Below are 54,389 nucleotides of genomic sequence, written 5' to 3' on the forward strand. Positions count from 1 at the left end.
CCCGGAGGCGCGCCGATCAGCCGCGCAACCGAGTGCTTTTCCATGAACTCGGACATATCGATCCGGACCATGGCGCTGTCATCGTCGAACAGGTACTCGGCGATGGCCTTGGTCAGTTCGGTCTTGCCGACGCCGGTCGGGCCAAGGAACAGGAAGCTGCCCAAGGGTCGTTTCGGGTCGTTGAGTCCCGCCCGCGCACGGCGCACGGCGTTCGAAACCGCCGTTACCGCCTCGGACTGGCCCAGGACGCGATTGCCCAGCACGTCCTCCATCTTCAAAAGCTTCTCGCGCTCGCCCTCCAGCATCTTGCTGGTGGGGATGCCGGTCCAGCGTTCCACAACCTCGGCGATCTGCTCGGGGCGGACGGTTTCCTCGACCAGCAACTCGTCGTTGTTGCCTTCGGCCTCGGTCAGTTGCCGCTCCAGCCCGGGGATGATGCCATAGCTAAGCTCGCCGGCGCGGGCCAGGTTGCCCTCGCGCTTGGCCTGATCCAGTTCGGCACGGGCACGGTCAAGCTGCTCCTTCAGCGTGCGCGAACCTTCCAGCTTGTCGCGTTCGGCCTGCCAGCGGGCGGTAAGCGAGGCTGATTCCTCTTGCAGTTCCGACAATTGCCGTTCCAGCTTTTCCAGCCGGTCGCGCGAGGCCGCGTCGTCCTCTTTCTTCAGCGCCTCGGCCTCGATCTGCATTTGCAGGATCTGGCGATCCAGCTGGTCGAGTTCCTCGGGCTTGCTGTCCACCTCCATGCGCAAGCGGCTTGCCGCCTCGTCCATCAGGTCGATGGCCTTGTCGGGCAGGAAACGGTCGGTGATATAGCGATGCGACAGCGTCGCAGCGGCCACCAGCGCGGCGTCGCTGATACGGACACCGTGGTGCAGTTCGTATTTCTCCTTGATGCCGCGCAGGATGCTGATCGTATCCTCGACCGTGGGTTCTTCGATCATGACCGGCTGGAAGCGCCGCGCCAGAGCCGCGTCCTTTTCGATATACTTGCGGTATTCATCCAGCGTGGTCGCACCGACGCAATGCAACTCACCCCGGGCCAGCGCGGGCTTGATCAGGTTCGCCGCATCCATGGCGCCATCGGTCTTGCCGGCACCGACCAGAACATGCAACTCATCGATGAACAGGACGATCTCGCCCGCCGCGTTCTCGATTTCCTTCAGGACGGATTTCAGCCGCTCTTCGAATTCGCCGCGATATTTCGCACCGGCGATCAGCGCGCCCATGTCCAGCGCCCAAAGCTGCTTGTTACGCAAGGACTCGGGCACGTCGCCGTCGATGATACGCAGCGCCAGCCCCTCGGCGATGGCGGTCTTGCCCACGCCGGGCTCGCCGATCAGCACCGGGTTGTTCTTGGTGCGGCGGCTCAGCACCTGCATGGCACGGCGGATTTCCTCGTCCCGGCCAATGATCGGGTCGATTTTGCCTTCGGCCGCGGCCTCGGTCAGGTTGCGGGCATATTTCGACAGCGCCTCATAGCTGTCCTCGGCGCTGGCCGTATCGGCGGTGCGCCCCTTGCGAATATCGTTGATCGCACCGTTCAGCGCCTGCGCGGTCACCTGCCCGGCGGCCAGCGCATCGCGGGCGTTGGTGTTGACGATGGCCAGCGCGGTCAGCACCCGCTCGGCCGGGACGAAACTGTCGCCCGCCTTCTTGGCCAGCTTCTCGGCCTCGTCCAGCACACGGACCATGCTGGGATCGACATAGACCTGCCCCTGCCCGCCGCTGACCTTGGGCTGCTTGGCCACGGCCTGATCGACGGCCTGCCGCACGGCCTGGGCATCGCCCCCGGCCCGCGTGATCAGATTGCTGGCAAAGCCCTGTTCGTCGTCCATCAGCGCCTTCAGCAGATGCTCGGGCATCACGCGCTGGTTTTCCTCGCGGATAGCGATCGTTTGGGCCGCTTGCAGGAAACCGCGCGACCGTTCCGTGAATTTTTCCATATCCATATGAAAATCCTTTCCTAAGCCCCCGGTTTGAATCGCCCGCTTTGGCACGATCCGGCTCGGGTCCTGTCAGTCACATGGGCAGGAACAAACGGGGTTTCAAGACAATCCGTTCCCGCCTATAAGCAGCCCGTTTGTCGCAGCCCGAGGTGAAATATGGACGACCGTCTGATCGTGGCGCTGGACGTGCCGAACGCGCTGGCCGGGTTGGAACTGGCCGGAAAGATCGGCGATGCCGCCAGCTTTTACAAGATCGGCCTTGGGATGCTGACCGGGGGCGGGCTGGCGCTTGCCAATGAGCTGAAGCAGGAACACGGCAAGCGCATCTTTCTGGACATGAAGTTCTTCGACATCGGCGCCACGGTCGAGGCAGCGGTCCGTGGCATCGCGCAATACGACCTTGATTTCCTGACCGTGCATGGCGACCCGCATGTGGTGCGCGCGGCGAAACAAGGGGCGGCAGGCTCGGGTATGAAAATCCTGGCGGTAACCGTCCTGACCTCGCTGGACCGGGCCGATCTGGATGCCGGGATGATCGTGCCGGGCGATCTGGCCGAAATCGTCGCCACCCGCGCCGCCCGCGCATTCGAGGCCGGCGCCGACGGCGTCATCGCCAGCCCGCGCGAGGCGGGACTGATCAGCGCCCTGCCCGAGGCCGAGGGCCGACTGATCGTGACCCCCGGTGTGCGCCCGGCAGGCAGCGACGCCGGCGACCAGAAACGGATCGAGACCCCGGCCACCGCCATCGCCAATGGCGCCGACCATATCGTTGTCGGCCGGCCGATCTGGAAGGCCGCGGACCCCCGCGCCGCAGCGCAGGCCATCACGGCAGAACTGACCGGCCTGTAATCAGCCGAAATTGCGCTGAAAGACCGGGGCCAGATCCTCTCGTGCCGCCGTGGCCGAGGCGATGGCCCAGACCTTGGGCGTATTCGCTGCGAACCATTCCGGTCCGGGCTTCCAGTTGCTCATGACGGCAACATATATGTCCAGCACCGAGAATCGCTGACCCAGGAACCACGGTGCGCCAGCAGCCCCCTCCAGCGCCAGCCACAGTTCTTGCAGCCGCGCAGTGGTGGCCTCGCCCAGTTCCTTTTGTGCCGCCGGATCGGTCAGGAAGCGCGCCGGATCGTCGCCAAAGGTGAAGCAGGGATAGACCTGCGCCACGAGAAAGATCAGCCAGCGCAGGAAACGCGGCCGCTCCGCTGACCTGACATCGGGCACCAGATCGTCCCGCTCGGTCATATCGGCCAGATACAGCGTGATCGCTGCGCTTTCCGACAGAACCCGGCCGTCGGGCAGGATCAGAACCGGGATCTGGCCTGCCGGACTGATTCGCATCAACTCGCGCCGGGCGGCCGGATCAAGGAACAGGTCCGCGACCTCGATCCTCTCGACCTCAAGCCCGTAATGGGCAAACTGCGCCTCGACGATGGCCGAGCCCCAGCCGTTGCGACGGTAAAGCTGCATCCGGGACATGGTGTCTCCTTCCTGTCGATGGCCGATCATAGACGATTCTCAAATCCCGCGCCCGATTCGCCAAGAACAAGTCGCACGCGATCCCGAAAATGCGGCACGGCGCGCGGATGGCACAGGAATTCCGCAATCGGCATCATGCGCCATTCCTGCCCCTCGTCGCCAAAGCGGATGGCGGCGATCTCGGACGCAGTGATGGTGCCGCGAAACAGCCATGACGGGCACCCCGGCTGAGAGGCGGCGGCAAAAATCCGCCCCTCAAGCCGCCCGGCAGGAAACCGCAGCCCGAATTCCTCGTCCAGTTCGCGCAGGGCGCATTCGACGGGCGTCTCGCCCGGTTCGGCCCCGCCGCCCGGCAAATCCCAATGTGCCGGAAAGGGAATCCAGTCGTAATCGTCGCGCAGGCAGGTCAGCAGGCACGAGCCATGCGTCAGCAGCAGCTTGGCACCGGCAAAGCCTAGTTGTCGTTGATATCGCGGGTCCAGCGGCGCACCTCACCCCGGTTCTTGCCAAAGACGCGACGCAACACCAGCCAGATCACGCCGGTCAGGATCGCGGTGACCACCAGCGCCCAAGGCAGCCCGCCGCCCCACAGGCCCAGCACGAGGGCCAGCCCCATCAGCAGCACGGCACCGGCCAGACCAAGAAAGAACCAGCCCGGCAGCACCAGCTCCAGCGCAGCCAGAATCAGCGCCGCAATGATCCAGATCCAACCGTTCGCCCAGCTCATTTGGTCCCCCGCAGCATGCGGAACGCGTCACCCAGCGCTTCGACCGCCGAGGCAGGGACGATCACGGTCTGCTTGCCCTGCCCCTTGCCGACTTCGGCCAGCACCTCGACCTGGCGCATGGCCACCTGATACTGCGCCGCCTCGATCCCGCCGTCCCGGATCGCGGTGGCGATGGCGGCTGTGGCATAGGCTTCGGCATCGGCCAGCAGACGCTTGGCCTTGGACTGCTGCTCGGCGGCGTAAAGATCGCCGTCGGCGGCCAGTTCCACCGCGCGGCGGCGGCCCTCGGCCTCGGTCACCTGGGCACGGCGGGCACGTTCGGCATTAAGCTGCTGCAACATGGCGGCCCGCGTCGCTTCGTCCAGATTGACGTCCAGAATCTCGGCCCGCGTCACCTCGATGCCCCAGTCATCGACGATATTGGCCAACGAATCGCGAATACGCTCGATCAACTGTGCACGGTTTGACTGCACCTGATCCAGTTCCAGCGTGCCGATTTCCGAACGCACGATCCCCGCCACCGTCGTGGCGATCGCCGCATCCACGTCGCGAATGCGATAGACGGTCTTTTCCGGCTCGATGATGCGATAGAAGACGCTGGTTTCGACCTGCACCAGCACGTTGTCGGCGGTGATCGCATCCTGTCGCGAGGTCGGCAACTGACGTTCCAGCACCGAGATCCGATGCGCGACCCGATCAAGGAAGGGGACGATGAAATTGATCCCCGGCCCCAAAACCGCATGCAGCCGGCCAAAGCGTTCCACGACGTATTTTTCCGATTGCGGGACGATGCGGACGGCGCGGCCCACGGCAAGCAGGATCACGAACGCCAGTACGATCAGGGCGATGTTCTGGCCAATCAGGTCGGCTAATTCGGGCGGCATCGCAATTCCTTTCCTTGGTCACTCGGCGGCGATTGCCGCATCGCTGGCGTCCGGTCGCAGCCGCGCCAGCCGCGTGATGACGCGGGTGAAGCGGGACTGGAACAGGTCGAAATCCGGCCGCGGCTCGATCCGCCGCTCGTCCATGTAAAGCGAGCGGTCCAGTTCAAGTTGCACCACATGGACATTATTGCGCGGCCGGCCATAGGTCTGGGTGATATAGGCCCCCGAAAAAGGGGAATTGCGTCGCAGCCGGAACCCTTCGGCCGTCACCGCCTCGGCCACGCCCGCGCTGATCCGCGGCGCGGCCGAGACGCCGTTGCGATCCCCCAGCACCATGTCGGGGCGCGGGCGCGGCAAATGCGTCAGTGCGTCACGCGGCATGGAATGCATATCGATCAGCAAGGCACCGCCGAACCGGGCCACCGCCGATTCGATCAGGGCTGAAAGCGCACGGTGATAGGGATGCCACAGCCGCGAGATGCGCTGATCCGCCTCTTCCAGCGGGATCGGCCGGTCGTGGATGGCGCGCCCTTGTGAGACGACGCGTGGAATCACCCCCAGCCCCGCCATGATGCGCGGATTGGTCATCGCCGGCATCGCGCCCGAGACCACCAGCGGGTCGATTTCCTCGGGGCCGCGATTAAGGTCCACCACGCAACGCGGCACCCGCGCGGTCAGCACCATGGCACCATGATCCAGCGCCGGAGCGACCAGCCGGTCCACGAAAGCATCCTCGGACGAGCGCAACTGCTGCGCATCCAGCCGCGATTCGGCCAGGAACCATTCGGGATAGGCCCGTCCCGAATGCGGCGAGGCAAAGATCACCCCACCCAGCCATTCTTGGGGCCGTATCAGATCGAAAGTTGGCTCTTCGCTGATCATCCCTTGGCGTTCCCCGACGGCACGACCGCAACCATTTCTGGCCGGTCAGGTCAGAAGGTTTATAAACCATGATCGACCAAGGCCAATAGCCGTCGATTGAGGGCTTGAAACCCTTTGGCGAGATAGCTATAGACACGCCGATCAAGGCGATCTGGCCGCGCAAGCTGACAGAATCACCTGTGGAGGGCGGTTAGCTCAGCGGTAGAGCACTACGTTGACATCGTAGTGGCCACTGGTTCGATCCCAGTACCGCCCACCATTCAATTCGCGCCCCCGGGCTTTCCGGGGGTATTTCGTTTTCAAGGCGCGACCCTAGCGATGCGCCGCGATAGGAGAAGACCGATGAAGGTTCGCAATTCGCTCCGCTCGCTCAAGAGCCGCCACCGTGACTGTCAGGTCGTGCGCCGTAAAGGCCGCATCTACATCATCAACAAGACCAACCCGCGCTTCAAGGCCCGTCAGGGCTGAGAGCTGGCAACTTTGCCGATTTTGAAGAACGCCCGCAGGCCCCGTGCCGCGGGCGTTCTGCTATTCTTTGCCGGGTTCGGTGGGGGCTGACTGCCCCCACACCCCCGTGGGTATTTCCACAACGAAGAAGATCGCGCACATGGCGGGTCGGGATGGCCTTCATTCTGCGCAGCAAAGCAGCGGCACGGCGAAATCTGATGCGCTGTCTGGCAAGGGGGGTAGCGTCTGAAATCTGGGCGCGCGAGGCCCGGCTTAGCGACACTGCGGATGAGCAGGCAGGGCATGATCCCGGGCAGGCGCGGCAAGCAGCACAAATCCCATCGGTAAAGTTTGCTGCGGCTATATTGCCGCGGTTGAAGAGAGCGAGGGGGGCTGCCCGCCCATCTTAGCGCAGGACATCCGTCAGCAGACGCGAAACCGTCTGCTGGGTGACGTAGCCGGTAACCCGCAGGTTGCGCGTCGCCTGATAGCGACGCAGGGCCGCGCGGGTTTCCTCGGTAAATTCGCCGTCGACCGGACCGGGCTGCATGCCCGCGACGCGCAGCCGTTCTTCGATAAGGCGGCGGGTTGAAGGGGTCAGGTCCAGCGAAGCCTCTTCCCGCCGGGCAGCCTCGGTCCCGGCGCGCAGGGTGGTAAGGCGTTCGCGCGCCTCGGCAGCCTGCGCACCTTGTGGGAAACGCTCCAGATAGGTTTCGTAAGCTGCGGCCGAGCCCTGACGACGGGCCCAGCCCCATGTCGCCGCATCGCCGCGCGGGGTATCGGGACCGGCGCCTGCCTCGGTCAGTTGACGGCGTGCCGCATCTGCATGAAGCCCTTGGGGATAGCGGCGCAGATAGGCGCGTAGCCCCTCGGTATCCCCGCTGGCTCCGGTCTCTTGCCACCAAGCGCGATCCTGGGCCGCAGTCTCGGCAGCGCGGCGTTCGGCCTGCGCAGCGATCATCCTCAGTTGAGACGAGGTCAGATAGCCGGTCACCGGCAAGTTGTTGCCACGCTGCCAGCCAGAGAGAGCAAGCCTTGTGCGGGGGCCGAAAACACCGTCAACCGCGCCCGGTTGCTGGCCCAGCAGCGACAGCTTGCGCTGAATGGCGCCGCGCTCGGCCGGTCCAAGGCCAAGGGCCTGTTCGGCCGCCGCCCCCGTTGGGATCTGCGGTGCGATGGGCCGCGTAGGTGGCGCGGGGCGCAGTTCGGCCATCCGCTTGCGGGCAGCACCCACATAGCGTCCGATGGGGAAATCCTTCAGATAGGCCGAATATGCGGGGGCGGTGTCGGCAGCCAAGGCATCCGCCCATGCCGCACGGTCCGCATTCCGCACCCCCGGCGCACGGCCGATCTGTACCAGCCGCAAGCGCGCGGGCACGGCATAAACCCCGGAAGGAAAGCGCGACAGATAGTCCTGATAGGCGCCCGCGCTGTCTGCTACTGCCGCCTCGGCCCAGGCGTCGTGATCTGCATTCAGCGCATCGGAATTCTTGCGAAACGGCGCAAGCGTCAGATCGGCCGCATTCTGGGGCAGCAAGGCAAGCGCGCGATCGGCAGCCGCGGTCTGGGCCGCCGTGTCGCCGCCAAGCAAACGCATCATAGCCCGGGCGCCGGCCTCGGGCGTGCCGGTCATGACCCAGACGGAATCGGGCGGCGCAAGAGTGCCAATGCCATTTTCCAGCCCAAAACGATGGGGCATCTGCTGCCCGTCGGTGCCAAGGATCAGCACCGAGCCCGGATCGCCCCCGGCCAGCAGCCGCATGACCAGCGACAGCGGCACACCCTGCATCGCGACCGTCATGGTGCCGGGTGAATCGACATCGGTGCCCATGAACCATGTTTCGGTCGCATCGTGCAAAAAGCGGCCGTTCAACGCCACGATGCGCGCCCCGGGATCGACATCGGCACGGACCAGCGACTCGATCAGTCGGCGCAGCGGCCCCGCCTCCAGGTCCACGCCTTGCTGCGTGGTAAAGCCCGCCTCGCGCAGGGCGTTTCCCAGCGCACTGGTGTCCGAGCCTGCCAGATCGGGGGCGCTGCGATAATCGGCATTGCCGATGATAAGCGCGCGATTCTCGGCCCAGGCGGGCGCGGACCCGATCAGAGCGGCAAGCAGGACGGCAGCAATACGCATCGGGCGACCTTATTCCGGAGGGCCGGAATCAGTCGTAGTTGCGCCGATCCTCGATCACCTTGCCATCATTCGGCAGCGAGCCCGGCGCAACCAGTTCCACCCGGCCGCGAAGTTTCAGTGTATCCAACACCGTTCCTTCGTATCTTGCCGCATCATCGGTCCCGGTTTCCAGCAGCACCGTCATCACATCCATGTCGCCGGCCCGGTCTGCGACCACACGAGCGCGTGATACCTCGGGGTGGCGGGCGACCAGCGCCGCGACCTGCTCAGGCCGGACGAACATGCCCTTGATCTTGGTGGTCTGGTCGGCACGGCCCATCCAGCCCTTGATCCGCATGTTGGTGCGACCACAGGGGCTGATACCTGGCAGCACCGCCGAAAGGTCGCCCGTGGCAAAACGCAGCAACGGATAATCCGGGTTCAGCGTGGTCACCACGACCTCGCCGACCTCGCCGTCCGGGACCGGATCACCGGTGCCGGGGCGGACGATCTCGACGATCACCCGCTCATCGACGATCATCCCCTCCATCGCCGGGGATTCATAGGCGATCAGGCCCAGATCTGCGGTGGCATAGCATTGCGTGGTGGCGATGCCACGATCCGCATAAGCCTGCCGCAGGCTGGGAAACAGCGCCCCGCCCGAAACGGTGGCGCGGGCAAAGGACAGCCGTTGGCCCGACTCGTCGGCCTTGTCCAGCAGGATCTTCAGGTAATCCGGCGTGCCGGCATAGACCGTGGTGCCGATATCGACGGCGGCGCGGATCTGCAATTCTGTCTGGCCGGTTCCGGCCGGCAAGGTCGCGGCGCCGACAGCACGGGCCGCGCTTTCAAACATCATTCCTGCAGGCGTCAGGTGATAGCCAAAACAATTGTGCACGATGTCGCGCGGACCCACGCCCGCTGCATGCATGAAGCGGCCCAGCCGCCACCAGTCATCGCCGCGTCGGCCGGGTTCATAGATGGGGCCGGGGCTTTGAAAGATGTTTTCGAATTCCTGCGCCGGTCGGGTGGTGAAGCCGCCAAATGGTGGGGATTTCTTTTGCGCCTCGGACAGTTCGGATTTGCGGATCACCGGCAAGCGAGCCAGCGCCTCGCGCGAGGTCACGTCCTGCGAGGCGATATCGCCCAGAATATGCGCCAGTGTGGGCGCCGTTCGGGCGCGCGCGATCGCGGCAGGCAGTTCCGCCGCCAGCCACGATGCCCGCTCGTCGGCGCTGCGGGTTTCAAGCTTGTCATAGAATGTCATGGGGATGCCTTTCCGCCCTCAGGCCAGCCAGCGCTTGCGCCGACGATAGGACCGCACGTCGCGAAAGCTCTTGCGGCCCTGATCGGACATGCCGAGATAGAATTCCTTGACGTCCGGGTTCTCGCGCAGAGCATCGGCGGGACCATCCATCACCACACGGCCGCTTTCCAGAATGTAGCCGTAATGGGCATAGCGCAGCGCGACATTGGTGTTCTGCTCGGCCAGCAGGAAAGTCACGCCCTCGCCTTCGTTCACGGCGCGCACGATCTCGAAGATCTGCTCGACCAGTTGCGGCGCCAGCCCCATCGAGGGCTCATCCAGCAGGATCGTCTCGGGCCGCGACATCAGCGCCCGACCCATGGCGCACATCTGCTGCTCACCCCCCGAGGTATAGCCGGCCTGACTTTTGCGACGTTCCTTGAGGCGGGGAAAATAGGTATAAACCAGTTCCAGATCGCGGGCGATGTCGGCCCTGCTGTCGCTGCGGGTATAGGCGCCGGTCAGCAGGTTCTCCTCGATGGTCAGATGTTCGAAACAATGACGCCCTTCCATCACCTGGATCACGCCCTTTCTGACCAGACTTGCCGGGTCCAGTTCTTGCACGCGTTCGCCGCGATAGCTGATCGTGCCCTTGGTCACCTCGCCGCGTTCCGAGTGGAGCAAGTTCGAGATCGCCTTCAGCGTCGTTGTCTTGCCTGCCCCGTTACCGCCCAAAAGCGCGGTAATGCCGCCCCGGGGCACCGACAGGCTGACGCCCTTCAGCACCAGGATGACGTGATTGTAGATCACCTCGATATTGTTGACCTCAAGCAGGGTCTCGCGGTCGGGCATGGCGTCAAACATGGGTTTTCCCTTCAGGGCGCAGGAAAGACCCCCGGCGGCATGACCGCCGGGGCAAGGAGGTCAGCAGCGCGGCGAGATGCCGGCTTCCTTGGCATAGGCTTCGCTGTCCTCGACGATCAGCGGGTCCAGAACTTCCTGATCGGGCTCGGTGAATTCGGTGATCAGGGTCCATTTGCCAGTCGAGGCATCCCATTGCTGCAACCGCGCCATGCCGCTGCCGCCGTGGTTGTCGCAGGTCATCTTGATCTCGGGACCAAAGTCCGGCAGGCCCAGTTCGGCCAGACGCTCGGGCGTGATGTCCAGCGCCTCGAACCCGTCACGCAACTGCGCCGCGTTGATCTGGGGCGTGCCGGCCAGTTCCTGCGCCTTGCGGATCGCCTCGGCGATCACCACCGCCGCATACATGCCGCGCGAATACAGCACCGAGCCGACGAACTGCCCGCCCTGCGAAGCCTTGCCCGGCTCGATGACGTATTTCGTCATGTCCTCATAGATCGGATAGTCCATGCCGACGCCGTGGAAGGTCAGCGCCTTGTAGCCATTGGCGCCCGCCCCGACCGGTTTCACATCGACCTCGGAACCCGACCAATAGGTGCCGATAAAGTTCTCCATCGGGAAACGGATGTTCGCCGCCTCTTGGATGGCGGTCTGGTTCATCACACCCCAACCCCACATCAGAATGTAGTCAGGCTTTTCCCGGCGGATCTGCAGCCATTGGCTTTTCTGCTCCTGACCGGGGGGATCGACCGGCAGTTCGGTCAGCGAGAAGCCGTGCTTTTTCGACAGCTCCTGCAGGGTGCGGATCGGCTCTTTCCCATAGGCCGAGTTGTGATAGACCAGCGCGATCTTCTTGCCCTCAAGGCTGCCGCCGTTCTGGTCCAGCAGGTATTTCACCGCGACCGAGGCGCCGTCCCAATAGTTTGCCGGCGCGTTGAACACCCATTCGAAAACCTTGCCGTTCTTGGCCGAGGTGCGGCCATAACCCGGGGTATAAAGCGGGATCTTGTCGGCCGAGACCTTGGGGATCAGCTGATAGGTGATGCCAGTGGACAGCGGGTTATAGACCAGCGCGCCAGATCCCTTGGTCGCCTCGTAGCACTCGACGCCCTTTTCGGTGTTATAGGCGGTCTCGCATTCGGGGGTCTGGACCTTCTCGCCGCCGATGCCGCCGTCGCGTTCATTCAGCAGCGTGAAGTAATCGTTGAACCCGTCGGCATATTGCGTGCCGTTCGCCCCATACGGCCCGGTGCGGTAACTTAGATTGGGCACGACCAGATCGGCCATCGCCGGTGCGGCCGCCATCATGGCACCCAGCGCAATAGTTGCGAGTTTCAGTTTCATCTTGGTCTCCTCCCCAAGGGTTTTGCGTCTGCCGGTTGTCCGGTCGTTAATGCGGGAACGGCCAGAGCCGCAGCTTTTCCTTCGTAAGCGCCCAAAGGCGGGCAAGGCCATGCGGCTCGACGATCAGAAAGAACACGATCAGCGCACCGACGATCATAAGTTCGATATGGGCGGCGAGGTCGGTGGGCCAGCCGAACTGCGCAACCAGCACGTTTTTCAGGAAAACCGGCAACAACACCAGGAAAGCCGCGCCGGCAAAACTGCCGAAGATACTGCCAAGCCCGCCGATGATGACCATGAACAGGACAAGGAAGCTCTTGTTGATGCCAAAGGCTTCGCTCGCCTCGGCCGCGCCCAGATAGACCGCGAACAACAGCGCCCCCGCGATACCGACAAAGAAGCTGGAAACGGCAAAGGCCGACAGCTTGGCCCTCAGCGGATTCACCCCGATGATCTCGGCGGCGATGTCCATGTCGCGGATCGCCATCCATTTGCGCCCGACTGACCCACGGGTCAGGTTACGCGCCACCCAGGCCAGCACCACGGCAAAGCTCAGGCACATCAGATATTTCGCCGAAGCCGTGGTAGCAGGTCCAGTGACAGCCCAGCCAAGAATCGTGCGCTCTGGCGCGTTGATCTGCCCCGAGGCGGAGTAGTTGTAAAACCACGGCACCTTGTTGAAAAACCAGATCAGAAAGAACTGCGCGGCCAGCGTCGCCACCGCCAGGTAAAAGCCCTTGATCCGCAGGCTGGGAAGACCAAAAAGCATGCCGACCACAGCCGTGATCGCCCCGGCCAGAACAATATGGACCACGATCGGCACGCCCGGAAAGGCGACCATCAGCTTATAGACAGAATAGGCACCCACAGCCATAAACCCGCCGGTGCCCAGGCTGACCTGGCCGGCATAGCCGGTCAGGATGTTCAACCCGATCGCCGCGATGGCATAGATCAGAAAGGGGACCAGAACCGCGTTGGCCCAGTAACTGTCGATGACGAAGGGCACCACCAGAAAGGCCACCGCCAGAATTGCATAGTAGCCCCAGCGATCCAGCTTGATCGGAAAGGTCTGGCTATCGTCGCGATAGCTTGTCTTGAAATCACCCGCCTCGCGGTAAAACATCCGTCTTTCCTCCCAGCGTCACATCTTGGTCGTGGGGGCTTCGCGCCCCCACACCCCCGCGGGATATTTGTCCACGGAAGAATGCGGGATGCCGCGCTTCTTTCGTGCCCAAATATCCCCGCCGGAGGCATAGAAAGTTTTCATCCTCAGACCCGCTCGATGATCCGCTCGCCGAACAGGCCCTGCGGCCGGAAGACGAGGAAGATCAGCGCCAGCACATAGGCGAACCAGTTTTCGGTCGCGCCGCCCACCAAGGAACCGACGAAATATTCAAAGAGCTTCTCGCCCATGCCGATGATCAACCCGCCGACGATCGCCCCGGGGATCGAGGTGAAGCCCCCCAGCATCAGCACCGGCAGCGCCTTGAGTGCGATCAGGGAAAGCGAGAACTGCACCCCCGATTTCGTACCCCACATGATGCCCGCAACCAGCGCGACGAACCCGGCAATCGACCAGACCATGATCCAGATGAACCGCAGGCTGATACCCACCGACAGTGCCGCTTGGTGATCGTCAGCCACGGCGCGCATGGCCCGGCCTTGCTTGGTATATTGCGCAAAGCCGACCAGTGCCGCGACCAGCGCCGCCGCGATCATGGCGGCCCAGATGTCCAGCCGATCGATGAAGAAGCCGTAGCCAAGCCAGTCGTAGGTCACTCTTTCGACCGTTTCCGAGATGCCTTGCGGCAGGCCGACATCCAGCACCTTCACATCGGCCCCCCACATCACGTCGCCCAGCCCCTCGAGGAACCAGGCAAGGCCGATGGTCGCCATGAACAGGATGATCGGCTCTTGCCCGACCAGATGTTTCAGCACCAGCTTCTCGATAAGGATGGCAAGGCCGATCATGACCAGCGCGGTCAGCAGGATCGCCACCACCGCCGGCACGGTCCAGCCGAAGCTGGATACATGCACGCCGAAAGCCGCATCGATCAGGTGCGCAAAGGGCACCCGACCCTCCATGATGCCCACAAGCGTCATCGCGGCAAACAGCGCCATCACGCCCTGAGCATAGTTGAAGACGCCGGATGCCTTGTAGATCAGGACGAAGCCCAGTGCGACCAGCGAATACATCACACCGGCCATCAGGCCGTTCAGCATAACCTCGATTGCATAGAGGAATTCCATCACCGCCCCCTTACTCGTGCGCCACGCCCAGATAGGCGCTGATGACTTCGGGATTGCTTCTCACCTCGTCAGGGGTGCCGTCGCCGATCTTTCGCCCGTAATCCATCACCACCACCCGATCCGACAGATCCATGACGACTCCCATATCGTGTTCGATAAGCGCGATGGTGGTGCCGAATTCGTCGTTCACATCCAGGATAAAGCGGCACATGTCCTCTTTCTCCTCGACGTTCATGCCGGCCATGGGTTCATCCAGCAGCAGGATGCGCGGCTCGGCGGCCAGCGCACGGGCCAGTTCCACGCGCTTTTTCAGCCCATAGGGCAGCCGGCCGACCGGCGTCTTGCGGATATTCTGGATTTCCAGAAAATCGATGATCTTTTCGACCTGCTCGCGGTTTTCGCTCTCTTCGCGTTCGGCCGGGCCCCACCAGAGCGCCTGGCTCCACAGCGACGCCTTCATCATGTTGAGCCGTCCGGTCATGATATTGTCCAGCACCGACATGCCGTCGAACAGGGCGATGTTCTGGAAGGTGCGGGCAAGGCCCAACCGCGCCACCTCATAGGGTTTCATCGGGCCCCGACGATAGCCCTTGAACCAGATCTCGCCCTCTTGCGGGACGTAGAAGCCGGAAATCACGTTCAGCATCGAGGATTTGCCGGCACCGTTCGGGCCGATGATCGCGCGGATCTCGCCTTCGCGGATATCGAAGCTGATGTCCTTGATCGCCGTCACCCCACCGAAGCGCAGGGTGATGTTGCGAAGATCCATCAGCACGCCGCCGATCTCGCGTCCGTCGGCGGTGGTATAGCCTTCTTGCATGGTCATTCCGCGGCCACCTTGTGCATGGTCTGGGTCGGGAAGGTCCGGGCATCCTCGATCTTCAGCGTCGCGCGGATCTCTCCTTTGCGGCCGTCCTCATAGGTCACCTCGGTGCGGGTGCTGACGGTTTCGCGGCCGTCGTAAAGCGCCTCGATCAGATCGGCATATTTCTCGGCGATGATGTTGCGGCGCACCTTGCGGGTGCGGGTCAATTCGCCGTCGTCGGGGTCCAACTCCTTGTGCAGCACCAGGAAACGGCTGATCTGGCAACCTGACAGCATCGCATCCTGCGCGACGGATTCGTTCACCGCCTCGACATGCTCCTTGATCGTCGCATAGACCTGCGGGTGACCGGCAAGCTCCTGATAGCTTCCATAGGCGATGTTATTGCGCTCGGCCCAGTTGCCGACCGCGGTCAGGTCGATGTTGATGAAGGCCGTGCAGAAGTCGCGACCGGCACCGAAAACCACCGTCTCAAGGATGTTGGGATAGAACTTCAGCTTGTTCTCGACGTATTTGGGCGCGAACATCCGGCCATCGGCCATGCGGCCCACGTCCTTGGCGCGGTCGATGATGCGCAGATGCCCCGAGTCTTCCTCGAAGAAACCGGCATCGCCCGTCGCCACCCAGCCCTCGGCATCCTTGGTCGAGGCGGTGCTGTCGGGGTTGTTGAAATATTCTACGAAGGTGCCGGGCGAGCGATAGAAGACCTCGCCGTTGTCGGCGATACGCACCTCGACCCCCGGAGAAGGAACGCCCACCGTATCCGAGCGGACCTGCCCGTCCGGCTGCTGGGTGATAAAGACCGAGGCTTCTGTCTGGCCATACAGCTGCTTCAGGTTGATGCCGAGACTGCGGTAGAAATCAAAGATCTCGGGACCGATCGCCTCGCCTGCCGTATAGCCCACGCGGATGCGCGAATAGCCCAGCGTATTCTTGAGCGGGCCATAGACCAGAACATTGCCCAGCGCATAGCGCAGCCGGTCCACGGCGCCGACCGGCTTGCCATCCAGAAGCGCGGGACCGATCCGGCGTGCCAGTTCCATGTAATGCGAAAACAACCAGCGTTTGAAACGGCCGGCGTCCTCCATGCGGATCATCACGCTGGTCAGTTGTCCTTCAAAGACGCGGGGCGGGGCAAAGAAATAGGTCGGCCCGATCTCGCGCAGGTCGGTCATCATCGTATGCGCCCCTTCGGGGCAGTTGACGGTGAAGCCAGTCCAATAGGCCTGGCCGATGGAAAAGATGAAATCGCCGACCCACGCCATCGGCAGATAGGCCAGAACCTCTTCCCGCGCATCCAGCCGGTCAAAGGTGGCGGTGTTCTTGCCGGTTTCGATGATATTACGGTTCGACAGCACCACGCCCTTGGGCTTGCCGGTGGTGCCCGAGGTGTACAGCATCACGCAGGTGTCGTCGTAACCGAGCGAGGCGATGCGCTCGTTCAGCTCGGATCCCAGCCGCTGCTCGGCCGCGCGACCCTCGGTCTGGACATGAGCCAGCGCGTTCATGTGGGTATGGTCATATTTCCGCATGCCGCGCTTGTCGGTATAGATGATATGCTCGACCGAGGGGGCGCGCTCGCCCACCTCAAGAACCTTGTCCACCTGTTCCTGATCGCCGCAGACGACGAAACGCGCTCCGCAATTGTTCAGCACATAGGCCATCTCGTCGGCCACGGCATCCTGATACAGCGGTACCGGCACCGCGCCGCACATCTGCGCCGCGACCATGGTCCAATAATGCGCCGGACGATTTCGGCCGATGACGGCGACGTAATCGCCGCGCTTCAGCCCCAGCACCAGAAAGCCCAGCGCCAGGGCGCGGATCTCATCCGCGGTCTCGGTCCAGGTCCAGCTTTGCCAGATCCCGAATTCCTTTTCCCGATAGGCGGGCCGATCACCAAAGCGTTCGGCATTACGCGCCAGCAACGCGGGAATCGACTGCAAACCGGCCTGGGCCGCCTGAGCGTTCTGCATATATCCTCCCCTTGCCGTCGAGGCTCCTCTTCCCCTCTGGCAATCGCAGCTTATCGCGGCAATCCTTGCGTCAGTTTTTCCTGAATCCTACAAATTGTTACAGGTGCTGCGCAATGCCAGGGATGGATATGATTTCCGACGACCGGCACGCCGAGCTGACCCGCTCGGGGCTGAACCTGATCCAGCAGGCGATCTCGATCTTCGACGCGGATTTGCGGCTCGAGGTTTCCAATCGCCCCTATCAGGCGATGTTCGGCCTGCCGGACAATTTGACGCAGGCCGGCGCCACTTTCGAGGATACGATCCGCTATCTGGTCCATCGCGGCGAATACGGCCCCCAGGACGACCCCGAAACCGCGATTCGCGAACGCGTCGATCAGGCGCGCACCTTCCAGCCGCATTACATGGAGCGTAAGCGCGCCGACGGCCGCTGGATCTCGGTCGAGGGGGCGCCGCTGTCGCAGGGCGGCTGGATCGCAGTCTATACCGACATCACCCATATCAAGCGGCAAGAGGCACTGCTGCGCGCCCGCTCGGAAGAGCTGTCCGAACTGGTGCTGGAACATGCCGAGCGACTGTCGGCCGCCAACCGCGCACTGGCCGCGACCAATGCCGCGCTGGAAGAGGCCAAGCGCGTCCTGACCGAATCCGAGGCACGCACCCGCCATGTCACCGCCATGGTCCCGGCCCATATCGCGCATATGGACCGCGACCATCGCTATACTTTTTCGAACAACCAGATTTCGATGGTCTTTCCCGGCTCGAACCCGTCGATCATCGGGCGCGAATGCGAAACGGTGCTGGGAACCGAGACATTCGCCCGCATCAGGCCACATATGGACCGCGCCATGGCCGGCCAACCGCAGGTGTTCGAGATCACGCACCCTCCCTCGGGCCGGCGCATCCGCATCGCACTGACCCCGGACCAGAACGGACGCGGCGTCTATATCCTGTCCACCGACGTGACAGCCGAGGTGCAGGCGCGCGAGGCCCTGACCCATGCCGCCAAGCGCGCGGTGGCGGCACAGATGACCTCGGGGCTGGCACATGATTTCGGCAATCTCCTGACCATCATTCTGGGCCTGCAGGGCCGGCTTGCCCGCGTCGGCCTGCCCCCGGAACAGGCCGAGGACGTGCAGGCCACGTTGGCCGCCGCCCGGCGCGGGGTCCGGCTGCTGGAGGGGATCTCGGCGCTGACCGGAAAACGCGAACACCAGCCGCAGCCGGTCGAGCCGCGCGCCATGCTGGACGATCTGGCCGCGATGACCCGGCCGACGCTTGGCACCGGCGTCGTGCTGGACACCCATATCGGCGATTTGCCCCCACGGGTGATGCTCGACCCCGGCGCATTGCAGGACGCCTTGCTCAACCTGATCCTGAACGCCCGCGACGCCATGCGCGGTCAGGGGCGCATCAACGTCGATATCCGCGCCGCCGGGCGTTGGCTGGAAATCTCGGTCACCGATACCGGGCCCGGTTTTTCGGACGAGGCGCTGGCCCGCGCGACCGAACCCTTTTTCACCACGAAAGGCAGCCGGGGCACCGGGCTGGGCCTGTCGATGGCCTATGACCAGATCAAGCTGTCGGGCGGGACATTGCGAATCGTCAATGTCGCGAGCGGCGGGGCGCGGATCACCATCCGCCTGCCGTTGCGCGCCGCGCGCCCGCATCTGGTGCTGCTGGTCGAGGACGACGACGCCATCCGCACCCATATCCGCGAGATGCTGACCACGCAGGGCCATTCGGTGATCGAGGCCGGATCGCTGACCGAGGCGCGCGGCATGACCGACCTGCCGGGCCTGACCATGATCCTGTCCGACCTGCAGCTGGGCGACGGTTCCGGCGTCGATCTGCTGGATTGCGGCCTGCCGGCGATGCTAATGACCGCACTTCCGTTAGGTGATCCGCGCAGGTCGGGGCTTGACTGTCGCGTCCTGACCAAGCCCTTTGGCGATACCGAACTGGCGGTGACCATGGCAGAAACCGATGAATGAAGCCCCTTTGATCGCCATCCTCGACGATGAACCCGAAATCCGCCGCCTGCTGTCCTCGGCGCTGGAGGAGGCGGGCTTTCGCACCGTCAGCTTTGCCCGGGCAACGGAATTCGAGGCCGCGCTGCGCCGCATCCAGCCCGATGCCTGCCTGATCGACCTTGGCCTGCCCGACCGTGACGGTCTGGCGCTGGTGCACAGGCTGGCCAGCGAATCCGGCGCGGCGATCATCATCATCTCGGGCCGGGCGCAGGTGCAGGACCGGGTGACGGGGCTGGAGCTTGGCGCCGACGATTACATCATCAAGCCCTTCGAGCCGGCCGAGGTCGTGGCCCGTATCCGCGCCCGCTTACGCAAACCGCAGCGCGACGGCGGCCCCGGCCGCCAGCAGATCCGCTTTGCCGGCTGGGCGGCAGATTTCGACCGTTACACCCTGACCTCTCCCGAGGGCACTGAAACCCCGATCAGCCATGCCGAGGCCGAGGTGCTGCGGCTGTTTCTGGACAATCCGCGACGGCTGATTTCCCGCGCGCAGATGCTAGAGACGCTGGGCGGAACGGCGGGCGAAAGCTTTGACCGGGCAATGGATGTGCGTATCTCGCGCCTGCGCACCAAGCTGGGCGAGGACCCAAAGAACCCGCGCCTTATCAAGACGATCTATGGCGCGGGCTATATCTTTCTGGCGGAACTGGGCTAGATTGCCCTAACCCTCGCGGAGATTGCCATGCCCACCGTCTATGTCCTGAACGGCCCGAACCTGAACCTGCTGGGCCAACGCCAGCCCGAAATCTATGGCAGCACCACGCTGGCCGACATCGAACGCGACTGCAAGGCGATGGGGCGGGAACTGGGTCTGGATGTCGCCTTTTTCCAGTCGAACCACGAAGGCGCGATCATCGACCTGATCCACGAGGCGCGGCTGAAGGCACAGGCCATCGTCATCAACCCGGCTGCGTTTACCCATACCTCGGTGGCAATCCTTGACGCTCTGAACACCTTCGACGGCCCGGTGATCGAGGTGCATATCTCGAACGTCCACAAGCGCGAAAGCTTTCGCCACCATTCCTATGTCAGCCTGCGGGCCGAGGGCGTGATCGCCGGTTTTGGCATCCACGGCTATCTGCTGGCCTTGCGCCACGCGGCAAAACTGGTGGGATAGGTCGGACAAATAGCCGAAAGTCAGGGGAAATGGGTTTGAACCCCTAGCTGCCATAGAAACGCCGACGCGCCTCTTGCTCAATGTCGAGCCGCAACTGAAGGTCGGCAAGTTTCTTCATCACCTGCTTACGTGCTTCCTCGTCGGGTGCGGCATGCAGAATGCGGGTCTGCTCTTCGACAGCTTTGCGCAATTCGATTTCACGCGGCAACGCCCCCGCCTCGGCCATGATGCGAAAGCCGATGGCATCCGCGCTTCCGTCACCGCCCCTGTCCAGAGGTTTTCCCGCTCCCTTGAGATTGTCGAATTGCCCCTCGGCCTGTGCCTTCAGAATTTGCCTTTCGGCCATGTCGGAAAACTTCATCGTCATTCTCCTTCGTTGTGCCGCGCAGCCGGAAACCCACGCTCGAACATCGCCAGCCCGCCAAAACCGTCAGAGCGCCGGTAACCGCACGCGCGGCTGGTGGCGGGCTCGACACCTCGGCACCTCTTTCAAAACACCCCTCGCCTCGCCAGTTCATCGCCCAGCGCCTCGGCGCCGGTAAAGTGGATCGCCTCCATCCCCAGCGCGCGAGCACCTTCGACATTGGCGGCGCTGTCATCGATAAAGATACATTCCTCGGCGACCAGCCGGTTGCGATCCATCAGCAGTCGATAGATCGCCGGCTCGGGCTTCAGCAGCCCTACCCTCCCAGAAACGAGGATATCGGTGAAAAGCGTGCCCAGCCGCGGGTGCAGGTCCAGCGCATAGGACCATGTCTCCGCCGCCCAGTTGGTCAGCCCGTAAAGCGGCACATTGCGCGCCACAAGCGCCTCGGCGATCTGCCAGGTGCCGGGAACCGGCTTTTCAATGGTAACGGGAAAAGCCGCCAGATAGCCGGACAGATGCCGCGCCTCGTCGCCATGGGAGGCGCGGGCGTCGGCAAGCCCTTGGGCAAAGCTGCGGCCGCCATCCTGCATTCGGTTCCAGCCGGGAAAATCGATCCGGGCCATCCATGCCTCGGCTTCGGCCCGGCCGGTGAACACATCCGCAAAAGCCAACGCCGGGTCCCAGTCGATCAGCACGCCGCCAAGGTCGAAGATCACGTTTTTCATCGCACCCTTCCACTTTCGTCCAGCCCAGATCGGCAGGAATGGGCCGCGCTGTAAAGCCAAAAACCGCACGCCGCCCTGTGCCCTTGCAATGCGGACCCACGGGGCCTAGTGTGGCGCGCAAGACTCATACACTTGGGGAGCCCCGTACGGGGCTGAGAGGTGCCAGGCACCGACCCATCGAACCTGATCCGGGTCATACCGGCGTAGGGAAGGGTAGAGTGAAGCGGCTCGCGATCCTTTTGCCGCCACCCGTCCCCCTCGCGTCCGTATGCCCGGCTGAAACGAAAGGCGGGCCATGTCGGGATTGCAGCCCCATCCCATCGCATTGACCATTGCCGGCTCGGACAGCGGCGGCGGCGCCGGAATCCAGGCCGATCTGAAAAGCTTTTCGGCGTTGGGTGTTTATGGCGCCTCGGTCATCACGGCGATCACCGCGCAGAACACCCGCACGGTCGCGGCCGTCGAAGGCGTATCCCCGGCCATGGTCGCGGCACAGATCGACGCGGTCTTTGGCGACCTTGACGTGCGCGCGGTCAAGATCGGCATGGTCGGCGGCGCAGATGTGATCGCCATCGTCGCAGACCGGCTGGCGGCATTTCTGGCGGATAACCCCATCCCCGTGGTGCTGGACCCGGTGATGGTGGCGAAGTCGGGCGACGCGCTGCTGCCCGACGAAGCCGTGGCGGCCCTGCGCGAACAACTGCTGCCGCTGGCGACGGTGCTGACACCGAACCTGCCCGAGGCCGCGCGCCTGCTGGACCGCACATCTGCCGCGACGCTTCAGGACATGCGCGAACAGGGTCAGGCGCTAAGTGCGCTGGGTGCCGCCCATGTGCTGATGAAGGGCGGTCACGCCGACAGCGACATCTGCACCGACCTGCTGGTCGGTCCCGAGCCGCTGACCCTGACCGCGCCGCGCCAGCAGACCCGCAACACCCATGGCACGGGATGCTCGCTGTCCTCGGCCATCGCGGCGGGGCTGGCTCAGGGCATGACGGTGACGCAAGCCGTGACCCGCGCCCATGGCTGGCTGCAAAAGGCCATCTCCACTGCCGACGAACTGGCCGTGGGGCTGGGCCATGGGCCGGTGCATCATTTCCACGCATTCTGGAGGCAGGCATGAGTCGGATCACCATTTTGGGCGCCGGGGTGATGGGGCTTTGCATCGCCACCGAACTGGCTGCACGCGGCATTGATCCACGCATCATCGACCCCGCAGGCAAGCCCGGATCGCAGGCATGCAGTTGGCGCGCCGGCGGCATGCTCGCCCCCTATTGCGAGGCCGAAAGCGCCGAACCGGTGGTCCTGCGCCTTGGCCTTGACGCCGCCGACTGGTGGGAGGCGCATGGCGCCGAGGTCATCCGCCGCGGCACGCTGGTGCTGGCCCCCTCGCGCGACAGGGCCGAGCTTGACCGCTTTGCCCGGCTGACACAGGCGCATCAGGCAGTGGACAACGACCAGATCGCCGCGCTGGAGCCAGAACTGGCCGGCCGCTTTACCCGTGGGCTGCATTTCGCCACCGAGGCGCATGTGAACCCGCGCGCCGCGTTGCTGGCCCTGCGCGACCGGCTGGACCAAAGCGGTATCCGCATCGAGACCGAGGGCACGCCCACCGGCCTTGTCGTCGATGCGCGCGGCTTTGCCGCCCGCGATGAACTGACCGACCTGCGGGGTGTGCGTGGCGAGATGCTGGTTATCCGCTGCCCCGAGGTTCAACTGACCCGCACCGTTCGCCTGCTGCATCCGCGCATCCCGCTTTACATCGTGCCGCGCGGCGAGGGGGTTTATATGATCGGCGCCACCATGCTGGAAACGGGCGGCAAATATCGCGTTACCGCCCGCTCGGCGGTGGAAATGCTGAGCGCGGCCTATGCCCTGCATCCGGGTTTCGCCGAGGCCGAGATCCTGGAACTCGGCTCGGATGCGCGCCCCGCCTTTCCCGACAACCTGCCGCGCCTGCGCCGGCGTGGCGGCACGCTTTACGCAAACGGCCTTTACCGCCACGGCTATCTTCTGGCCCCCGCCGTGGCCCGCATGGCCGCCGAATACCTTCTTGATGGCCGGAAACCGGAGTTCATGGATGAAGATCACCCTTAACGGAGAGCTGCGCGACCTGACCGGCCCGACCGTGCAGGACACGCTGAACGAAATCGGACTGGGCGCGGCCAAGGTGGCGACCGCGCTGAACGGCGCCTTTCTGCCCGCCGGCAGCCGCGCAAATACCACGCTGACCGATGGCGACACGCTGGAAGTCGTGGCGCCCATGCAAGGGGGCTGAAATGCCGGTCTTTTACGGAACCCATATCGAAAGCCCGCTGATGCTGGGCACGGCGCAATACCCCTCGCCCGCCATCATGGCCGAGGCATTCCGCGCATCATGCGCAGGCATCGCCACCGTCAGCCTGCGGCGCGAGGGCGGGGCCGGACAGGATTTCCACCGCCTTATCAAGGAACTGGGTCTGCCCGTCCTGCCCAACACCGCCGGCTGCCATTCTGTGCGCGAGGCGGTAACGACCGCACAGATGGCGCGCGAACTGTTCGGGACGCCGTGGATCAAGCTGGAGGTCATCCGCGACGACGACACGCTTTGCCCCGACGTGATCGCGCTGGTCGAGGCCGCCCGGATCCTGTCCGACGACGGCTTTCAGGTCTTTCCCTATTGCACCGAGGATCTGTCCGTCTGCGGCCGGCTGCTGGACGCCGGCTGTCAGGTGCTGATGCCATGGGGCGCGCCCATCGGCTCGGGCCGGGGGCTGAACAATCCCTATGGCCTGCGCAGCCTGCGGGCGCATTTTCCCAAGGTGCCGTTGGTCGTGGATGCCGGCATCGGATTGCCCAGCCATGCGGCGCAGGCGATGGAACTAGGCTACGACGCGGTGCTTTTGAACACCGCCGTCGCCAAGGCCGGCGATCCGGTCACCATGGCGCGCGCGATGGCGCTGGCGATCACGGCGGGCAAGCTTGCCCATGACGCCAATCCGATCGAAGCCCGCGACATGGCCGCACCATCGACCCCGCTGTTCGGCATGGCGGTTCTGGATTGAGGAGGCTGACATGAAACTGCCCCGGTTTTATCCGATCTTCGACAGCAGCGACTGGCTGCGCCGCGCCCTGCCCTTGGGCGTGAAACTGGTGCAGATCCGCATCAAGGACCTGCCGCCCCCCCTGCTTTTGGGCGAATTGGCCCTGTGCCAGGAACTTTGCCGCGAACATGGCGCCACACTGGTCGTCAACGACCACTGGCGCGCCGCCATCGACCTTGGCTGCGATTTCGTCCATCTGGGACAAGAGGATCTGGACGAAGCCGACATCCCCGCAATCCGCAAGGCCGGGCTGCGGCTGGGTATCTCGACCCACGACCATGCCGAACTTGACCGCGCGCTGGCGCTCGGCCCCGATTACGTCGCGCTGGGGCCGGTCTGGCCGACGATCCTGAAAAAGATGAAATGGGAACAGCAGGGGCTGGACCGGGTGCGGGAATGGCGCCGGCTGGTGGGCGCGACACCGCTGATCGCCATCGGCGGCGTGACCCCGGAACGCGCGCTCGAGGCGTTCGCGGCCGGTGCCGATACCGCCTCGGCCGTGACCGATATCACGCTGAACCCCGACCCCGAAGGTCGCCTGCACGAATGGCTGCGGGTGACGGCATGAACCGCTATGCCCGCCAGATGGTCCTGCCCGAGGTCGGCGCTGCCGGACAGGAACGCATCGCGGCCGCACAAGTGCTGGTTGTCGGCGCAGGCGGGCTGGGCGTGCCGGTGCTGCAATATCTGGCCGGCGCGGGCATCGGGCACATTACCCTGATCGATGCCGACACGGTCGAGGAAACCAACCTGCACCGCCAGCCGCTTTATCGCATGAAGGACATCGGACTGCCCAAGGTCCGCGCCGCGGCGCAGGCCGTGACACGGCTGAACCCTTCGGTCGAAATCAACGTGCTGGTCGACCAGCTGACACCGCTGAACGCAGCCGATCTGGCGGCGGCGGCGGATCTGGTGCTGGATTGCGCCGACAGCTACGCCGCCAGCTATACGCTGTCGGATGCGTGCCTTGCGGCGGGAAAACCGCTGATCTCGGCCTCGGCGCTGGGTCTTGCGGGCTATGTTGGCGGCTTTTGCGGCGGCGCGCCCAGCCTGCGCGCACTGTTCCCAGACCCGCCCGACAGCGGCCAGACCTGCGCCACCGCGGGCGTGCTGGGCCCGGTGGTCGGGATGCTCGGCTGCATTCAGGCGCAGATGGCGTTGCGGCTGCTGCTGGGACTGACCCCCTCGCCCTTGGGTGAATTCATCCGCTTCGACAACGGCCGCTTCACTCAATTCCGCTTTGATACCGCGCCCGAAGCGCCGGGTCCGCGCTTTGTCGCCCGCGAAGAGATTCGCGACTCCGACCTCGTCATCGACCTGCGCCCTCAGAACGAGGCACCGCGCAAAGCCACCCCCGACGCGTTGCGCATCCCCGGTTACGGCCCGACCGGCCCCCTGCCCAAAACCGGCCAGCGCGTGGTGCTGGCCTGCCGTTCCGGCCTGCGCTCATGGCGCGCCGCCGACGCCCTGTCCCGCCGCTGGAACGGCGAGATCACCCTTCTTGCCCTTGGAGACGACGACCAATGAAACATTTCGCCCTCGCCGCCGCCTTCGCCACCCTGGCCCTGCCCGCGCTGGCCCAGGATCCGGCCCAGGACAAGGTCACGCTGATCCTCGACTGGTTCGTGAACCCCGACCATGCCCCGATCATCGTCGCCCAGGAAAAAGGCTTCTTCGCCGATGAAGGGCTGCAGGTCGAGATCGTCGCCCCCGCAGACCCCGCGGACCCGCCAAAACTGGTCGCCGCCGGCAAGGCCGATTACGCCATCAGCTACCAACCGCAGTTGCATCTGCAAGTGCACGAGGGGCTGCCGCTGAAACGTGTCGGCACGCTGATCGCGACACCCCTGAATTGCCTGATGGTCAAGGCCGACGGCCCAGTGCAGGAAATCGCAGACCTCAAGGGCAGGAAAATCGGCTACTCCGTCTCAGGTGTGGAAGAGGCGCTGGTGGGCCAGATCCTCAAGACGGCCGGCCTGACCATGCAGGATGTCGAGATGGTGAACGTGAACTGGTCGCTTTCGCCCGCCCTGATCGCCGGGCAGGTCGATGCCACCATCGGCGCCTACCGCAACTTCGAACTGACCCAGATGCGGCTGGAAGGCGCCGAAGGTCGTTGCTTCTTTGTCGAGGAACAGGGCGTTCCGACCTATGACGAACTGATCTTCGTCGCCAATCCCGCCAAGATGGACCCCGACCGCACCCGTCGCATGTTGCATGCGGTCGAACGTGGCGCGCAATACATGGTCAACCACCCCGACGAAAGCTGGGAACTGTTCTCGGCCACCGCCCCGGATTTGCGCGATGAACTGAACGCGCAGGCATGGCAGGACACGCTGCCCCGCTTCTCGCAAAGCCCCGCCGCGCTGGATCAGGGCCGCTACGCCCGGTTCGAAAGCTTCCTGCACGACGCCGGTCTGGTGGACAGCGTGCTGCCCGTCTCGGATCTGGCGCTGGATGTGGGGGCAGAGCAATGACAGGCTACGGGGACGCCTTCGCGGCCTGGCGGGCGGCGGCGCAACCGGATTGGGACGCCTATACCCGCCACCCCTTTGTCGAAGGGCTGCGTGACGGAACCCTGCCGCAGTCCTGCTTCCTGACATATCTGGTGCAGGACTATCTGTTTTTGCAGAATTTTTCCCGCGCATGGGCGCTGGCCATCGTCAAAGCCGGCGATCTGGACGAGATGCGGGCCTGTTCCGCGACCGTCCACACGCTCTTGGATCACGAGATGGGCCTGCATGTCCAGACCTGCGCCCGCGCCGGCATGGGCCCCGAGGTGCTGGCCAACGCGCAAGAGGCCGTCACGAATATCGCCTATACGCGCTATGTGCTCGAGGCGGGCTATTCGGGCGATTTCCTCGACCTGCTGGCGGCGCTGATGCCCTGCGTGCTGGGCTATGGCGAAATCGGACTGCGGCTCGCGCAAGAGGTCGCGCCCGACACGCCCTATCGCGAATGGATCGACACCTATGCCGGGGCGGAATATCAGGCCGCCTGCCACTCTGCCGGCACCTTGCTGGACAGTGCCATTCTCAAACGGCTCGGCCCGGCACCGGAACAAAGCCCGCGCTGGACCAAGCTGTCGCAACGCTTCGCCACAGCCACGCGGCTGGAAGTCAGCTTTTGGGAGCTTGGGCGCGAATGACCCCCGCCGCCACCGTCCGGGGCCGCGCCTGGGTCGGCGAGACGTCGCTCTTCGCGCATGTCGAACTGGTGCTCGACCCGGGCGGCTGGACCTGCCTGCTCGGCCCCTCGGGCGTGGGCAAATCGACGATCCTGCGTCTGATCGCAGGGCTGGAAACCGGCGCCCGTTTCGAAGGCGAGGTGATGCGCAACCGCCCAGTCGCCCTGATGGCGCAGGACCCCGGCCTGATCCCATGGCTCGACGTGACCGGCAATGTCACGCTGGGCGCACGCCTTCGGGGCACTCTGCCGGCTTCTTTCGTGCCCAAATATCCCGGGGGACGCCAGAGCGGCCCCGTCGAGGGGCCGGTCCGGCGGAGGGCAGAGCCCCCGGCCGACCCCGCCACCCGCGCGGCAGGGCTGATCGAGGCCGTGGGACTGACCGAACGCGCCCACCACCTGCCGGCAAAACTTTCAGGCGGTCAGCGCCAGCGCGTAGCCCTTGCCCGAACCCTGTTCGAGGACCGGCCGCTGGTGCTGCTCGATGAGCCCTTTTCGGCGCTCGACGCGCGCACAAGGGCGCAAATGCAGGACCTGTCGGCACGATTGTTCGATACGCGCACGGTGCTTCTTGTCACCCATGACCCGGCCGAGGCCGCGCGGTTGGGCGACCGCATCCTCCTGCTGCATGAAACCGGGCTGACCGAATGGTCCATCCCGACCCCCCGGCCGAAAGGCGCCGCCCGGCCCTATGACGCACCCGAGGTGCTGGCCCTGCAAGCCGACCTGATGCGGGGGATGATGGCATGAAGACCACCGCCGCGCTGATTGTCGCCATGCTGGCGCTTTGGCAGGGGATCATCTGGCTGGCCGGAATGCCGTCCTTTCTGCTGCCCTCCCCGATGGCGGTTCTGGAGGCGCTGTGGCTGAACCGGGCCGAGATCGCCCGCCATGCCGGTTTTACCCTGGCGGAAGTGGTGCTGGGCTTTGCGCTTGGCTCGGCTCTTGGCGCCATGCTGGCGATCGCCATGGGATTTTCGGAACGGCTGACCGGCGTCTTGCGACCCATCCTGACCTTCAGCCAGACCATCCCGGTCTTTGCGCTGGCACCGATCCTGACACTGTGGCTGGGCTTCGGCATGGCGCCCAAGATCGCCATGACCGTGCTTATCGTGTTCTTCCCGGTGGCCAGCGCCTTTCTGGACGGGCTGATGCGGACCCCTCGGCCGGCGCTGGATCTGGCGCAGGTCATGGGGGCCAGTCGCATCCGCATCATGCGCCACCTGCGTATCCCGGCAGCCCTGCCCAGCCTAGCCACCGGCCTGAGGCTGGCGGCGGTCTATGCCCCCATCGGCGCGGTGATCGGCGAATGGGTGGGCGGCGCGCGCGGTCTTGGCGCGCTGATGATCCATGCCAATGGCCGGATGAAGACCGATCTGGTCTTTGCCGCCCTGCTGGTGCTGTCGGTATTGACGGTGATCTTCGCGCGCATTGTTGCCGTCGCGCTGCACCGGCTGCTAAGGCGCTATGGCGTCTAGATCAGCCGCTCGGCCCGGGCCAGATCCTCGGGGGTGTTGAGGTTCAGGAACGGGTCCACCGGACGGCTGTCGAACACTGCGCGCCCCGGATCATGGGCCGCCGCGAACTGACCGATCCGGTGCAGCCCGGATTCCAACGCCTCATGCAATTCGTCGCGTAGCGACACGGGCCAAAGCGCGCAGGTCGGATGGTCGCGCAATTCGCCGCTTTCATCCGCACTGGCGGCGATGGCGACGCCCGAGCGGCCGCGCGCCTCTTGCAGGCGATGCAGCAGGTCCTCGGGCAGGAAGGGCGTATCGACGCTGACGCTGACCACACTGTCCGCGCCTTCGCCCGCCGCCCACTCCATGCCGGCCAGCACCCCGGCCAGCGGTCCGGCAAAGCCGCCGATACTATCCGCGATCACCGGCAATCCGTATGCCGCGAATTGCCCGGGCTCGCCATTGGCATTGATGGCAAGCCGCCCGCATTGCGGCGCAAGCCGCCCGATCACCCGATCAAGCAGCGTTTCGCCCGCCAGCACCCGCAGGGCCTTGTTGCCGCCGCCCATGCGGCTGGACAGCCCCCCGGCCAGAATGATGGCAGGCGGCAGGCTCATTTCAGGCCCGCCTGGACGGCGCGCGCCAGGGCAAACACCCGCTGCTCAAGGATGACCGGGGTTTCGCAGACATAGGTCAGCGCCTGCTGGCGGTCCTGAAAGATGCGCATATCCCAGTCGAGCCGTTCTTCCTCGGCGTCGATGGCATCGAAATCGGGCGCTTCGGCCTTTTGCATCTCTTCCATCTTCCCGCGATGATCTTCGATCCTTTGTGCCAGATCGACCTGCTTATGGCCATAGCGGGCAATGCCGGCGATCAGCGCGGCGCGGTGCGGCTCGACCCGGTCGAAGATCGCGACCATCAGCGCGGTCAACTCCTCGTTATCCGCGCCTTTGACGAAATCGGCGATCTCAGCCTCGGCGTCGGCCAGCGGCAGGCGGCGCTGCTCCAGCCGGTCGGCCAGCGCGGCGATTTCGGGCTTGCGGGCCAGTTCGCGCGCAGCCTCGTCCGGCTCGGGCCCGCTCCACATCTGCCCCAACGACAGATGCGGCTGCTTGCGCTGCACGCACGGCCAGTCGGGATCGGTGCCGTTTTCCGCATGCGCCGCGGGCGCGGCCAGCAGGCATACCGCCAGAACCAGATATTTCATGCTCCCCCCTTTCTGCGGGCCCAAAGCCCCTTGGCCGGATCATACATGAAGACCGCCCCTGCAAAGAACAGGATCAGGCAACCCGACACCACCAAGAAGGACAGAAGATCGAAGCGCGCGTAAAGGGCAAAGCGGATCAACTCAACCGCATGGGTGAAGGGGTTGATGGCGCAGATGTCATGCAAGAGCGTCGAACTTTCGTTCATTCGCCACAGCGGATAAAGCGCGCTGGAGGCGAAAAACATCGGGAAGATGACGAAATTCATCACGCCGGCAAAGTTTTCCAGCTGCCGGATGGTCGAAGACAGGAACAACCCCATCGCCCCGAACATCAGCCCGGTCAGAAACAGCGCCGGCAGCGCGGTCAGATAGCCGATGACGGGCGGGCGCACGTCCCAGAACCATGCAATGGCCAGAAAGACATAGACTTGGATAAGCGACACGATCACCCCCGCGACAAGCTTGCTGGCCAAAAGGAACCAGCGCGGAAACGGGCTGACCAGCAAGGTGCGCATCGCCCCGGTCTCGCGGTCGTAGACCATCGAAAGCGACGACTGCATGCCGTTGAACAACTGGATCATCGCACAAAGTCCGGGCGTCACATAGACCTCGTAAAGCACATAGGTCTGATAGGGCGGTGTGATCGACAGGCCCAGAACCGCGCGAAAGCCGGCGGCAAAGATGAAAAGCCACACCAAGGGCCGCACCAGCGCGGCAAGGAAGCGACCGCGCTGGCTGACAAAGCGCAGCGTTTCGCGCCGGGCAATGCCTGAAAAGGCGGTCAGCCACATGCGCGGCGTCAGTCGGTGGCTCATACCTGCTCTCCGGTCAGGCGCAGGAAAGTGGCGGTCAGATCGTCGCCTCCGATCTGTCCGGCATTGCCATGCGCCAGCACCTCGCCCTTGTGCAGGATGACCAGTCCGTCCTCGGGGCGGATTTCGTCAAGGATATGCGTGGCCCAAAGCGCCGAAACGCCGCCGCGCGTCAGCTCGCGGGTCAGGGCCACCACCTCGGCACGGGATTTCACGTCCAGCCCCACGGTGGCCTCGTCCAGCAGCAGGATCTGGGGCCGGTGGATCAGCGCGCGGGCGATCTCGGCGCGGCGCTGCTGTCCGCCCGACAGCGCCGAGACCTTGGCATCCAGCCGGTCCGACAGGTCCACCTGCGCCAGCACTTCGACGGCGCGCACCCGCGCCTCGCGCCGGGGGATGCCATGCAGGGCCGCATGATATTCCATGTTCTGCGCCACGGTCAGGTCGGCATCCAGCGCACGGGACTGGAACACCACGCCCAGCCGTGCCAATGCGGCGCCGGGTTTGTGCCGCAGGTCATGGCCTGCAACCTCGATCCGCCCCGAGCGATTGTCGTAAAGCCGGGTGATCAGTGAAAACAGCGTGGTCTTGCCCGCGCCGTTCACACCAAGAAGCGCGGTAAAACCGCCGCGCGGCACCGTCAGCGACACGTCCTTCAACGCCTGAAAGCTGCCGAAATTGTGGCTGACATTCTGTATGGAAAGCGCGTCTTGCGGCATTTGACGGAGGCGGAGCCCAAGGGCCCCGCGCACCCTTTACTGGATATTGAACACAGCCTGTTGGGTTTCACCATGCGAGCCGGGGATCGACAGCGTATAGCGGCCGGGAACAATGGCGATAAAGCTGAACGTGGCGGTGCCGGCATCGTCGAATTCCAGCGAATGCACGCCCATGGGTCGGATCTCGATGTCATTGATCACGATCTCGTTAACCCAGACGGCGCGGAAGAAGTCGCCGCCCGAAAGTGCCAGTTCCTGACTGCCATCGGCGTTGATGTCGATGCGGTAGTAGCCGCCCGATTTCAGCTTGTATTCGTCCGTTGCGACCGGCTGCCCCGACGCCAGCGTCAGCGGAGCGAGATCGGTGCGGTTATCGCGCGCCAGAAGCCCCGAGAAACCATAGTCGAACTTGGCACCCGCCTCATGCACGCCCGCTTCGCCGCCGGCATCATCGCCATCGTCGTCGTCATCATCATCGTCGTCCTGTTCGGCGGCGGCAGCACCATCGGCCGCGGCACCGGCCTCGGGGGTGCCGGCGTCCGGCGCGGTCTCTTGCGCCGTGGCAGGCGCGGCGAGCCCGGCCATAAGCAGCAGGATCGTCAGCAAACGGGTCATATTCATTCCTCCCTCATTATCCTGTCGGTTCAGTTGGGTGCGACGACCACGCCCCAGGGCTGCTGGCCCACGGGCACGGATTTGACGACGTTTAGCGCCGCCACGTCGATCACCGAGACATCGTTGGAATTGCCGTTCGTGGTGAACAGGTATTTCTCGTCCGGCGTGAATGCCATCTGCCAGACGCGCTGGCCGACCAGCAGATATTCCTCGACCTCGTCGGTCTCGCCGTTGATGACCGCCACGCGGTTGGCCGGACCCAGGGCGACAAAGACCTTCTTGCCGTCCTTGGTCACGCGCACGCCGACCGGCTGGATGGCCTCGGGCAAGACGCCGGGGATCTCGAAGCTGATCTTCTTGGTGATCTCCTGGGTAGCCGGGTCGATCACGCTGACCGTGCCGCCGATTTCCGAACTGACGTAAAGCTTGGTTCCGGCATCGTTGTATTGTGCGAAACGCGGGCGCGAATCCACCAGCACGTTGGCGAAGATCTCAAAGCTTTCGCTGTCGATGAAATGCGCCATGTTGGTGGTTTCCGAGGTGTTGATGACCACCTTTCCATCGGGGCTGACGCCCATGCCCTCGGGTTCGACACCCACCGGGATCTCGGCCAGCACCTTGTGGGTCTGGGTATCGACCACGGTCACGAGGTTGTCGTCCTCGTTCGCGATATAAAGCGGATTGCCCGAGGGGTGCAGCACGAACAGCTCCGGGTCGGGACCCGAGGGCAGCGTGTGCATCTCTTCCATGGTCTCGGGGTTGAACACCCGCACCAGATCGTCGTCCGAGGCGCAGACATACAGTTCCTTGCCGTCGGGGCTGATGGTGATGCCACGCGGACGTGCGCCGACCGGATAGGTGCCGATCACCTCCAGCGTGTCGCTGTCCAGCACGGTGACGTCATTGCCTTTTTCATTGCTGACAAAGACCCGGTTCCCCAGCGCAGGCGAGGCGGCAATAAGGACGGGCAGACAGAGGGTCAGGAGCGTTCTCATCTTTTCACCTCAGAATTTGCATTCGGTTTCGGGCCGGTCGAGGCCCAGCGTATCCAGCGCCGAGTGCTGGTGCAGATACTGGTCCTGCGGGCTGACCGAGGCGGTGACGGTATCCGTCGCCAACAGGATCGGCTGTCGCAACTGGTGGTCCCAGTCGCGCAGGGTCAGTTTCTGCCCCTTGAAGCCTGCGACCTCAAAGTTCTCGGACAGCATGAACTCTTTCAACGTGACGGGATCGGTGCTTTGCGTGCGCGTCGCGGCCTCGCCGATCATGCGCAGCGCCACCCAAGTCTGGTAATCCTCTTCGCGGATCGGGCGATTGGCAAGCTTTTCGAAACGGTTCTGGAATTGTGTGGCGCCCCATGCTTCCAACGAAGGCGCCCAACTGCGCGGCACCAGCCCCGCCGAGCCCACTACCGGTCGCGGATCCCAGGTGGCAAAAGGCAGCCAATCCGCAAAGACGTCGTTTTCATCGGCGGCGATCAGCACGTCATATGCCGGCGCGCGCTGGGTAAAGACCGGCATCTGGCTTTGAACCTGCACGTGTCCGCTGTCGCTGCGCCGGCTGCCGCCCGTATCCTCATAGGTGCGGGTTTCGACGATCTTGGCACCGAACTTGGTCGCGGCGCGGCGATAGGCATCGGCCAGCGCCACATCCTCGGGGTGGCTGCCGGCGATCAGGAACCAGTTCGGCCATTTCTTCCACATCAGGAACTGCGCCAGCCCATCGGCCAGCATGGCATAGCTGGGCGCGGTATGGATCACGTTGAAACGGCAATCCGCGCCGCGCAGATTGTCGCCCCGGGCACGCGCATTCAGCACCAAGGCACCGTCTCCGGCCTGATCGGCCAGCGCCAGCGTCTGGGCGTCGTCGGCCAGCGTCACGATAAAGGGAATGCCTTCGGCAAGCAGCTTGTCCATCTCGGCCGCTGCGGTTTCGGGCGTGGCGGCAACCTCCAGCGCCTCGAAATCCTGGTTCATGAAGCGGCCGGTGGTGTCGTTATCCTCGATGGCAAGTCGCGCACCGGCAAAGGCCAGATCCTCGGGCGCGGTTCGCAACCGCGAGATGGGCGGCAGGCGGGGCACATCCACCCGCAGCACCGCAGCGCGAACGGTCTGCGGCTGCGCGGCATCTTGCGCAAGGGCAGGGCCCGTCACGGACAAACCCGCCAAAAGTATGATGATTCTGCCTGTCATTGCCTTCCTCCCCCACGCATCATGCCGGGCCAATCCGCCTGCGCCAACCCGCGAAATACCCTGTATTTATCCGGGGAAAATGCCCCGCCACCTAAGTATTAGGGACTTTCGTCCTATGGACGGCCGCGGCGCGTCGGGCGCATGTTCTGCGCATGGCATTTTCGCGGCTTATCCTGATCGCCTGCGTTGCCGCCCTGACCGGATCCGGCGCCGGGGCGGACCAGCCGGCGCACGGGTCGGTTCCGCCGCCCGGCAGCGCGGCCTGGTTCGGCCTGCATTTCATAGACACCTCGACCGAAGGCACCATCAACGGCGTGCGCGACGATGAAACCCGCCGCATCGAAATGGCCGAGGACGTCATCGCCGAGGATCTGCGCAGTCGGGGCTTTACCCTGCTGGAGCCACCCGCCGAGCAGATGGCAAAAATCAAGAACCCGACAAAATCCAATGGTCAGGACATTCGCATCGCGCGCGAGATGGGCGCGCATTACGCCGTCTCGGGCGAGGTGCAGAAGGTGTCGAACCTGATCCTGGCGCTGAATCTTTACATCCGCGACGCGGCCAGCGGCGAAACGGTCCGCGCCGGCGTGGTCGATATCCGCGGCAATACCGACGAAAGCTTTCGCCGCGGATATCTGTATCTTTTGAAAAACATCATCTTTCGGGAGGAGTGACTGATGATTCGACTGCTGGCCCTGACGATGGGGGCGGCCATGGCTTTGGCCCCCGCCGCACAGGCACATGGACCTGCCCGGCTGAAGCTGGAAATGCAGCAAAAGCTGGATGCGACGCCCGACGAGGTCTGGGCCGTCATCGGCAAGTTCGACGATATGAGCTGGCATCCCGCGATCGCCAGCCTGGAGCTGACCGGAGATGGGGCGGCCGACCAACCCGAAACATCAACCCGCGTGCTGCATCTGAAATCCGATGCCGGTGACCCGACGATCACCGAGACGCTGACGAAATGGCAGCCCGAGAAACACTGCTATTCCTATCGCATCGCCGAGGTCGACGTGACGGTCCTGCCGGTGACCAACTATGCCTCGACCCTTTGCGTCAAGGACGAAGGCGGCAAGGCACTGGTTCATTGGAAGGGCGGCTTTTATCGGGGCTATCCGAACAACGATCCCCCTGCCGAGCTAAGCGACGAAGCGGCGACACAGGCGGTCACCGGGGTCTATCAGGCCGGGTTCGACGCACTGGTCGAAAAGTTCGGCAAGGCAGAGTGACCCTGCTGCCGGGACAACCGGCGCGCATCCAGGTCAGGGGTTCCGCCCCTGCCCGACGGGTCGGGGGGGCGGCCTTAAGGGGCAGGTGTGACGGGTTCCAGCACACCGCCCCGCTCCTGCCAGCCATCGACACCTTCGGGAAACCAGATTACCCCGCTGTAGCCCAGCGCAACGGCGCGCTTGGCGGCATTCCAGCTCATCCAGCAGTCGCGCTTGCAAAAGACCACCATGGGCGCGGCCTTGTCGTCCCCTGAAAGCCGGGCCAGCCCATCGGCCAGCCGAGCCTGTTCTGCGGGCGCCAGCCGGTCATAGCCGGTATCGTAAAGCCAGGTGGCGCCCGGTATCGAAAGATGCGGCGGCGCATTCCACAGTGTCCCTTCGGGCAGGCCCTCGGGTCGGGCGGTGCGCGGCAGCACGTCGATGAAGGGCACTCCGGCCTTGTGCAGTTCCACCGCCTCGGTCGCTCCGACCACCCTTGCGCCGGCCAGCGTCGCGGGGGTTTCGGCACGATAGGGTTCGCCGTGGAAATCCTGCGGCTCGGGCACCTGCGCACGGGTCTGGGCCGGGGCAGCGCCGGCCAAAAGGATCGCCAACACTGCCCCGGCCCATTTCATGGTTTCAACGACTTGCCATAATCGTCCAGAAGCGGCACCCCGGCATCACGCAGAACGACGTCGATTTCGTCCTGGTGCCGCCGGATCAGGCTGTTCAATTGCCGCTTCCATTCCTGTTCGCCCAACCGCACCCCCATGGTGATGCGATAGAACATGCGCGGCCCGCTGGTTTCCTTGAGCAGCGGCGTGAATTGCAGATCGGCATCCTGCTTGACCAGCGGCCCGGCCAGCGGACCCCAGATCACCGCGGCAGCCAGTTCGCCGGACTTCACCTGCGCCAGCATCTCGCCCACCGGATCCTCGACCCGGCGATCCACGAACAGGTCCCAGCCGCGCATATTCTTGGCCAGCCCGGCCCGCGCAAGATTTGTCGCAGGCGGCGTTCCTGCCACGACCCCGATGGGATGATCCTGCAGCGCCGGATCCTCCAGCGTTTCGACCGAGGCCAGCGGGCTGTCCTTGCGCGTTACGATACCATAGGCCGAGGTATAGTAATGGTTGGTGTTCTGCACCATCTCGTCGCCCTGGGCATAGCCGATGACGACATCGCACAGCCCGGCGCGCAGGGTCTTGCGGATAAAGCCGGGTCCCTGCGGGAACCATGTATAGACCACCGGCAGGCCCAGCTTTTCACCGAAAAGCTCAGCGATGCGGTTTTCAAACCCTTGGCCGTCTTCCGACGACATCGGCACGGCGGCGGGATCGGCACAAACCCTGAACTCGGTCTTTGAGCGCAGATCGGCAACCTGCGCCGAGACGGTTGTCACGGCGCAGATCAACAGAGCCGCAAGGGCGAGGGCGGGTCTCATCCGCTCATGCAGGAATCTTCCTGCGCAGCAAATTCATCGGACTTGTCCTCTTTATTCGCCGGGCGGCCCCGTGGCAGATCGCCAGTGCCCCGCGCCAGCAGATAGGCATAGATATCGTCAATATAGCACCAGACGTTCTTGTTGGTACCAAAAGCTGGCATGACCAGATTGGCGGCCTTGTTCACCTCTTGTTTACCCGACGCGGCGATTTCCAGAAAATCGTAATAGTCGAGGGTCAGCACCGAGGTCTTCAGCGCCGGCGCATAGGTCGAGCCTTCGCCGTCCGGGCCGTGGCAGACGTGGCACTCCGCCGAATAACGGCGATAGCCCGAAAACGTCGCATAATCGATCTTGCCGTCCGTGATCTTGTAGGTCGGGATATCGTCGACCGTATACCAGCGGCCGTTCTCAAGATGGTCGGGGGTGATGTCGGTGCCATTCGGCAGGGCGGTTTTGGCGCCCGCTTCCTCGGTCTGCGGTTCCTCCTTTGCGGCCTGCTCTTGCTGCGCATCCCCCGAAACGGCGGCGGCAGCGCCGGCCCCGGCCTGCGCCGGGGGCGTGTCCGTGGTCTGCGCAAGGGCCGTTCCGGTGATGGCACAAGTCGCACACGCGACACAGATCGCCATCAGACTGGCGGTCGTCTTGCTCGTCATGAATTTCCTCCCTGGCTGTCACCCGAAGATGATCGCTCGCCCCAAGGTTACCCTTGGGGCGGCGAGTTTCGAGTCACAGTTTGCTTTTCTGCACCAAAGTATTAGCCCGGCAGTTCGAACACGGTCAGTTGACCGCCCAGCTCGGTGTATTGCGACAAGGAGGCATAGCCGCCCACCGCGCCAAGGCCTTCGTTGGGGTTGGTCAGGCCAGCCGCAAGGCCGATCCCGGCCCAGCCGCCGACACCCGACAGGATGCCGACATACTGTTTGCCGCCATGTTCGTAGGTCATCACGTTACCGATGATGCCCGAGGGGGTCTTGAATTTGTAGAGTTCTTCACCCGTCGTTGCATCCACGGCCTTCAAAAAGCCCTCGAGCGTGCCATAGAAGACCACGTCACCCGCAGTTGCCAGCGCACCCGACCAGACCGAGAACTGTTCCGGCAGCGACCACTTGATCTCGCCCGTGGTGTTGTCCCAGGCGATAAAGTTGCCCATGCCGCCATGGCTGTTGGGGGCGGGATACATCGACAAGGTGGCGCCGACATAAGGTTGGCCCGCAGTATAGGCCACGCGGAACGGTTCGTAATCCATGCAGACGTGGTTGGTCGGCACATAGAACAGGTTGGTCTTGGGCGAGAAGGCCGCCGGCTGCTGGTCTTTGGTGCCCAGTGCCGCCGGGCAGACGCCGGTGGTATTCTCATCCTCGCCGTTCTGGGCGGTCGAAAACTCGGCGACCACGGCCGGGCGGCCAAAGGTTTCCGAATTCGGGTCCATATCGACGCCGGTGGTCCAGTTCACCACAGGATCGAATTTCTCGGCCACCAGCAGCTCGCCGGTTTCGCGGTCCATGGTATAGGCCAGACCGTTGCGGTCGAAATGGGTCAGCAGTTTGCGTTCCTGACCATCGACCGTCTGGTTGGTCAGGATCATTTCGTTGACGCCGTCAAAGTCCCATTCGTCATGCGGCGTCATCTGATAGAACCACTTGGCCATGCCGGTGTCGGCATCCCGCGCCATGATGGTCATAGACCATTTGTTGTCGCCCGGCCGCTGCGAGGGGTTCCAGGTCGAGGGGTTGCCGGTGCCGTAATAGACCAGATTCAGGTCTGGATCATACGAGAACCAGCCCCAGATCGTGCCGCCGCCGATTTTCCACTGATCGCCTTCCCAGCTGTTGAGCGAGCTGTCGGCACCGATCGGCTTGCCAAGATGGGTGGTTTTTTCGGGATCGACCAGCATCTCGTCGTCAGGCCCGGTGGAATAGGCTTTCCACGCCTCGGTCCCGTCGGACAGGTTCAGCGCAGTCATCCGGCCACGGACGCCGTATTCGCCGCCCGAGATACCGACCAGAACCTTGTCCTTGACCGGAACGACCGTGGCGGTCAGCGTCTCGCCGATGCCCGGATCACCGATCTTGTTGGTCCACTTCACCTCGCCGGTTTTGGCATCCAGAGCCACGACCGTGGTATCGGCCTGACCCAGCAGGATCATGCCGTCGGCATAGGACAGGCCGCGATTGACGGTATCGCAGCACATCACCGCAATGACGTTGGGATCCTGCTGCGGCTCATACTTCCACAGGATCTTGCCGTTGTCGTTCAGGTCCAGTGCGAAGACGTTGTTCGGAAAGGGGGTATGGACATACATGACGTCGCCGATCACCAGCGGCGCACCTTCATGCCCACGCAGCACCCCGGTTGAAAAGGTCCAGGCGACGCGCAGATCCTTGACGTTGTCCTTGTTGATCTGATCCAGCGTCGAATACCGCGTGTTCGCGTAATCGCCCATCTGGATCGCCCATTGCTGGGGTTTGGCGATCTCAGCCAGTACGCTGTCATTGGCCAGCGCCGCCGTGCCGGACATGAGCAGCGCAACACAGGCGCCGTTCAGCAGGTTTTTCATGATTTTCCTCCACATGCCGGTGGTCGCGCCTCTCCTCAAGCGCACACACCTTATAACGGAAGGTTCGGGTCCGGCCGCACTTGCGTCAACGCGGCCGGTAGGGTCATTGGACCAAAGTATTAGGGAAATACGGCAATAGGTATGGGGCAATCACCCCGGCCGGCCCCCAAAACATCCTCCGCGGGTCAACCAAGCCGTTCGGCATGCCAGCGAACATGGTCGGCCATGAAGGTCTGGATGAAGAAATAGCTGTGATCATAACCCTGTTGCATGCGGAATGTGCCGGGCTGGCGGCGTTCGGCCATGGCGTGGGCCAGCGCCTCGGGCTTGAGCAGGTCGAGGAACTGGTCGCTGCTGCCCTGATCGATCAGGACCTCACCCGGATAGCCGCGTTGACGCATCAGCAGGGTCGAATCATGCCTTTCCCAAGCGCTGCGGTCCTGGCCCAGATAGGCGGCGAACTGCTTGCGGCCCCAGTCGGATTCGCTGGGATGCGCGATCGGTGCAAAGGCCGAGACGGATTTGTAGCGTTCGGGAAAGGTCATGGCGATGGTCAGCGCGCCGTGACCGCCCATGGAGTGTCCGGTGATGCCCTGCGCCTCGCGATCCAGCGGGAAATTGCCAAAGACCAGTTCCGGCAATTCGTGGGTGATATAGTGCCACATGCGGAAATGCGGCGCCCAAGGCGCCTCGGTCGCATCGACATAAAAGCCGGCGCCCTGACCCAGATCATAAGCCTCGTCATTGGCCACGCCCTCGCCGCGCGGCGAGGTATCGGGAAAGATCAGCGCGATACCGTATTCAGCCGCCCATTCCTGCGCGCCGGCCTTGGTCATGGCGTTTTCATGCGTGCAGGTCAGGCCCGAAAGATACCACAACACCGGCACCTTGCCGTGCTGGGCGTCGGGCGGCAGGTAGACCGCAAAGGTCATCGGCGTGCCGGTCGCCTGCGATTGGTGGCGATAGACGCCCTGAATGCCGCCGAAGCTGCGGTTTTCCGATACGGTTTCATAGGCCAGCGTCATGGGTTCTTCCCTTCTGTCAGGTCGTGAAACATGACCAGCGCGTCCACATAGCCATGTCGGGGATGAAGAAACGCACCTGGCAGCCGGCCGACAATATCGAAACCGGCTTTCTGCCACGAATGAACGGCGTCGGCATTGGTTGCGACGACGAAATTGAACTGCATCGCCCGAAAGCCCTGCGCCCGCGCCCAGTCCTTGGCGTGAGCGACCAGCGCCCGGGCTATGCCGCGGCCCCGCGCATCGGGATGCGTTGCAAAGCTGGCGTTGGCCACATGGCCAGCCGGGCCGGGCCGGTTGCGGCCGACATGGCTGGTGCCCAGAACCCGCTCGTCGAGTTCGGCCACGAAAGCGGTGAAAGGCGCGGCAAACCAGTCGGCCAGCGCCTCGTCCCCGGTGATGTCGGGCGGAATGCAATAGGTTTCGCCCGCCCGATAGACCGGTTCCAGGATGGTCCAGATCGCCTGATGGTCGTCAGGCGTGGCGGGACGGATCAGGATACCTGTCCCGCCCCCGCTCATTTCAGCTCATCCGCCGAGCGGATGACCTTGCCCAGCAAGCCATAGTCCAGCGCCTCTTGCGTATTCAGCCAGAAATCGCGCTGGGTGTCCTTTTCGATCCGCTCGACCGGCTGGCCGGTGGCATCGGCAAAGATCTGGTTCAGCCGGTCGCGCATCAGGCGGACCTGTTCGGCCTGGATCATCATGTCGGTCGAGGTGCCGCCGATCCCGCCGGAGGGCTGATGGATCAGGAAGCGGGTATTGGGCAGGCAGTAACGGTTTTCCCGTTCCGCGCCGACAAAGATCAACGCCCCGGCCGAGGCGACCCAGCCCGAACCGATGGTGCGCACGGTCGGACGGATGAACTTGATAACGTCATGGATCATGTCGCCGGATTCGACATGCCCACCGGGCGAGGAAATCAGCATGTTGATCGGGGCGTCGCTATCCTCGGCCAAGGCCAGCAGGTGCGCCACGGTGCGCTGCGCCAGCTTGTCGGTGATCGGGCCCGCGACGATCACCGTGCGCGATTTGAAATACAGCTTGCCGATCTTGTCACCCTCGGGCAGGCCGAGCCCTTCGTCCTTCGACCCCTCCTGGTGGCGCTCGTCTTCATCGTCGTCATCGTCGTCCAGGTGGAAATGCTTTGCCATGATCGGTCCTTTCATGTTGACGGCGGGTCCGGTCGCCCGCCCCCGCCGTCCTTTTAACTAAGCAGCCGTTGACGATCAGTAAAGCACGACCGAGCGGATGGATTCCCCCGAATGCATCAGGTCGAAGCCCTTGTTGATGTCGTCGAGCTTCAGCGTGTGGGTGATCATCGGATCGATCTCGATCTTGCCGTCCATGTACCAGTTGACGATCTGCGGCACATCGGTGCGGCCGCGGGCGCCGCCGAATGCCGTGCCCTTCCAGACCCGGCCGGTGACAAGCTGGAACGGACGGGTGCTGATCTCGGCGCCGGCGGGCGCCACGCCGATGATGATCGACTGGCCCCAGCCGCGATGGGTGCATTCCAGCGCGTCGCGCATCACCTTGACGTTGCCGGTGCAGTCAAAGCTGTAATCCGCACCGCCGATCTGGTCGAAGGGCGTCTTGGTCAGGTTGACGATTTCCTGCACCACGTTTTCGCAATTCTTCGGGTTGATGAAATGCGTCATGCCGAAATGCTCGGCCATCGGTTTCTTGTCGTCGTTCAGATCGACGCCGATGATCATGTCCGCGCCGGCCAGCCGCAGACCCTGCAGCACATTAAGCCCGATACCGCCCAGACCAAAGACGACCGCCTTGGCCCCGATCTCGACCTTGGCGGTGTTGATCACCGCGCCGATGCCGGTGGTCACGCCGCAGCCGATATAGCAGATCTTGTCGAAAGGCGCGTCCTCGCGAACCTTGGCCACCGCGATTTCCGGCAGCACGGTGTAGTTCGAAAATGTCGAGCAGCCCATGTAGTGATAGATTGGGGTGCCATCCAGCATGGAAAAGCGCGTGGTGCCATCGGGCATCAGCCCCTGCCCTTGGGTCGCACGGATCGCGGTGCAAAGGTTGGTCTTGCCCGACAGGCAGGACGCGCATTGACGGCACTCGGGCGTATAAAGCGGGATGACATGATCGCCCGGCTTGACCGAGGTGACGCCGGGGCCGACCTCGACCACCACGCCCGCGCCCTCATGGCCCAGGATCGAGGGAAACAGCCCCTCGGGGTCCGCGCCCGACAGCGTGAATTCGTCGGTGTGGCAGATGCCGGTGGCCTTGATTTCGACCATCACTTCGCCGGCCTTGGGACCTTCGAGGTTGACCTCCATGATCTCCAGCGGCTTACCGGCTTCCAGTGCGACGGCTGCACGGGTTCTCATAGTCTGTTCTCCTTCATCACGGCCCGGGGCCCGTTGTTCTTGTCATGGCCTCGGGGGCCGGTAAACCGACCCCCGCTTGTTGTCGTGATCTGCCGGACGCTCAGGCCGCAAGAGCGCCGGAGCGTTTGGCGATATGAGTGGCGATCGCATCCATAAGCGGCGGCGAAAGCGCATCATAGGGTTCCAGCCCCAGTTCGCGCAATCTGGCGCGGATCGCATCCATGCGGCTGGGATCGACCCCCGATTCGATGATCGAGCTGACGAATGCCGCAAATTCCGGCGCCGACCAGCCGCCTTCGTCGGACAGTTCGGTATGAACGAAGTCCAGCCCGTAGAACGGATGATCCTTGTTCTCGATCCGGCCATACATGTGCACGCCGCAATCCCGGCAGCGATGGCGCTGGATCGGGGCCTCGGCATTCACCACCGCAAGCTTCTCGGCGCCTTCCAGCACCTCGATCGCGTCGCGGCCTACGACCGCCACCTGCGAAAAGATCGCCCCTTCGGGCTTCCAGCACTTGGTGCAGCCGCAGACATGGTTATGCGCAGTCTGCGCGCGGACCGCGACGCGGACCGGATTGGTGCTGCACTTGCAATGCAGCGTGCCGCCCGAAAACCCGGGTGTGGCCGGCTTGATGCCGTTGTCGACTGCAGGATGAATTTTCACCCCTGATGTATCCACCATTGTCCAAATCCTCCCCTCGGACCCATGGGACGAAGGTTCGCCCCATGGCGGGGTCGGAACAAGTGGGCAAAAGGTTGTATTCCGGGGCTGCTCAGGCCTCGGGGCGGGTCACCAGCCATGCGGCAATGCCGGCACAGGTCAGCGCCTGTGCGGCGATGAACCGCGGATCAAGCCCCAGCCAGATCGCCCAGCCGACACCGACCGTCATGCCGGTGACGGCCCATATCTTTGCATTACGGCTGATGATACCGCGTTTGCGCCATGCCCGGATCGGGGGGCCGAACTTGGGATGGCGCATGATGCGCGCGCCCAATCGGGGCGATGAGCGCATAAAGGCCCAGACCGCCAGCAGCAGGAAAGGCACGGTCGGCAGGACCGGCAGAAACACCCCGACTCCCCCCAGCATCAGAGACAGCCAACCGATCGAGAGCCACAGATACCGCATCTTATTCCGCCAGTTCACGCAGGATCGCATTCAGCACCGGGCGCCCCGCAGGTGTCGCGGCCAGCCGATCCCCGCTGAGCGAGACAAGCCCCAGTTCGACCAGATGCGCCATCCTGTCCCGGGGCAGTTGCGCACCAAAGGCCAGATAGCGGGGGATATCCAGCCCCTCGGCCAGCCGCAGGGACATCAGCAGATACTCCAGCGCACGGTCGGACAGGTTCAGCATCTCGCGACCACTATCGCCGTTGCCCCCCGCCTCGACCGCCTCAAGCCACGCTCCGGGGGCGGTATGCGCCTCGGTCGCCCAGCGGCCCGAGGGCAGCGTCAGCCGGCCATGCGCACCGGGTCCCACGGCCCCCCAATCCCCCTGCCGCCAATAGACCAGGTTGTGCAGGCTTTCGGCACCGGGCCGGGCATGGTTCGAGATCTCGTAAGTGGGCATGCCGGCCGCCGCGCAGATTTCCTGCGTATCAAGATACATATCCGCAGACAGGTCGTCATCGGGCAGGCCCCTGAGCCCGCCTTTGGCATGACGAGCGCCAAAGGCGGTGCCGGGTTCGATGGTCAGTTGATAGGCCGACAGGTGATCGACGGCCATGCCGAGCGCCTCGGACAGTTCGCGCCGCCAATGCGCGCGATCCTGATCCTGCCGCGCATAGATCAGGTCAAAGCTGACACGCGTGAAACAATCCCGCGCGATGTCGAAGGCCGCTCGGGCCTCGGCAACCGAATGCATGCGCCCAAGGCGGCGCAGATCGTCGTCGCTCAGCGCCTGCACGCCCATCGACACACGGTTGACGCCCGCGTCGGCATAGGCGCGAAAGCGGCCCATCTCGACGCTGGTCGGGTTGGCCTCAAGCGTGATCTCGATGTTATTGGCAAAGGGCCATTCTGCCCGCGCGGCCTCGATCACGCCGGCCACGGTTTCCGGCGCCATCAGACTGGGCGTGCCGCCGCCGAAAAAGATGCTGCTGAGCACCCGCCCCGGGGTTTCACGCCCCAGCCGCGCGATTTCGCTGCGATAGGCGGCCAGCCAGCGGCTTTGGTCGATCACCGCCGCGACATGGCTGTTGAAATCGCAATAGGGACATTTCGCGGCACAGAACGGCCAATGCAGGTAAAGCCCGAAACCGCCCGCCCGCCAGTCTTGGGCAAGAGGCGCAGTGCTGGCGGTGGGGGCTGACATGCGCTGGTTCATTCCCGAAAAGCGGTCACTTCAATCTCGACCTTCATTTCGGGTCTGATAAGCCCCGCGACAACCATGGTGGCGGCAGGTAACGCATCCTTCATCGCCTCGCCCAGCACCGGGGCGATCTCATCGACCAATGCCGGGTCGATGATGGTGTATTGCACCCGCACGATATCGGCGGGCGCAAAACCGGCCTCGGCCAGCGTTGCGAAGATGGTGGAAAACGCATTCCGTGCCTGCTCGGCCGGACTGTCGGGCATCTTCATCGCCGCGTAATCGTAGCCCGTGGTGCCCGAAACGAAGCACCACGGCCCCTTGACGACCGCGCGGCTGTAACCCAGCGCGGATTCGAATGGCGAGCCGGTGGATATCCTACGCAAAGAGCGTCTCCAACTTGCGAAAGGCGCGGGCGCGGTGGCTGATGGCGTTCTTTTGCTCGGGCAGCATTTCGGCATAGGTGACGTCATGGCCGTCCGGCACGAAGATCGGGTCATAGCCATGGCCCTGCACACCGCGCGGCGGCCAGACCAGCCGGCCGGGGGCCACACCCTCGAATATCTCTTCATGGCCGTCGGGCCACAACAGGATCAGCGTGGCGCGGAACTGGGCGGTGCGCGGCTCGGCAACGCCCCTGGCTTCCAGTTCGGTCCAGGTGCGGGTCATGGCCTGCATGAAGTCGCGCCCCTGCGGCGTCTCGGCCCAATCGGCAGTATAGACGCCCGGGGCGCCGTCCAGCCCGTCCACGGTAATGCCGCTATCATCCGCCAGAACCGGCAGACCGGTCGCCTGCATCGCAGCGCGCGCCTTGATGCGGGCGTTGCCGATAAAGCTGTCCTCGGTCTCGGCCGGCTCGGGCAAGCCCATCTCTCCGGCGCTGGTCACCTCGATGCCGTGGGGGGCCATCATGGCGCGGATTTCGTCCAGCTTGCCCTTGTTGTGCGTCGCGACCAGCAGCTTTTTTTCCGTCAGCTTGCGCATTCAACAGCCTCGTTCTGGGCGCGGACCAGTTCCGCGATGCCGGCTTCGGCCAGATCCAACAACTGGTTCATCTCGGGGCGCGAGAAGGTGGCGCCCTCGGCCGACATCTGCACCTCGATCAGCCGCCCTGCCCCGGTCATGATGAAATTGCCATCCGTGCCGGCCTCGCTGTCCTCGGCATAGTCGAGATCAAGGATCGGCTGGCCGGCATAGATGCCACAGGACACTGCTGCCACATGGTCCATGATCGGGTCGGTGGTGATGATTCCGGCCTTCAGCAGCTTGTTCACCGCCAAGCGCAGCGCCACCCAGCCGCCGGTGATCGAGGCGCAGCGGGTGCCGCCATCGGCTTGGATCACGTCGCAGTCGATGACGATCTGCCGCTCGCCCAGGGCACGGCGATCCACGCCGGCGCGCAGGGCCCGACCGATCAGGCGCTGGATTTCCTGCGTGCGGCCGGATTGCTTGCCCGCCGCAGCCTCGCGCCGATTGCGGCTGTTCGTCGCCCGGGGCAGCATGCCATACTCGGCCGTCACCCAGCCTTGGCCAGACCCCTTGAGAAAGGGCGGCGCCTTTTCCTCGATCGAGGCCGAACAAAGCACGCGCGTATCGCCGCAGGAAATCAGGCAAGAGCCCTCGGCATGGCGCATGATCCCCGTTTCGATTGAAATCGGGCGCATATCACTTAAATTCCGGCCAGAGGGACGCATCTTTCATTCCTTTCGGGGGTTTTGCCGTCCAGATACAGGTCCGAAGCCCTTGACCGCAACCCGTGAATGTCCAGACAAAATGCCAATACCTGAAACCGCGCTGCTTTCCGATCTCAACGACCGCTCACGCGAAGTCTTTCGGCGCGTGGTCGAAACCTATCTTGCGACCGGCGATCCCGTCGGCTCGCGCACCCTGACACGCGAACTGTCCGAAAAGCTCAGCGCCGCCACCATCCGCAATGTAATGCAGGATCTGGAACTGCTGGGCCTGCTGGATCACCCGCATATCTCGGCCGGGCGCATGCCAACGCAACTGGGGCTGCGGTTGTTCGTGGACGGCCTGATGGAGGCGGGACCCGTCTCGGCCAGCGACCGCGAGATGATCGACGAAACGCTCGGCGACGACAGCCGCGATACCGGCACCATGCTGGACCGGGTCAGCACCGCGCTGTCGGCATTGACCCACGGAGCATCACTGGTGCTGATGCCCAAGCAGGAAGCGCCCGTTCGCCATATCGAATTCGTCAGCCTTGCCCCGGATCGGGCACTGGTCGTGCTGGTCTTTGCCGATGGCCGGGTCGAAAACCGCGTCTTCAATCCCCCGCCCGGCCACACCGCCAGTTCGATGCGCGAGGCGGCAAACTTTCTGAACGCCGTGGCCGAAGGTCGCACCCTCGCCGAACTGCGGCGCAGCGTCGCACATGAGATCGAGGCAAGCCGGCAAAAACTGGACAGCATGGCGGCTGTGCTGATTTCCTCGGGTTTGGCCCTGTGGGAGGGGGAAAGCAGCGATCCCCGGCTTATCGTGCGCGGTCGCGCCAATCTTTTAGAGCATGAACTGGCCGATCTGGATCGAATCCGCACCCTTTTCGACGATTTGGAACGCAAGCGCGACATCGCGGAATTCCTGGAGCTTGCCGAACAGGGCGAAGGGGTGCGCATTTTCATCGGCTCCGAGAACAAGCTTTTTTCACTTTCCGGTTCCTCTCTCGTAGTTTCACCCTATATGAATGCCGACCGAAAGATTGTTGGCGCGGTCGGCGTCATCGGTCCGACGCGGCTGAACTATGGCCGCATCGTGCCGATCGTGGATTATACTGCGCAGCTTGTCGGCCGGTTAATCTCTGGCCGGAAAGGATGATGAGGACATGACGAACGAAAACCCGAACGGCAGCCCGCTGGATGAGGAAATCATCGACCCTCTGGCCGATGACATGCCCTCGCCCGATGTCGAGGCGCTGGTCGCCGAACGGGACGAATATCGCGACCGCTTCATGCGCGCGCTGGCCGATGCCGAAAACGCCCGCAAGCGCGCCGAAAAGGACCGCCGCGACGCGGAACAATATGGCGGCTCGCGCCTGGCGCGCGACCTGCTGCCGGTTCATGACGCGCTGACCCGCGCACTGGACGCAGCAGGTGATGAGCAGCGCGAGGCCGCAGCCGCCCTGATCGAAGGTGTCGAACTGACCCTGCGCGAATTGAACAATGTTTTCGCCAAGCACGGCATCAGGGTCATCACCCCCGCCATAGGCGAGAAATTCGATCCGCAGCAGCATGAAGCCATGTTCGAAGCGCCCGTTCCAGGTACGAAAGCCGGGAATATCATCCAGGTCATGGACAACGGCTTTATTCTGCACGACCGGCTGCTGCGTCCTGCAAAGGTCGGTGTCAGTTCGACCCCGGCAAGCTGATTTTACGACACCTAAAGACAGGAAAACCCCGGAGCCATCCTCCGGGGTTTTTTAGTTTTCAGCTGATCTAGTATATTTCTTCTATATTTATACTAGATATAGTGTCTTAGCTGCCTGCCAGTATCTGGCATAGCCGGTCCAATTGGTCCAGATCGCGATAGGTAACGACGACCTGCCCCCCCTCTGTCCCGGAATGGTTGATCGCAACTCTCATCTTGAGATGGGCGGTCAAATCCCCCTCTAGCGCGCGTGTGTCGGCGTCTTTTTCCTGCTTTACGCTTTTGCTTTTTTGCGCCTTTGGACCTTCGGCCTGACGACGCACCAATTCCTCGGTCTCGCGGACAGAAAGGTTCTTGTCGATCACCTTGCGCGCCAACTCGACAGCATTCGTGGCAGTAACTAAGGCCCGGGCATGGCCCGCCGTCAGCTTGCCTTCCTTGAGCCAAGCTTGCACCTGATCGGGCAAATTCAGCAACCGAAGCAGGTTGGCGATGTGGCTGCGACTTTTGTTCAGCGCATCGGCCAGCCTTTCCTGGGTATGGCCAAAGCGATCCATGAGTTGGCGGTACGAGGCCGCCTCTTCAATCGCATTCAAATCCGCGCGTTGAATATTCTCAACGATAGCAACTTCCAGCACTTCGGTGTCGCTAAGCTCACGAACGATAACCGGGACTTCATGAAGCTGGGCAATTTGCGCAGCACGCCAGCGGCGCTCGCCCGCGACGATCTGATACAAACCACGATCCGTCGGATGCGGCCGAACGATCAGCGGCTGCAACATGCCCCGGGTCTTGAGCGAATCAGCAAGCTCTTGCAGCGCCTCGGCCGCAAAACTGCGCCTAGGCTGGTCGGGATTCGGCGTCAGTTGCTCAACCGGAAGGATCTGCCGTGGCGCGGGGCGCTCTGAGGGGATCAGATCCACATCCGCCATCAAGGCCGAGAGTCCACGGCCCAGACCGCGCTTTTCAAGCTTGTTCTCTACCATGATTCCTCCTCAGGCGGTCGCAAGTTGACGGGAAAGAAACTCGGTTGCCAGCTCGCGATAGGCGTGGCTTCCCTTGGAGTTCGGATCGTATTGCAGCACCGGCATGGCATGTGACGGTGCCTCGGACAGCCGCACATTCCGCGGAATTACGGTTCGATAGACCAAACCAGAAAGCGTGCTGCGCGCATCCGCCTCAACCTGCTGCGATAGATTATTCCGATTATCGGACATCGTCAGCAACACACCTTCAATCCGCAGGTCCGGATTGGCTGTCTGACGCACCTCACGCACCGTCATGAGCAATTGCGAAAGTCCTTCAAGCGCATAAAATTCCGCTTGCAGCGGCACAAGAACGCTGTCCGAAGCCACCATGGCATTGACGGTCAAAAGACCAAGCGCAGGTGGGCAGTCGATAAGAATATAATCGAATTCTGAAGGAGTTGTGAGCTTTCGGCGCAGAAACTGGGTCCGGCCGGGCCGATTGGAGAGTTCGAAATCAGCGGAAGCGAGATCACGATTCGACGGCACGATCCGCAGGTTAGCGATGGCGGTATCGCGCAGGGTTTCCTGCAATGCATGCTCACCAGTCAGTAGATCATATGAGGTAAGCTCGCGCTCCTCGAGCGGCACACCCAGACCGGTCGAGGCGTTTCCTTGCGGATCCAGGTCTATGATGGCGACCCGCTGGCCTTGCTCGGCCAGAGCCGCGCCCAGGTTGATTGCCGTGGTGGTCTTGCCGACCCCGCCCTTCTGGTTTGCTACAGCGATAATGCGTGTGTCATGCATGGCGGATTCCCGTAATTTCCAGAATTGCCGCGTCAGGATCTGTCGCGCTTTTGTGGGCTTTCAGATTGAATTTCCAATCGAGTTGCGCCTGAGAAACCTCGGCCTGCCAGTTACGGCCTTTCATCAGCCATGCCGTTCCAGAGGGGCTCAGGTGCCGCTCCACATATGCCATGAGCTGAGGAAGCGGGGCAAGTGCCCTTGCGCTGATATTGGCGGCATCAAGCCGATTTGCCGTCTCAATCCGCTCGCAAAGCACTTTCGTGCGCATCAAACCCAACTCTCGTATGGCATTTCGCAAAAAGGCAGCCTTCCGCTGGTCGCTTTCCACCATGATTATTTCCAGATCGGGTCTTCTTATGGCAACAACGATGCCCGGCAGGCCCCCGCCGCTTCCCAGATCCACCCAACTCCCTCGCGCGTTTTCGGCCGCCTCGGCAAGGTGCAGGCTATCCTTGATATGGCGAGTTTCGATTTGATCAATCGTGGACATCGCGACCAAATTGATCGCGGGATTCCATTTTCGCAATAATGCAGCATATGCGGCAAGCTGCTCTGTTTCACGTGAAACACTCATCAGGCGGTCCGGCGATGGCCGGCACGGATGACAGCCAACATCAACGTCAATGCCGCAGGCGTCATGCCCTCAATAGCTGCGGCAGCCGCCAATGTCGCCGGACGCTGCTGGCTCAGCTTGAATTTTAGCTCATTTGACAAGCCCGAGAGCGCATCGTAATCGAAGCTGGCTGGAATTGCGACTGCTTCTTCTTTCCTAAGCAGTTCAGCATCCTTGCCCTGACGGTCCACATACTGGTGATAAAGCGCATCCGTCGCCAGTTGGCCGATGATCGGTTGATCGTAGGACTTTAGATGCTCATCAAGTGCAAGAACTTGATCTTGCGGTATTTCCTGCTGCGCAAGTAGCGCAAACAAACTGCGTCGAGCACCGTCCTGTCGGACCTCGATCCCCGCCCGGGAAAGTTCGGACGGCGTAAAGGATATAGCCTCCGCCCGGCTGCGAGCAGCAGAATAGCGTCTCATCTTGTCGCTAAACATCGCGTGGCGTTCTTGACCGACGCAGCCGATATCAACCCCCAGCGGCGTCAGGCGCTGATCGGCATTATCCGCACGAAGCGAAAGCCGGAATTCGGCACGCGAAGTAAACATGCGATACGGTTCGGTAACGCCACGCGTGGTTAGATCATCGATCATCACCCCGATATAGCTTTGCGAACGACTGAAATACAAAGGTTCCCGCCCTTGCGATTTCAGCGCGGCGTTGATTCCGGCAACCAACCCTTGAGCTGCGGCCTCTTCATAGCCAGTCGTGCCATTGATCTGACCCGCGAGGAACAGTCCTGACAATGTTTTGACCTCAAGCGAACGGTCCAGGACGCGAGGATCAACATAATCATATTCCACAGCGTAACCCGGTTGCATGATCTGCGCACATTCGAGTCCGCGTATGGAGCGGACGTAGGCGAGCTGCACATCTTCCGGCAAGGACGTCGAAATTCCATTCGGATAGACCAGATCGCTGTCCAGACCCTCCGGCTCCAGAAATATCTGGTGCGATTCCTTATCGGCAAAGCGAACGATTTTATCTTCTATAGAGGGGCAGTAGCGGGGCCCGACCCCATCTATCCGACCACCATACATGGCAGATCTAGTAAGATTCTCGCGAATTATCTTATGCGTGTTGGTGTTGGTGTGTGTAATTGCGCAGCTGATCTGTGACGCTTCCGGCACGGAGTTAAGGTAGGAAAACATCACTGGGTGCTCATCACCTGGCTGCTGATCCAAGCTATCCCAGTCAACACTTTGCCGCAGGATGCGCGGCGGCGTCCCGGTCTTGAGCCGGCCTAGCGGCAGGTTCAGCGGCCGGAGTGAATTGGCCAAGGTGACAGAGGCTATTCCACCCCAACGACCTGCTTGTCGGCTAATATCCCCTATATGAATCAGTCCGTTAAGAAAGGTCCCGGTGGTTAAGATAATTTGGCGCGCCTGCAATTCGCTACCATCCGCCAGCCGAAGCCCAGTAACTTGGCCCATCTCGTGCACAAGCTCCGAAGCTTCGCCTAAAACAAGCGATAGACCGTCCTGACATGCTACAGACGCTGCAGCAGCAGCGCGATAAAGCTTACGGTCAGCTTGTGCACGCGGCCCTTGAACCGCGGGGCCCTTACGGCGGTTCAGCAGCCGAAATTGAATGCCGGCCGCATCGGCTAAACGACCCATCACGCCGTCGAGGGCGTCGATTTCCCGCACCAAGTGGCCCTTACCCAAGCCCCCAATAGCCGGGTTGCAGGACATGGTGCCAATATCATCCTGCTTCATCGTAACCAGCGCGGTTACAGCGCCCATGCGTGCCGCTGCCATTGCCGCTTCGACACCGGCATGGCCCCCACCAATTACGATTACGTCGAATTGTTTCACGTGAAACCTTACTTTCCGATACAGAACGAACTGAAGATCTCGTCCAGATAATCTTCGGCCCCGACCCGTCCTACCATCATCGCTATTTCGTGCGCCGCCCGACGCAAAGCTTCGGCAAGAAACTCGGGCGCCAAGCTTCCGTCGATGTGCAGCGCCGTAAAGGCGCGCTGCAGTGCTTCTGCTTGACGCTTGTGCCCAATCAGCCCAGAATCGGCGGCCCTGACTCGCAGGCGATCATAGACCAGATCTAACAGTTCCGCGACCCCTTCTCCGGTCAGGCCAGAAATGGAAATTCCCGAACCTTGGCCCATATCTGCCTTGGAGCGAACAATAATGTCGCCTTCTTTCACCGGCTCAGAGAAGACGGCGTCCGCCGACAGGTGGATACGCAGATCTGCATCTTCCGCACGTTGCAGCGCTCTGGCGACCCCCATGGCCTCAACCGGATCACTGCTGTAGCGCAGGCCAGCAGTGTCCAGAAAAGTTACCGGCAACCCACGCAAATCCGTGTGGAGCTCAAGAATATCGCGTGTGGTGCCTGCAATTTCTGAAACCAGAGCGATCTCTCGCTGGCCAATTCGGTTCAAAAGTGTTGATTTCCCGGCGTTTGGCGGGCCTATGATAGCCACTTCATAGCCTTGGCGCAGTCTTTCGGTGGCTGGATAGCCGGCCAATAGCTGTTGAATATCGTCCCTTACCGAGCTGATCAATGTCAAGGCTTCATCCGGAACCTCGTCCGGAACCTCTTCATCAGCAAAATCGATGCTCGCTTCGATCAAGGCGCCGGCCCGGACCAATTTAGCCCTCAACTCATCGGCCTTGCGCCCCAACTCGCCTTCTGTTGCACGCATGGCGAGCTTACGTTGCGCTTCTGTTTCGGCGGAAAGCAGATCGGCCAGACCCTCGGCCTCGGCCAGATCCATACGGCCGTTCAAAAAGGCACGGCGGGTAAATTCGCCCGCTTCGGCCCGCCGCAAACCCTGCGCCAATAAAGCCTCGGCCAGTCGGTTGGCAATGACAGGCGCGCCATGAAGATGCAATTCGGCCGTTTCTTCACCTGTGAAACTACGGCCTTCTTCGAACCACATGACCAGCGCGCGGTCGATCAGGTCCTCGCCGTCCCGCAACGCCCGCAGCACCGCTGCCCGAGGTGTTGCAATCGGGCCGGCCAAAGATTCCAATGTGGCACGCGCCTTCGGTCCGCTTAAGCGAACAACAGAAACCCCCCCTCGGCCGGGCGGAGTCGCCTCGGCAAAGATCGTATCCACCGCATCCTCCGCGCCGTCAGGCGTTCATCGAATCGAAGAATTCGCCGTTGGTTTTGGTTTGCTTCAACTTCGAAATCAGGAACTCGATCGCATCCGTCGTGCCCATCGGGTTCAGAATGCGCCGCAACAAATAGGTCT

At 63.3% G+C, this 54,389-nt stretch carries 62 protein-coding genes, 1 tRNA gene and 1 riboswitch (2 of these 64 only partly in view); of the genes, 20 read left to right on the plus strand and 43 right to left on the minus strand.

The window, feature by feature from the left end; genetic code table 11:
• Positions 1–1,949, minus strand: the 5' portion of a protein-coding gene (clpB, locus tag JWJ88_RS10520; protein ID WP_205293993.1) for an ATP-dependent chaperone ClpB. It extends 679 nt beyond the left edge of the window; only the first 1,949 of its 2,628 coding nucleotides appear in the window; its start codon is at positions 1,947–1,949; its stop codon lies off the left edge, out of view.
• Positions 1,950–2,102: 153 nt separating this feature from the next.
• On the opposite strand from clpB, the gene pyrF reads away from it, so the two are divergent.
• Complete coding sequence (pyrF, locus tag JWJ88_RS10525) at positions 2,103–2,795, plus strand: orotidine-5'-phosphate decarboxylase (protein ID WP_205293994.1); 693 nt, start codon at positions 2,103–2,105, stop codon at positions 2,793–2,795.
• Here the strand turns inward: pyrF and JWJ88_RS10530 are convergent, their stop codons facing one another.
• Genes JWJ88_RS10530 through JWJ88_RS10550 form a run of 5 tightly spaced genes read right to left on the minus strand, consistent with a single transcriptional unit; the run spans position 2,796 to position 5,918 of the window.
• Entirely contained in the window at positions 2,796–3,425 is a 630-nt protein-coding gene (locus JWJ88_RS10530) for a glutathione S-transferase family protein (RefSeq protein ID WP_205293995.1), read from the minus strand. It abuts the gene before it with no gap.
• A 26-nt stretch (positions 3,426–3,451) separates the two neighbouring features.
• Positions 3,452–3,907 (minus strand): NUDIX hydrolase, encoded by a 456-nt coding sequence (locus tag JWJ88_RS10535; protein ID WP_322985101.1) that lies wholly within the window; start codon positions 3,905–3,907, stop codon positions 3,452–3,454.
• The gene (locus tag JWJ88_RS10540) at positions 3,880–4,152 is read right to left on the minus strand and encodes a hypothetical protein (RefSeq protein ID WP_205293996.1); all 273 of its coding nucleotides are present in this window, start codon (positions 4,150–4,152) and stop codon (positions 3,880–3,882) included. The genes JWJ88_RS10535 and JWJ88_RS10540 overlap by 28 nt, the downstream gene beginning before the upstream one ends.
• Positions 4,149–5,036 (minus strand): SPFH domain-containing protein, encoded by an 888-nt coding sequence (locus tag JWJ88_RS10545; RefSeq protein ID WP_205293997.1) that lies wholly within the window; start codon positions 5,034–5,036, stop codon positions 4,149–4,151. Before JWJ88_RS10545 ends, JWJ88_RS10540 begins: the two co-directional genes overlap by 4 nt.
• An 18-nt stretch (positions 5,037–5,054) precedes the next feature.
• A complete protein-coding gene (locus JWJ88_RS10550) occupies positions 5,055–5,918 on the minus strand; it encodes an N-formylglutamate amidohydrolase (protein ID WP_205293998.1) in 864 nt (287 codons plus the stop codon).
• Positions 5,919–6,102: 184 nt separating this feature from the next.
• Here JWJ88_RS10550 and JWJ88_RS10555 point away from each other — a divergent pair.
• Both JWJ88_RS10555 and ykgO read left to right on the plus strand, forming a co-directional pair.
• Positions 6,103–6,177, plus strand: a tRNA-Val gene (locus tag JWJ88_RS10555).
• Positions 6,178–6,260: 83 nt separating this feature from the next.
• A complete protein-coding gene (gene ykgO / locus JWJ88_RS10560) occupies positions 6,261–6,386 on the plus strand; it encodes a type B 50S ribosomal protein L36 (protein ID WP_024842876.1) in 126 nt (41 codons plus the stop codon).
• Positions 6,387–6,771: 385 nt separating this feature from the next.
• Here ykgO and JWJ88_RS10565 read toward each other — a convergent pair whose 3' ends face one another.
• The 8 genes from JWJ88_RS10565 to JWJ88_RS10600 form a co-directional block, all read right to left on the minus strand.
• On the minus strand, positions 6,772–8,499 hold the full coding sequence (locus JWJ88_RS10565) for a peptidoglycan-binding protein (RefSeq protein WP_205293999.1): 1,728 nt from the start codon (positions 8,497–8,499) through the stop codon (positions 6,772–6,774).
• 28 nt (positions 8,500–8,527) lie between these two features.
• Positions 8,528–9,745: a phenylacetate--CoA ligase family protein gene (locus tag JWJ88_RS10570; protein ID WP_205294000.1), complete on the minus strand. Its 1,218-nt coding sequence runs from the start codon at positions 9,743–9,745 to the stop codon at positions 8,528–8,530.
• Positions 9,746–9,763: 18 nt separating this feature from the next.
• On the minus strand, positions 9,764–10,588 hold the full coding sequence (locus JWJ88_RS10575; RefSeq protein WP_205294001.1) for an ABC transporter ATP-binding protein: 825 nt from the start codon (positions 10,586–10,588) through the stop codon (positions 9,764–9,766).
• A 60-nt stretch (positions 10,589–10,648) separates the two neighbouring features.
• Entirely contained in the window at positions 10,649–11,929 is a 1,281-nt protein-coding gene (locus JWJ88_RS10580; RefSeq protein WP_205294002.1) for an ABC transporter substrate-binding protein, read from the minus strand.
• A 46-nt stretch (positions 11,930–11,975) separates the two neighbouring features.
• Positions 11,976–13,052: a branched-chain amino acid ABC transporter permease gene (locus tag JWJ88_RS10585; protein ID WP_205294003.1), complete on the minus strand. Its 1,077-nt coding sequence runs from the start codon at positions 13,050–13,052 to the stop codon at positions 11,976–11,978.
• Between the two features lie 146 nt (positions 13,053–13,198).
• The gene (locus tag JWJ88_RS10590) at positions 13,199–14,179 is read right to left on the minus strand and encodes a branched-chain amino acid ABC transporter permease (protein ID WP_205294004.1); all 981 of its coding nucleotides are present in this window, start codon (positions 14,177–14,179) and stop codon (positions 13,199–13,201) included.
• Between the two features lie 10 nt (positions 14,180–14,189).
• Positions 14,190–14,999 (minus strand): ABC transporter ATP-binding protein, encoded by an 810-nt coding sequence (locus tag JWJ88_RS10595; protein WP_205295186.1) that lies wholly within the window; start codon positions 14,997–14,999, stop codon positions 14,190–14,192.
• Between the two features lie 2 nt (positions 15,000–15,001).
• On the minus strand, positions 15,002–16,978 hold the full coding sequence (locus JWJ88_RS10600) for an AMP-binding protein (protein WP_205294005.1): 1,977 nt from the start codon (positions 16,976–16,978) through the stop codon (positions 15,002–15,004).
• A gap of 113 nt (positions 16,979–17,091) precedes the next feature.
• Between JWJ88_RS10600 and JWJ88_RS10605 the strand changes: the two genes are divergently transcribed.
• Genes JWJ88_RS10605 through aroQ form a run of 3 tightly spaced genes read left to right on the plus strand, consistent with a single transcriptional unit; the run spans position 17,092 to position 20,128 of the window.
• Positions 17,092–18,972, plus strand: coding sequence for a PAS-domain containing protein (locus tag JWJ88_RS10605; protein WP_205294006.1), 1,881 nt, complete (start codon positions 17,092–17,094; stop codon positions 18,970–18,972).
• The gene (locus tag JWJ88_RS10610) at positions 18,965–19,666 is read left to right on the plus strand and encodes a response regulator transcription factor (protein ID WP_205294007.1); all 702 of its coding nucleotides are present in this window, start codon (positions 18,965–18,967) and stop codon (positions 19,664–19,666) included. The genes JWJ88_RS10605 and JWJ88_RS10610 overlap by 8 nt, the downstream gene beginning before the upstream one ends.
• A 27-nt stretch (positions 19,667–19,693) precedes the next feature.
• A complete protein-coding gene (gene aroQ, locus JWJ88_RS10615) occupies positions 19,694–20,128 on the plus strand; it encodes a type II 3-dehydroquinate dehydratase (protein WP_205294008.1) in 435 nt (144 codons plus the stop codon).
• 43 nt (positions 20,129–20,171) lie between these two features.
• On the opposite strand, the gene JWJ88_RS10620 is transcribed toward aroQ, so the two are convergent.
• Both JWJ88_RS10620 and JWJ88_RS10625 read right to left on the minus strand, forming a co-directional pair.
• On the minus strand, positions 20,172–20,489 hold the full coding sequence (locus JWJ88_RS10620) for a DnaJ family domain-containing protein (protein WP_205294009.1): 318 nt from the start codon (positions 20,487–20,489) through the stop codon (positions 20,172–20,174).
• Between the two features lie 128 nt (positions 20,490–20,617).
• The gene (locus JWJ88_RS10625; RefSeq protein ID WP_205294010.1) at positions 20,618–21,220 is read right to left on the minus strand and encodes an HAD family hydrolase; all 603 of its coding nucleotides are present in this window, start codon (positions 21,218–21,220) and stop codon (positions 20,618–20,620) included.
• A 123-nt stretch (positions 21,221–21,343) separates the two neighbouring features.
• A riboswitch (TPP riboswitch) is annotated at positions 21,344–21,447 on the plus strand.
• A 68-nt stretch (positions 21,448–21,515) separates the two neighbouring features.
• On the opposite strand from JWJ88_RS10625, the gene thiD reads away from it, so the two are divergent.
• From thiD to JWJ88_RS10675, 10 genes are read left to right on the plus strand one after another with little or no spacing between them, the layout of a single operon-like run.
• Positions 21,516–22,343, plus strand: a complete 828-nt coding sequence (thiD, locus tag JWJ88_RS10630; protein WP_205294011.1) for a bifunctional hydroxymethylpyrimidine kinase/phosphomethylpyrimidine kinase — start codon at positions 21,516–21,518, stop codon at positions 22,341–22,343.
• Positions 22,340–23,317 (plus strand): FAD-dependent oxidoreductase, encoded by a 978-nt coding sequence (locus tag JWJ88_RS10635; RefSeq protein WP_205294012.1) that lies wholly within the window; start codon positions 22,340–22,342, stop codon positions 23,315–23,317. Before thiD ends, JWJ88_RS10635 begins: the two co-directional genes overlap by 4 nt.
• Complete coding sequence (thiS, locus tag JWJ88_RS10640) at positions 23,301–23,498, plus strand: sulfur carrier protein ThiS (RefSeq protein ID WP_205294013.1); 198 nt, start codon at positions 23,301–23,303, stop codon at positions 23,496–23,498. The genes JWJ88_RS10635 and thiS overlap by 17 nt, the downstream gene beginning before the upstream one ends.
• 1 nt (position 23,499) lies before the next feature.
• A complete protein-coding gene (locus tag JWJ88_RS10645; protein WP_205294014.1) occupies positions 23,500–24,264 on the plus strand; it encodes a thiazole synthase in 765 nt (254 codons plus the stop codon).
• 10 nt (positions 24,265–24,274) lie between these two features.
• On the plus strand, positions 24,275–24,871 hold the full coding sequence (locus tag JWJ88_RS10650; protein WP_205294015.1) for a thiamine phosphate synthase: 597 nt from the start codon (positions 24,275–24,277) through the stop codon (positions 24,869–24,871).
• A complete protein-coding gene (locus JWJ88_RS10655) occupies positions 24,868–25,830 on the plus strand; it encodes a HesA/MoeB/ThiF family protein (RefSeq protein ID WP_240200161.1) in 963 nt (320 codons plus the stop codon). Before JWJ88_RS10650 ends, JWJ88_RS10655 begins: the two co-directional genes overlap by 4 nt.
• On the plus strand, positions 25,827–26,780 hold the full coding sequence (locus JWJ88_RS10660; RefSeq protein ID WP_205294017.1) for an ABC transporter substrate-binding protein: 954 nt from the start codon (positions 25,827–25,829) through the stop codon (positions 26,778–26,780). Before JWJ88_RS10655 ends, JWJ88_RS10660 begins: the two co-directional genes overlap by 4 nt.
• Positions 26,777–27,451, plus strand: coding sequence for a thiaminase II (gene tenA, locus JWJ88_RS10665; protein ID WP_205294018.1), 675 nt, complete (start codon positions 26,777–26,779; stop codon positions 27,449–27,451). The genes JWJ88_RS10660 and tenA overlap by 4 nt, the downstream gene beginning before the upstream one ends.
• The gene (locus JWJ88_RS10670; protein WP_205294019.1) at positions 27,448–28,239 is read left to right on the plus strand and encodes an ABC transporter ATP-binding protein; all 792 of its coding nucleotides are present in this window, start codon (positions 27,448–27,450) and stop codon (positions 28,237–28,239) included. Before tenA ends, JWJ88_RS10670 begins: the two co-directional genes overlap by 4 nt.
• Positions 28,236–28,967 (plus strand): ABC transporter permease, encoded by a 732-nt coding sequence (locus JWJ88_RS10675; RefSeq protein WP_205294020.1) that lies wholly within the window; start codon positions 28,236–28,238, stop codon positions 28,965–28,967. Before JWJ88_RS10670 ends, JWJ88_RS10675 begins: the two co-directional genes overlap by 4 nt.
• Here the strand turns inward: JWJ88_RS10675 and mobA are convergent.
• From mobA to JWJ88_RS10710, 7 genes are all read right to left on the minus strand, one after another.
• Complete coding sequence (gene mobA, locus JWJ88_RS10680) at positions 28,964–29,566, minus strand: molybdenum cofactor guanylyltransferase MobA (protein WP_205294021.1); 603 nt, start codon at positions 29,564–29,566, stop codon at positions 28,964–28,966. The genes JWJ88_RS10675 and mobA overlap by 4 nt on opposite strands.
• Complete coding sequence (locus tag JWJ88_RS10685) at positions 29,563–30,156, minus strand: hypothetical protein (RefSeq protein WP_205294022.1); 594 nt, start codon at positions 30,154–30,156, stop codon at positions 29,563–29,565. The genes mobA and JWJ88_RS10685 overlap by 4 nt, the downstream gene beginning before the upstream one ends.
• A complete protein-coding gene (locus tag JWJ88_RS10690) occupies positions 30,153–30,971 on the minus strand; it encodes an ABC transporter permease (protein ID WP_205294023.1) in 819 nt (272 codons plus the stop codon). Before JWJ88_RS10690 ends, JWJ88_RS10685 begins: the two co-directional genes overlap by 4 nt.
• Positions 30,968–31,687, minus strand: a complete 720-nt coding sequence (locus tag JWJ88_RS10695) for an ABC transporter ATP-binding protein (protein WP_205294024.1) — start codon at positions 31,685–31,687, stop codon at positions 30,968–30,970. The genes JWJ88_RS10690 and JWJ88_RS10695 overlap by 4 nt, the downstream gene beginning before the upstream one ends.
• A 36-nt stretch (positions 31,688–31,723) precedes the next feature.
• Positions 31,724–32,116 carry a cupredoxin domain-containing protein gene (locus JWJ88_RS10700; protein WP_313349199.1) on the minus strand — a complete coding sequence of 131 codons (393 nt, stop codon included), beginning with the start codon at positions 32,114–32,116 and terminating at the stop codon, positions 31,724–31,726.
• A 215-nt stretch (positions 32,117–32,331) separates the two neighbouring features.
• Entirely contained in the window at positions 32,332–33,297 is a 966-nt protein-coding gene (locus JWJ88_RS10705; protein ID WP_205294026.1) for a YVTN family beta-propeller repeat protein, read from the minus strand.
• A 9-nt stretch (positions 33,298–33,306) separates the two neighbouring features.
• On the minus strand, positions 33,307–34,494 hold the full coding sequence (locus tag JWJ88_RS10710) for an ABC transporter substrate-binding protein (RefSeq protein WP_205294027.1): 1,188 nt from the start codon (positions 34,492–34,494) through the stop codon (positions 33,307–33,309).
• A 152-nt stretch (positions 34,495–34,646) separates the two neighbouring features.
• On the opposite strand from JWJ88_RS10710, the gene JWJ88_RS10715 reads away from it, so the two are divergent.
• Both JWJ88_RS10715 and JWJ88_RS10720 read left to right on the plus strand, forming a co-directional pair.
• Positions 34,647–35,168, plus strand: coding sequence for a DUF3280 domain-containing protein (locus JWJ88_RS10715; protein WP_205294028.1), 522 nt, complete (start codon positions 34,647–34,649; stop codon positions 35,166–35,168).
• Between the two features lie 3 nt (positions 35,169–35,171).
• Positions 35,172–35,723 carry an SRPBCC family protein gene (locus tag JWJ88_RS10720; RefSeq protein WP_205294029.1) on the plus strand — a complete coding sequence of 184 codons (552 nt, stop codon included), beginning with the start codon at positions 35,172–35,174 and terminating at the stop codon, positions 35,721–35,723.
• Positions 35,724–35,797: 74 nt separating this feature from the next.
• On the opposite strand, the gene JWJ88_RS10725 is transcribed toward JWJ88_RS10720, so the two are convergent.
• The 14 genes from JWJ88_RS10725 to rph form a co-directional block, all read right to left on the minus strand.
• Entirely contained in the window at positions 35,798–36,337 is a 540-nt protein-coding gene (locus tag JWJ88_RS10725) for a PQQ-dependent catabolism-associated CXXCW motif protein (RefSeq protein WP_205294030.1), read from the minus strand.
• Positions 36,334–37,146, minus strand: a complete 813-nt coding sequence (locus JWJ88_RS10730; protein ID WP_205294031.1) for a substrate-binding domain-containing protein — start codon at positions 37,144–37,146, stop codon at positions 36,334–36,336. The genes JWJ88_RS10725 and JWJ88_RS10730 overlap by 4 nt, the downstream gene beginning before the upstream one ends.
• Positions 37,143–37,799, minus strand: a complete 657-nt coding sequence (locus JWJ88_RS10735; protein WP_205294032.1) for a c-type cytochrome, methanol metabolism-related — start codon at positions 37,797–37,799, stop codon at positions 37,143–37,145. Before JWJ88_RS10735 ends, JWJ88_RS10730 begins: the two co-directional genes overlap by 4 nt.
• Positions 37,800–37,900: 101 nt before the next feature.
• Positions 37,901–39,703 (minus strand): methanol/ethanol family PQQ-dependent dehydrogenase, encoded by a 1,803-nt coding sequence (locus tag JWJ88_RS10740; protein ID WP_205294033.1) that lies wholly within the window; start codon positions 39,701–39,703, stop codon positions 37,901–37,903.
• Between the two features lie 185 nt (positions 39,704–39,888).
• Positions 39,889–40,728, minus strand: coding sequence for an S-formylglutathione hydrolase (gene fghA / locus JWJ88_RS10745; RefSeq protein WP_205294034.1), 840 nt, complete (start codon positions 40,726–40,728; stop codon positions 39,889–39,891).
• Complete coding sequence (locus JWJ88_RS10750) at positions 40,725–41,246, minus strand: GNAT family N-acetyltransferase (RefSeq protein WP_205294035.1); 522 nt, start codon at positions 41,244–41,246, stop codon at positions 40,725–40,727. Before JWJ88_RS10750 ends, fghA begins: the two co-directional genes overlap by 4 nt.
• Positions 41,243–41,878 carry an ATP-dependent Clp protease proteolytic subunit gene (locus tag JWJ88_RS10755; RefSeq protein ID WP_205294036.1) on the minus strand — a complete coding sequence of 212 codons (636 nt, stop codon included), beginning with the start codon at positions 41,876–41,878 and terminating at the stop codon, positions 41,243–41,245. Before JWJ88_RS10755 ends, JWJ88_RS10750 begins: the two co-directional genes overlap by 4 nt.
• Positions 41,879–41,953: 75 nt before the next feature.
• The gene (locus JWJ88_RS10760) at positions 41,954–43,081 is read right to left on the minus strand and encodes an S-(hydroxymethyl)glutathione dehydrogenase/class III alcohol dehydrogenase (RefSeq protein ID WP_205294037.1); all 1,128 of its coding nucleotides are present in this window, start codon (positions 43,079–43,081) and stop codon (positions 41,954–41,956) included.
• A gap of 100 nt (positions 43,082–43,181) precedes the next feature.
• The gene (gene gfa, locus JWJ88_RS10765) at positions 43,182–43,766 is read right to left on the minus strand and encodes an S-(hydroxymethyl)glutathione synthase (RefSeq protein WP_205294038.1); all 585 of its coding nucleotides are present in this window, start codon (positions 43,764–43,766) and stop codon (positions 43,182–43,184) included.
• Positions 43,767–43,857: 91 nt separating this feature from the next.
• Positions 43,858–44,211, minus strand: a complete 354-nt coding sequence (locus JWJ88_RS10770) for a YbaN family protein (RefSeq protein WP_205294039.1) — start codon at positions 44,209–44,211, stop codon at positions 43,858–43,860.
• Position 44,212: 1 nt separating this feature from the next.
• Complete coding sequence (gene hemW / locus JWJ88_RS10775) at positions 44,213–45,397, minus strand: radical SAM family heme chaperone HemW (RefSeq protein ID WP_205294040.1); 1,185 nt, start codon at positions 45,395–45,397, stop codon at positions 44,213–44,215.
• A gap of 8 nt (positions 45,398–45,405) precedes the next feature.
• Positions 45,406–45,780 (minus strand): RidA family protein, encoded by a 375-nt coding sequence (locus JWJ88_RS10780; protein ID WP_205294041.1) that lies wholly within the window; start codon positions 45,778–45,780, stop codon positions 45,406–45,408.
• Positions 45,773–46,378, minus strand: a complete 606-nt coding sequence (rdgB, locus tag JWJ88_RS10785) for an RdgB/HAM1 family non-canonical purine NTP pyrophosphatase (protein ID WP_205294042.1) — start codon at positions 46,376–46,378, stop codon at positions 45,773–45,775. Before rdgB ends, JWJ88_RS10780 begins: the two co-directional genes overlap by 8 nt.
• A complete protein-coding gene (gene rph / locus JWJ88_RS10790) occupies positions 46,366–47,088 on the minus strand; it encodes a ribonuclease PH (protein ID WP_205294043.1) in 723 nt (240 codons plus the stop codon). The genes rdgB and rph overlap by 13 nt, the downstream gene beginning before the upstream one ends.
• Positions 47,089–47,167: 79 nt before the next feature.
• Here rph and hrcA point away from each other — a divergent pair, with 79 nt between their 5' ends.
• Both hrcA and JWJ88_RS10800 read left to right on the plus strand, forming a co-directional pair.
• Positions 47,168–48,229, plus strand: coding sequence for a heat-inducible transcriptional repressor HrcA (hrcA, locus tag JWJ88_RS10795; RefSeq protein WP_205294044.1), 1,062 nt, complete (start codon positions 47,168–47,170; stop codon positions 48,227–48,229).
• Between the two features lie 7 nt (positions 48,230–48,236).
• Positions 48,237–48,779 (plus strand): nucleotide exchange factor GrpE, encoded by a 543-nt coding sequence (locus tag JWJ88_RS10800; protein ID WP_205294045.1) that lies wholly within the window; start codon positions 48,237–48,239, stop codon positions 48,777–48,779.
• A gap of 106 nt (positions 48,780–48,885) precedes the next feature.
• Here the strand turns inward: JWJ88_RS10800 and JWJ88_RS10805 are convergent, their stop codons facing one another.
• The 6 genes in view from JWJ88_RS10805 to rho are tightly spaced (at most 16 nt apart) and all read right to left on the minus strand, a layout consistent with a single transcriptional unit that may run on beyond the window.
• Positions 48,886–49,764 (minus strand): ParB/RepB/Spo0J family partition protein, encoded by an 879-nt coding sequence (locus JWJ88_RS10805; protein ID WP_205294046.1) that lies wholly within the window; start codon positions 49,762–49,764, stop codon positions 48,886–48,888.
• Between the two features lie 9 nt (positions 49,765–49,773).
• A complete protein-coding gene (locus JWJ88_RS10810; protein ID WP_205294047.1) occupies positions 49,774–50,550 on the minus strand; it encodes a ParA family protein in 777 nt (258 codons plus the stop codon).
• Positions 50,543–51,124, minus strand: a complete 582-nt coding sequence (gene rsmG, locus JWJ88_RS10815) for a 16S rRNA (guanine(527)-N(7))-methyltransferase RsmG (protein WP_205294048.1) — start codon at positions 51,122–51,124, stop codon at positions 50,543–50,545. Before rsmG ends, JWJ88_RS10810 begins: the two co-directional genes overlap by 8 nt.
• Complete coding sequence (mnmG, locus tag JWJ88_RS10820) at positions 51,124–52,983, minus strand: tRNA uridine-5-carboxymethylaminomethyl(34) synthesis enzyme MnmG (protein WP_205294049.1); 1,860 nt, start codon at positions 52,981–52,983, stop codon at positions 51,124–51,126. Before mnmG ends, rsmG begins: the two co-directional genes overlap by 1 nt.
• An 8-nt stretch (positions 52,984–52,991) precedes the next feature.
• Entirely contained in the window at positions 52,992–54,251 is a 1,260-nt protein-coding gene (gene mnmE / locus JWJ88_RS10825) for a tRNA uridine-5-carboxymethylaminomethyl(34) synthesis GTPase MnmE (RefSeq protein ID WP_205294050.1), read from the minus strand.
• 16 nt (positions 54,252–54,267) lie between these two features.
• Positions 54,268–54,389 carry the 3' end of a transcription termination factor Rho gene (gene rho, locus JWJ88_RS10830; RefSeq protein WP_205294051.1) on the minus strand. 1,150 nt of this gene lie beyond the right edge of the window, so only the last 122 of its 1,272 coding nucleotides appear in the window; its start codon lies beyond the right edge, outside the window; the stop codon is at positions 54,268–54,270.

This window comes from Paracoccus methylovorus, from assembly GCF_016919705.1.
Taxonomy (GTDB): domain Bacteria; phylum Pseudomonadota; class Alphaproteobacteria; order Rhodobacterales; family Rhodobacteraceae; genus Paracoccus; species Paracoccus methylovorus.

Bases quoted from the DNA above. Each gene is read 5' to 3' on its own strand.
- JWJ88_RS10540 (WP_205293996.1), bottom strand. From the start codon at position 4,152: ATGAGCTGGGCGAACGGTTGGATCTGGATCATTGCGGCGCTGATTCTG.
- JWJ88_RS10800 (WP_205294045.1), top strand. From the start codon at position 48,237: ATGACGAACGAAAACCCGAACGGCAGCCCGCTGGATGAGGAAATCATC.
- thiS (WP_205294013.1), top strand. From the start codon at position 23,301: ATGAAGATCACCCTTAACGGAGAGCTGCGCGACCTGACCGGCCCGACC.
- gfa (WP_205294038.1), bottom strand. From the start codon at position 43,766: ATGGTGGATACATCAGGGGTGAAAATTCATCCTGCAGTCGACAACGGC.
- fghA (WP_205294034.1), bottom strand. From the start codon at position 40,728: ATGACGCTGGCCTATGAAACCGTATCGGAAAACCGCAGCTTCGGCGGC.
- JWJ88_RS10735 (WP_205294032.1), bottom strand. From the start codon at position 37,799: ATGACGAGCAAGACGACCGCCAGTCTGATGGCGATCTGTGTCGCGTGT.
- JWJ88_RS10650 (WP_205294015.1), top strand. From the start codon at position 24,275: ATGAAACTGCCCCGGTTTTATCCGATCTTCGACAGCAGCGACTGGCTG.
- JWJ88_RS10645 (WP_205294014.1), top strand. From the start codon at position 23,500: ATGCCGGTCTTTTACGGAACCCATATCGAAAGCCCGCTGATGCTGGGC.
- pyrF (WP_205293994.1), top strand. From the start codon at position 2,103: ATGGACGACCGTCTGATCGTGGCGCTGGACGTGCCGAACGCGCTGGCC.
- JWJ88_RS10675 (WP_205294020.1), top strand. From the start codon at position 28,236: ATGAAGACCACCGCCGCGCTGATTGTCGCCATGCTGGCGCTTTGGCAG.
- JWJ88_RS10730 (WP_205294031.1), bottom strand. From the start codon at position 37,146: ATGAGACCCGCCCTCGCCCTTGCGGCTCTGTTGATCTGCGCCGTGACA.
- JWJ88_RS10725 (WP_205294030.1), bottom strand. From the start codon at position 36,337: ATGAAATGGGCCGGGGCAGTGTTGGCGATCCTTTTGGCCGGCGCTGCC.
- JWJ88_RS10530 (WP_205293995.1), bottom strand. From the start codon at position 3,425: ATGTCCCGGATGCAGCTTTACCGTCGCAACGGCTGGGGCTCGGCCATC.
- JWJ88_RS10705 (WP_205294026.1), bottom strand. From the start codon at position 33,297: ATGAGAACGCTCCTGACCCTCTGTCTGCCCGTCCTTATTGCCGCCTCG.
- JWJ88_RS10685 (WP_205294022.1), bottom strand. From the start codon at position 30,156: ATGAAATATCTGGTTCTGGCGGTATGCCTGCTGGCCGCGCCCGCGGCG.
- hemW (WP_205294040.1), bottom strand. From the start codon at position 45,397: ATGTCAGCCCCCACCGCCAGCACTGCGCCTCTTGCCCAAGACTGGCGG.
- JWJ88_RS10805 (WP_205294046.1), bottom strand. From the start codon at position 49,764: ATGGTAGAGAACAAGCTTGAAAAGCGCGGTCTGGGCCGTGGACTCTCG.
- rdgB (WP_205294042.1), bottom strand. From the start codon at position 46,378: ATGCGCAAGCTGACGGAAAAAAAGCTGCTGGTCGCGACGCACAACAAG.
- JWJ88_RS10580 (WP_205294002.1), bottom strand. From the start codon at position 11,929: ATGAAACTGAAACTCGCAACTATTGCGCTGGGTGCCATGATGGCGGCC.
- JWJ88_RS10590 (WP_205294004.1), bottom strand. From the start codon at position 14,179: ATGGAATTCCTCTATGCAATCGAGGTTATGCTGAACGGCCTGATGGCC.
- JWJ88_RS10750 (WP_205294035.1), bottom strand. From the start codon at position 41,246: ATGAGCGGGGGCGGGACAGGTATCCTGATCCGTCCCGCCACGCCTGAC.
- JWJ88_RS10575 (WP_205294001.1), bottom strand. From the start codon at position 10,588: ATGTTTGACGCCATGCCCGACCGCGAGACCCTGCTTGAGGTCAACAAT.
- rsmG (WP_205294048.1), bottom strand. From the start codon at position 51,124: ATGAGTGTTTCACGTGAAACAGAGCAGCTTGCCGCATATGCTGCATTA.
- JWJ88_RS10760 (WP_205294037.1), bottom strand. From the start codon at position 43,081: ATGAGAACCCGTGCAGCCGTCGCACTGGAAGCCGGTAAGCCGCTGGAG.
- JWJ88_RS10695 (WP_205294024.1), bottom strand. From the start codon at position 31,687: ATGCCGCAAGACGCGCTTTCCATACAGAATGTCAGCCACAATTTCGGC.
- JWJ88_RS10565 (WP_205293999.1), bottom strand. From the start codon at position 8,499: ATGCGTATTGCTGCCGTCCTGCTTGCCGCTCTGATCGGGTCCGCGCCC.
- JWJ88_RS10610 (WP_205294007.1), top strand. From the start codon at position 18,965: ATGAATGAAGCCCCTTTGATCGCCATCCTCGACGATGAACCCGAAATC.
- thiD (WP_205294011.1), top strand. From the start codon at position 21,516: ATGTCGGGATTGCAGCCCCATCCCATCGCATTGACCATTGCCGGCTCG.
- JWJ88_RS10600 (WP_205294005.1), bottom strand. From the start codon at position 16,978: ATGCAGAACGCTCAGGCGGCCCAGGCCGGTTTGCAGTCGATTCCCGCG.
- JWJ88_RS10620 (WP_205294009.1), bottom strand. From the start codon at position 20,489: ATGAAGTTTTCCGACATGGCCGAAAGGCAAATTCTGAAGGCACAGGCC.
- JWJ88_RS10670 (WP_205294019.1), top strand. From the start codon at position 27,448: ATGACCCCCGCCGCCACCGTCCGGGGCCGCGCCTGGGTCGGCGAGACG.
- hrcA (WP_205294044.1), top strand. From the start codon at position 47,168: ATGCCAATACCTGAAACCGCGCTGCTTTCCGATCTCAACGACCGCTCA.
- mobA (WP_205294021.1), bottom strand. From the start codon at position 29,566: ATGAGCCTGCCGCCTGCCATCATTCTGGCCGGGGGGCTGTCCAGCCGC.
- JWJ88_RS10545 (WP_205293997.1), bottom strand. From the start codon at position 5,036: ATGCCGCCCGAATTAGCCGACCTGATTGGCCAGAACATCGCCCTGATC.
- JWJ88_RS10625 (WP_205294010.1), bottom strand. From the start codon at position 21,220: ATGAAAAACGTGATCTTCGACCTTGGCGGCGTGCTGATCGACTGGGAC.
- JWJ88_RS10710 (WP_205294027.1), bottom strand. From the start codon at position 34,494: ATGACAGGCAGAATCATCATACTTTTGGCGGGTTTGTCCGTGACGGGC.
- aroQ (WP_205294008.1), top strand. From the start codon at position 19,694: ATGCCCACCGTCTATGTCCTGAACGGCCCGAACCTGAACCTGCTGGGC.
- rph (WP_205294043.1), bottom strand. From the start codon at position 47,088: ATGCGTCCCTCTGGCCGGAATTTAAGTGATATGCGCCCGATTTCAATC.
- JWJ88_RS10655 (WP_240200161.1), top strand. From the start codon at position 24,868: ATGAACCGCTATGCCCGCCAGATGGTCCTGCCCGAGGTCGGCGCTGCC.
- JWJ88_RS10660 (WP_205294017.1), top strand. From the start codon at position 25,827: ATGAAACATTTCGCCCTCGCCGCCGCCTTCGCCACCCTGGCCCTGCCC.
- JWJ88_RS10740 (WP_205294033.1), bottom strand. From the start codon at position 39,703: ATGAAAAACCTGCTGAACGGCGCCTGTGTTGCGCTGCTCATGTCCGGC.
- JWJ88_RS10595 (WP_205295186.1), bottom strand. From the start codon at position 14,999: ATGCAAGAAGGCTATACCACCGCCGACGGACGCGAGATCGGCGGCGTG.
- JWJ88_RS10570 (WP_205294000.1), bottom strand. From the start codon at position 9,745: ATGACATTCTATGACAAGCTTGAAACCCGCAGCGCCGACGAGCGGGCA.
- JWJ88_RS10755 (WP_205294036.1), bottom strand. From the start codon at position 41,878: ATGGCAAAGCATTTCCACCTGGACGACGATGACGACGATGAAGACGAG.
- JWJ88_RS10810 (WP_205294047.1), bottom strand. From the start codon at position 50,550: ATGCATGACACACGCATTATCGCTGTAGCAAACCAGAAGGGCGGGGTC.
- JWJ88_RS10635 (WP_205294012.1), top strand. From the start codon at position 22,340: ATGAGTCGGATCACCATTTTGGGCGCCGGGGTGATGGGGCTTTGCATC.
- JWJ88_RS10690 (WP_205294023.1), bottom strand. From the start codon at position 30,971: ATGAGCCACCGACTGACGCCGCGCATGTGGCTGACCGCCTTTTCAGGC.
- JWJ88_RS10605 (WP_205294006.1), top strand. From the start codon at position 17,092: ATGCCAGGGATGGATATGATTTCCGACGACCGGCACGCCGAGCTGACC.
- JWJ88_RS10715 (WP_205294028.1), top strand. From the start codon at position 34,647: ATGGCATTTTCGCGGCTTATCCTGATCGCCTGCGTTGCCGCCCTGACC.
- JWJ88_RS10770 (WP_205294039.1), bottom strand. From the start codon at position 44,211: ATGCGGTATCTGTGGCTCTCGATCGGTTGGCTGTCTCTGATGCTGGGG.
- JWJ88_RS10550 (WP_205293998.1), bottom strand. From the start codon at position 5,918: ATGATCAGCGAAGAGCCAACTTTCGATCTGATACGGCCCCAAGAATGG.
- JWJ88_RS10720 (WP_205294029.1), top strand. From the start codon at position 35,172: ATGATTCGACTGCTGGCCCTGACGATGGGGGCGGCCATGGCTTTGGCC.
- ykgO (WP_024842876.1), top strand. From the start codon at position 6,261: ATGAAGGTTCGCAATTCGCTCCGCTCGCTCAAGAGCCGCCACCGTGAC.
- tenA (WP_205294018.1), top strand. From the start codon at position 26,777: ATGACAGGCTACGGGGACGCCTTCGCGGCCTGGCGGGCGGCGGCGCAA.
- JWJ88_RS10585 (WP_205294003.1), bottom strand. From the start codon at position 13,052: ATGTTTTACCGCGAGGCGGGTGATTTCAAGACAAGCTATCGCGACGAT.